Below are 55,547 nucleotides of genomic sequence, written 5' to 3'. Positions count from 1 at the left end.
AGGCCGTCGCTCAGATGGCTGCTCACCGATGCGAGCAACGGGCCGCTCAGTTGGCCGATCGCGAAGCAGGCAGTCAGCACCCCGGTGCTGCGCTGATAGCCGTGCGGCGCCACCTCCCGCAAGCGCGCCATCACCAACTGCATACACGCCAGAAAAGGCCCGCCGCACAGCAACACGCCCAGCGCCAGACCCCAGCCGTTGCCCAGCAAGCAGGCAAACACGCCCGCCGCTTGCAGCCATAGGGTTGTCATCAGCCAGCGACGGGTTGTGTTCGCGGCCTTGCGGCGCAGGCTCGCCACGACCACACCGAGCGCAGCCGCCAGGCCAAAGCATGGCCAGAACAGGTCTGCCTGCCAGGCGCCCTTGAACTGCGCGCTGGCCATCTGTGACAGAAAGGTCGCCGGAATGATGTAGCCAAGGCCGAACAGAAAATAAATCCCGCCCAGGTGCGCGATGCTCGCATTGCTGTCCGCGCCGCTGATGGGCGCGTCAGTGAGGCTCGGTCGAGGCAGGAAAGGCAGGATCGCCAGCAGCATCAGCAGCGCCACCCCGCCGTAGACCAGCCACAGCGTCGCGGAGCTTTGCCCCAGCAGGTTCGAGCCTAGCGCCAGCAGGCCGGTCAATAGAATCCCCAGGCCCGGCCCGGCAAACACCAGGGCGCCCAAGCGTGGCTGCCCTGCGGCAATCGCCAGCGGTTGGCTGAGGCTGGTGATCATCACCAGTGCCCAGGCGCTGGCCACGCCGGTGCCGAAGCGCAACAGCAGGTGCGGCCAGAACCCATGGGCCCAGTACGACGCCAGGGTCAGCAGCACGCACAACCACAACCCGCCGTACAAACGGGCGCGCACATGCTGATGGCTGCGGGCAAAAATCGAATCCACCGCACCGACGAAGTAGCCCAGGTAGTTGGCGGCAGCGATTAGCCCGGCACCTGTCAGATCGATCTGTCCTTCGCTCAGCAAATGCGGCATTTGCGGGGTGAGGGCGAAGCGGCCAATGCCCATGGCCATCATCAAGGCGATAAAGCTGGCGAGGAGGCGAATCAAGGGGGACATGTTCAAGGTTTCCTGCGGGAAAGCGAATGATGTGCAGGCTAAGGTGGATTGATGTTCTGTAAAATTGAATAATAGTGATCAACTTGTTCAGTTTTGGAGAAAGGTATGGAGTTCAGTCAATTGCGCATTTTCCAGGCCGTGGCGGAAGAGGGCTCCATCACCCGCGCTGCCGAGCGCTTGCACCGCGTGCCGTCGAACCTGTCGACCCGGCTCAAGCAGATGGAGGAACAACTGGGCGTCGAGTTATTCGTCCGTGAACGTCAACGCCTGCAGCTTTCCCCAGCGGGCAAAGTGTTGCTGGACTACAGCACCCGTCTGCTGGCGCTGCACGACGAAGCCCACGGTGCCGTGCAAGGCGGGCAACCGGCCGGCGACTTTGTGCTGGGCAGCATGTACAGCACCGCCGCGATTCACTTACCGAAACTGTTGGCGCGCTACCACAAGGCGTATCCGCTGGTGAATTTGCAGGTGCAGTCGGCGCCCAGCGGGGAGCTGCTGGAAGGCTTGATCACCGGGCGTCTTGACGCTGCGCTGGTCGACGGCCCGCTGACCCTCGCGACGCTGGACGGTGTGCCCCTGTGCGACGAAAAGCTGGTGCTGATTTGCGAAGCCGACCACCCACCGGTACACGGTCCCCAGGATGTGGCCGGCCGTGCGGTGTTCACCTTCCGACGCAGTTGTTCCTATCGCAGACGTTTGGAGACGTGGTTTTCCCACGAGCGCGTGGCCATGGGCCGCGCCATTGAGATCGAGTCTTACCAGGGCATGCTCGCCTGTGTGATCGCCGGTTCCGGCGTGGCCCTGATGTCCGAATCCATGCTCGACAGCCTGCCAGGCAAGGACAGCGTGTCCGTTCATCCCCTATCTGGGCCTTTTGCCACTGCGACCACCTGGCTGATGTGGCGAAAGGGTATGCTCGGCGCTAATCTCAACGCATGGATCGAACTGCAGCGCGAAGGCCAGGCAGAGTTGCCGCAAGACGCCCGTGCGATTGCCTGAACGTACCGTCGGCATTTGAATCAATTCAGTAATAGTTCGTTGTGGTTTCGTTGAAGCAATGCGTAGGAGTTAGGGCTACTATCTGTAGGAAGAGGCGAACGAATTCCCGCCGACCCGCACTACCCTCAAAGGGGGCAATCATGAAAGAGAAAATCCAAAACTGGCTCCACGACCTTGGCGTTGCGCTGGGTCTGATCGAGCCCCCGCTGCAGCCGGTGCCCATTCGCACGGATGATGAGCAGCGTCGTCCACGTCGGCGCTAAACCGCAGCCACTGGAATGCCGCAGAATTAATGTAGGTGCGGGCTTGTGTAGGAGCGAGCAAACCCGCCCCCACCCTGTCTTGTACGCCACGCAAAAAAAAACGGGTGCGACATCCGACGTCGCACCCGCTGAAGAAAACGTGATAGGCCAAGTGTTTGTTCAGGCCGCCCGAGCGGGCACCGTTTCAGGCCGGCGCGACAACAGGCTCACCCCGACAAAACTCACCAACGCCACCGCCAGGCTGTAGTAGATCGGCGTGTTCGCGTCCAAGCCATCCTTGAACATGAACACCAGCGCGGTCACAAAGCCCAGGGTCATGGACGTAATCGCCCCTGCGGTCGTCGCGCGCTTCCAGAAAATCGCCCCAATCAGCGGGATCAGCATGCCCCCCACCAACAGGTTGTAAGCCAGGGTCAGTGCGCTGATCACATCGTTCACCACCAGGGCGATGCCCAGTACCGCGATACCGGTCAGCATCGTGAACAGGCGGTTGATGTTCAGGCTCGACTGCTTGCCGCCGCGCAAACGTGGCAGCAGGTCCTCGGTCAATACGGTGGACGCCGCCAGCAAGCCGGCGCTGGCCGTCGACATCATCGCCGCCAACGCCGCCGCAATCACCAATCCACGAATCCCATCGGGCAGCGACATTTTGACGATCGCGGCAAACGCGTTGTTGACGTTATCCAGATCGGGGATCAGCACATGGGCCGCCATGCCGATCAACGCACAGGCCAGGCCGTAGAGAATGCAGTAGAAACCGGCGAAGGTGCCTGCGTACTGGGCGACTTTTTCGTCGCGAGCGGTGAACACCCGTTGCCAGATGTCCTGGCCGATCAGGATGCCGAAAAAGTAGATCATGAAGTAGGTGATGATCGTGTCCCAGCCGATCGCGGTGAAGCTGAAGCTCGACGCCGGCAGCTTGGTCACCAGTTCGTCCCAGCCGCCGACGCGGTACAGGCAGATCGGCAGCAGGATAAACATCAGGCCGACGGTCTTGATCACGAACTGCACGATGTCGGTCAGGGTCAGCGACCACATGCCGCCGATGGTCGAGTACACCACCACCACGCCACCGCCGAGCAGCACCGAAATCCAGAAGGGCAGGCCGAACAGCACCTGCAGCACGGTGCCGATGGCCAGGATCGAGGTCACGCCGATCATCAGCGCGTAGGCCAGCATGATCACCGCACTCGCCTGGCGGGCCATGGGGTTGTAGCGTTTTTCCAGGACCTGGGTGACGGTGAAGATTTTCAGCTTCAGCAGCGGCTTGGCCAGGAACAGGTTCAGCGCAATGATCCCCATGCCCAGCGCGGCGCACAGCCAGAAGCCGGAGATGCCGTGCACATATCCCAGGCGCACGGTGCCGACGGTGGACGCACCGCCCAATACCGTGGCGGCCATGGTGCCCATATACAGCGTCGGGCCGAGATTGCGCCCGGCGACCAGGTAGTCTTCGTGGGTCTTGGCGCGGCGCATGCCGTAATAGCCGAGCACGAGCATGCCGGCGGCGTAGATGAGTACGACGAATAAATCCAAAGCCATGACGGCGAGTCTCCGATTGTCTTTTTTATGGGAATCAGGCGGCCTGTTGCAGCGCCGGTTCAGCGCGCACGTCCGTGCGTTTGCTGCGCGGATCTGTCGGCCCATATACGCAAGCCGGTTCCGGGAACACGCGAAGCAAGGTCAGGTACACCACCGAGGCCAGCCCCAGTGTCACCGGCAGGCTGATATCGATGCCCTGGGCGAGGTTGCCCAGTGGCCCGACAAACTGCCCCGGCAGGTTGACGAAGCACAGCCCCACCAGCGCGCTCGGAATCCAGGCGCCCAGGCCGCGCCAGTTCCAGCCGTGGCTGAACCAGTAGCGCCCGCCGCGTTCGCCGCGGGTAAACACCTGCAGATCGTCCGGGCAGTAGAAGCCGCGGCGCACGATCAGGCCGATGATCATCATCACCATCCATGGGGTGGTGCAGGTGATGATCAGCACCGCGAAGGTCGACACGCTTTGCACCAGGTTGGCGGCGAAACGTCCGATGAAGATGAAGGCAATCGACATCACCCCGATCAGCAACGTGGCCTTGACCCGCGACAGCAGGCGCGGGAACACGCTGGACATGTCCAACCCCGTGCCATACAGCGACGTGGTGCCGGTGGACATGCCGCCGATCACCGCGATCAGGCACACCGGCAGGAAAAACCAGCTCGGCGCCACCGCCAGCAAACCGCCGACGTAGTTGTTGGCCGCGATGTAGTCCGGCGCCCTGACCGCGACGATGGTCGCAGTGGCCAGGCCAAACAAGAACGGGATCAAGGTGGCGATCTGTGCTGCGACCACCGCCAGCATGATGCGCATTTTCGGCGTTTCACGCGGGATGTAGCGCGACCAGTCACCGAGGAACGCGCCGAAGGAGATCGGGTTGCTCATGGCCACCAGCGCCGCGCCGATAAACGCGGCCCAGAAGCCGCTCTGGCCGAGGGCGACGGTGCCGGCGAAGTGGCTGTCGAAGGTCGGCGCGAACGCGAAGATCCCCAGCAGAAACAGCAGGCTCGCCGCCCATACCGCAATACGGTTGACCCACAGCATGAAGCGAAAGCCATAAATGCACACCGTCAGCACCAGAATGGCAAACACGCCGTAGGCCAGGCCCAGGGTCAGGTCGGTTTCCGGCAGGCCGATCAGGCGTTTCGCACCGCCTACCAGCGCATCCCCTGAACTCCACACCGACAGTGAGAAGAAGGCAATCGCCGTCAGCAATGACAGAAACGAGCCGATAATCCGCCCGTGTACACCGAAGTGCGCCCCGGACGACACGGCATTGTTGGTGCCATTGATCGGCCCGAACAGGCCCATGGGCGCCAGAATCAGCGCACCCACCAGCACGCCCAGCACAATCGCCCAGACACCGGCCTGGAACGACAGGCCGAAGAGCACCGGGAAGGCGCCCAGCACAGCCGTGGCAAAGGTGTTGGCACCGCCGAAGATCAGGCGAAACAGATCCTTGGGCCCGGCGGTACGTTCGTGGTCCGGGATCTGTTCGACCCCGTTGGTTTCTATCTTACGAATACTGTTTTCGTTGTTTTTATTATTCATGATCAGCTCCGATCACATTGGCTAAGGGGGCGGCAGCCCTTCCGGCATAGCGGACAATTGTTCGTGACAGGCCAGCCACAGGCCTTGTTTTTGTTGTACGTCTAACCCTAGTCGTGTGAAGACAATGGTCTCGCGTTCCTGGCTATTGAATTGCTCCCCGTTCATGCGCAGCTCGGTGGCCACGTCATGCATAAAAATCGCCACATCACCCTGCAGGCTGACAACGGCGTTGCTCGAGATGCAGGACAGCACCTCGAACCCCTCGTCCCGGCGCCAGCTGTCCCACAACGCCTGGTAGGCATCGCGACTGAGCAGCGGCTGGGGCAGGGTGTAGAACACAAAGCTGGCGTCGGCGGTGAACGCGCCGAAGTAGGCCGCGCGATCATTGCGCGCAAAGGCCGAGACCAAATCGGCGGCGGCCTGCAATACCTCGCGCGCGCTCATCAGCGGTGCACCACGCCGGGCAGTACGCAGAGCATCTCGTACAGTAGGTTGGCGCCCAGCAGCGAGGTGTTGCCGCTGGTGTCGTAAGGCGGCGAAACTTCTACCAGGTCGCAACCAATCAGGTCGAGGCCTTGGCAGCCACGGATGATTTCGATCGCCTGGATGGTGGTCAGGCCGCCGATTTCCGGCGTGCCGGTGCCCGGTGCCCAGGCCGGGTCGATACCGTCGATGTCGAAGCTCAAGTACACCGGGCCGCCGCCGACTTTTTCGCGCACTTCGGCCATCAACGGCGCGAGGGAGTGGTGCCAGCATTCTTCAGCCTGCACCACGCGAAAGCCCTGCTTGCGGCTCCAGTTGAAGTCTTCGGCGGTATAGCCCTGGGCGCGCAGGCCGATCTGCACCACGCGGTCGCAATCGAGCAAGCCTTCTTCCACCGCGCGGCGGAAGGTGGTGCCGTGGGCGATCTTCTCGCCGAACATATGGTCGTTGACGTCGGCATGGGCATCGATGTGTACCAGCCCGACCTTGCCGTGTTTCTTGTGGATCGCCCGCAGGATCGGCAGGGTGATGGTGTGGTCGCCGCCCAGGGTCATGGGGATCACGTTGTGCTCGAGGATCTCGTCGTAGGCTTCTTCAATGATGCGCACGGCGTCGAGCAGGTTGAAGGTGTTGATTGCCACGTCGCCGATGTCGGCCACCGACAGCGAGTCGAACGGTGCGGCACCGGTGGCCATGTTGTACGGGCGGATCATCACCGATTCGGCGCGGATTTCCCGGGGCCCGAAGCGGGTGCCGGCGCGCAGCGAGGTGCCGATGTCCAGTGGCACGCCGATAAAGGCCGCGTCCAGGCCCTTGGCCGATTGCAAATGGGGAAGACGCATCATGGTGGCGATGCCGGCGAAGCGCGGCATTTCGTTGCCGCCCAGTGGTTGGTGGAAAATCTTGTCCACGGGATTGCCTCATCGTTGTTGTGTTTATAAGGGGCCGATTCTGCGAAAAGCCTGGGGCGGGAAGAATCGGCAGGGGTAAATACTTAGTTCAGATTTTTCTAAACTAATGCCGGCAGGTAGACTGCTGCGATCACCTCCCCGGAGCCGACCATGGCCAACGCCTTGCCCGACCTGAAACTCCTGCGCATCTTTGTCAGCATCGTGCGCCACCAGGGGTTCGCCAATGCGCAGCACGAACTCAACCTCTCGACCTCGGCGATCAGCACCTATATGAGCCAGCTCGAATCGGCGTTGGGCCTGGTGCTGTGCCATCGCGGCCGGGGCGGGTTCAGCCTGACCAGCAAGGGCGAGCTGTTCCATCAGGAAACCCTGCGGCTACTGGGCGAGCTCGAAGGCTTCGAGCAATACGCCGCCGCGCTCAAAGGCGAACTGCGTGGCACGCTTAAGCTTGGCGTGCTCGACTCCACCGTCAGCGACAAGGCCCTGCCGTTCGCCGAAGTGATCGGCGCCTACAGCCTGGAACACCCGGCGGTGCATTTGCATTTGTCGGTGATGAGTCCTTACGAACTGCAATTGGGCGTGCAGGACAACCGCTTGGACCTGGCCATCGGCGCGTTTTCCAATCGCATGAGCGGGCTGATCTATATGCCGCTGTACCGCGAGCAGCACTGGTTGTATTGCAGCACCCGGCACCCGCTGTTCAATGAGCGGCGCATCCCTGAACAGGTGATCACCCAACAACGCATGGTCGGGCGCGGCTACTGGAGCCAGGCGGAGCTGGCACGCCATGGCTTCAAGCACAGCGCCGCCACCGTGGAAAGTATGGAGGCGCAACTGATCCTGGTGCTGTCCGGCGCCTACATCGGCTACCTGCCCGAGCACTACGCCCAGGCGTGGGCCGACAAGGGCGACCTGCGGGTGCTGCTGCCGGCGACCTTCGGCTACCAGGCGCCGTTCTCGATGATCATGCGCCGTGGCCGTAGCCGTGAACCGCTGATCCAGACCTTTCGCGACTTGCTCAAAACCCAGCTCAACCAGGCCTGAAAAACCATGTCCAGACCCCACTGCTCCCGTTGCCTGCGGCCTACCAGCCATTGCCTGTGCGCGCTGATCCCCAGCCTCGACAGCCGCACCCGCGTGTTACTGCTGCAGCACCCGAGCGAGGTCAACCATGCGCTCAATACCGCGCGGCTGGCGGCGTTGGGCTTGAAAAATGCGCAGTTGGTGGTGGGCGAGGTATTCGATGATCTGCCGAGTTTGTTGAACCCGCCTGGTTATCAGGCGCGCCTGTTGTTTCCCGCTGACGATGCCCGGCCGCTGCAGGCTTATGGACAGAGTGACGAGCCGTTGTTGCTGGTGGTCCCCGACGGCACATGGCGCAAGGCGCGCAAGTTGTTGCACCTCAACCCGCTGCTGGCGGCGCTGCCCAGGGTGACGCTGGTCGAGGCGGCCGTCTCGCGCTACCGGCTGCGCAAGGCGCCGGGCCCCGGTGCGTTGTCGACGGTAGAGGCGATTGTGCAGGCGTTGCAGGTGTTGGAGGCGCCGACATCGTTTGCCGCGCTGCTCAAGCCGTTTGAGGCGCTGATTGACGGGCAGATCGCGGCGATGGGGGAAGAGGTTTTTCAGAGAAATCATGGCGATGGGTATTTGGGCTAGTCCATTTATCGAGGCGCGTCCATCGGGGGCAAGCCCCCTCCCACAGGGGGTTGTGGGGTACACACTATTTTTGGTGAGCACAGGGCAAATGTGGGAGGGGGCTTGCCCCCGATGGGCGCGCCACTTCACTCGCTTATTCCTATAAGCCATAAGCACCGCACTTTGCGTGATATGGCGCGCCAGGCTTTCCCGGTATGATGTTCGTCCCCGCAGTCTGGATTGCGAATACGCCATGACCTTGCAGTACCCTACAATCGCCGATTGCGTCGGCAACACGCCCCTGGTCCGCTTGCAACGCATGGCGGGTGAAACCAGCAATACCCTGTTGCTCAAGCTCGAAGGGAACAACCCGGCCGGTTCCGTCAAGGACCGTCCGGCGCTGTCGATGATCACGCGCGCCGAGCTGCGCGGGCAGATCAAACCCGGCGACACCCTGATCGAAGCCACCTCCGGTAACACCGGGATCGCCCTGGCCATGGCTGCGGCGATCAAGGGTTACAAGATGGTGCTGATCATGCCCGACAACGGCAGCGCCGAGCGTAAGGCTGCGATGACCGCCTACGGTGCCGAATTGGTCCTGGTCACCCAGGAAGAAGGCATGGAAGGCGCCCGCGACCTCGCCGAGCGCATGGCCGCCGAAGGCCGTGGCCAGGTGCTGGACCAGTTCGCCAACGGCGACAACCCCGAGGCGCACTACACCACCACCGGCCCGGAAATCTGGCGCCAGACCCAGGGCACGATTACCCATTTCGTCAGCTCCATGGGCACCACCGGCACCATCATGGGCAACTCGCGCTACCTGAAAGAGCAGAACCCGGCGATCCAGATCGTCGGCCTGCAACCGATGGAAGGCGCGTCGATCCCCGGCATTCGTCGCTGGCCCGAAGAGTATTTGCCGAAGATCTACAACGCCTCGCGCGTGGATCGCATCATCGACATGGCCCAGCGTGAAGCCGAAGACACCACGCGCCGCCTGGCCCGTGAAGAAGGCATCTTCTGCGGCGTGTCCGCTGGCGGCGCCGTGGCCGGCATGTTGCGATTGTCCAAGGAGGTGGAAAACGCGGTGATCGTCGCGATCATCTGTGACCGTGGCGACCGTTACTTGTCGACCGGCATTTTCGACGAACCCAACTGATGGCCAAGCACGAGAGAGGCCTGCGCTTCCAACCGACGGGCGGCAGCCGTGCCCCACAGATCCCCGTGGGCAAAAAGCAACGCCTGACCATCGAGCGCCTGGCCAATGATGGCCGTGGCATCGTGTTCTTTGAAGGCCGCACGTGGTTCGTCAACGGTGCGCTGGCCGGCGAAGAGGTCGAAGCGCGGGTGTTGGGCGCCCACGGCAAAGTGGTCCAGGCGCGCACCGAGCGGGTGTTCAAGGCCAGCGAGCTGCGCCGCCCGGCACCGTGCGCGCACTTCGGCCGTTGCGGCGGTTGCAGCGTGCAGCACCTGCCCCATGCTGAACAACTTGCCCTGAAACAGCGCATGCTCGCCGAGCAGCTGTCGCGTGTGGCGGGGGTCGAGCCGCAAGAGTGGGCCGCGCCGTTGAGCGGGCCCGAGCTGGGCTATCGGCGTCGCGCCCGTGTGGCCGTGCGCTGGGATGCCAAGGCCAAGAAACTGGAAGTCGGTTTCCGCGCCGTGGCCAGCCAGGACATCGTCGCCATCGACGATTGCCCGGTGCTGGTACAGGCCTTGCAACCGATCATGCAGCGTTTGCCCGGTATGCTGCGCCGCCTAAGCAAACCTCAGGCTTTGGGGCATGTGGAGTTGTTCAGCGGGTCGTCCATCGCCGTATTGTTGCGGCATATGGCGCCGTTGTCGGACGCCGACCTGCTGATCCTCAACGAATTTTGCGCTTTCCATGAGGCCCAGTTGTGGCTGCATGGCGAGGGCCAGCCCGAACCGGTCGAGCCTGACCAGGCCCTTGGCTATCGGTTGGAACAATGGGATCTGGAACTGGCGTATCGACCGGGCGATTTTGTTCAGGTCAACGCCGGGGTCAACGCGGCGATGGTGGCCCAGGCGCTTGAATGGCTGGCGCCGCAAGCCGATGAGCGGGTGCTGGACCTGTTTTGCGGCCTGGGTAACTTCGCGCTGCCACTTGCTCGCCAGGTGCGCGAAGTGGTGGCGGTGGAAGGTGTACAGGCGATGGTCGAGCGCGCGGCGCTCAATGCCATCAGCAATAATTTGCATAATGTGCAGTTTTTTCAGGCCGATTTAACCCAGTCGCTGACTGACGCGGACTGGGCCAAACAGGGCTTTTCTGCGGTACTCTTGGACCCACCCCGCGATGGTGCCCTGGAGGCTGTGCGCAAGCTCGCCACTCTGGGAGCCAAGCGCCTGGTGTACGTGTCCTGCAACCCGGCCACGCTGGCGCGGGACACGGTTGAGCTGGTCAAGCAGGGCTACCGGCTAAAACGTGCCGGGATTCTCGACATGTTTCCGCAAACCGCGCATGTCGAGGCGATGGCGTTATTTGAAGCGGGCTAGGACGCCCGTTTAATCCGACTGGCCTGCATTCTCCTGGGCCGTGATCTGCCTGGGAGTGTGTGAGCTTTAGTGATAAAGCAGGTCAGCGATGATTTTTGGCGCATCAAAGGTGCGTCGTAGGGAAGGTAAGCAAGATGGTACAGGTGAGAGCACACCAGCCGATCAACACCGACGGCAGTATCAATCTCGAGGCATGGCTGGATCATGCCGTCAGTGTCGACCCGGCACTGGACCGTGAAGCCTTGAAAGCAGCCTGCGAGTTCGCTCGTGAGTCTGAACAGCAAGACAATGCGGCCAAGAACCTGTGGGCGGAGGGCACTTCAAGCTTTCGTACCGGGTTGGAAATCGCTGAGATCCTCGCGGATCTCAAGCTGGACCAGGATTCGCTGATCGCCGCCGTGCTCTATCGCGGCGTGCGGGAAGGGCATATTGCCTTGCCGCTGGTCAGCCAGCGTTTTGGCACGCTGGTGGCCAAGTTGATCGACGGCGTGCTGCGCATGGCCGCCATCAGCGCCAGCCTCAGCCCACGCCAGTCCATGGTGCTGGGCACCCAGGGCCAGGTGGAAAACCTGCGCAAGATGCTGGTGGCGATGGTCGACGACGTGCGCGTCGCCTTGATCAAGCTGGCCGAACGCACCTGCGCGATCCGTGCGGTGAAGACCGCCGACGACGAAAAGCGCAACCGCGTCGCCCGCGAGGTCTTCGACATCTACGCGCCCCTGGCGCATCGCCTGGGTATCGGCCATATCAAGTGGGAACTGGAGGACTTGTCCTTCCGCTACCTCGAACCCGACCAATACAAACAGATTGCCACGCTGCTGCATGAGCGCCGGCTCGACCGTGAGCGTTTCATCACCGACGTGATGGGCCAGTTGCGTGCCGAGCTGCAGGCCACCGGCGTCGACGCCGACATCAGCGGCCGCGCCAAGCACATCTATTCGATCTGGCGCAAAATGCAGCGCAAAGGCCTGGAGTTCAGCCAGATCTACGACGTGCGCGCCGTGCGGGTGCTGGTGCCGGAAGTGCGCGACTGCTACACCGCGCTCGGTATCGTTCACACCCTGTGGCGGCACATCCCCAAGGAATTCGACGACTACATCGCCAACCCCAAGGAAAACGGCTATCGCTCGCTGCACACAGCGGTGATCGGCCCCGAGGGCAAGGTGTTGGAAGTGCAGATCCGCACCCACTCCATGCACGAAGAGGCGGAGTTGGGGGTGTGTGCGCACTGGCGCTACAAGGGCACCGACGTCAAGGCCGGGTCCAACCAGTACGAAGAGAAAATCTCCTGGCTGCGCCAAGTGCTGGAATGGCACGAAGAACTCGGCGACATCGGCGGCCTGGCCGAACAACTGCGGGTGGATATCGAACCGGACCGGGTCTACATCTTCACCCCCGACGGCCACGCTATCGACTTGCCCAAGGGCGCCACACCGCTGGACTTTGCCTACCGCGTCCACACCGAAATCGGCCACAACTGCCGGGGCGCCAAGATCAACGGGCGCATCGTGCCGCTCAACTACAGCCTGCAGACCGGTGAACAGGTCGAGATCATCACCAGCAAGCACGGCACGCCGAGCCGCGACTGGCTGAACCCGAACCTGGGCTACATCACCACGTCGCGGGCGCGGGCGAAGATCGTCCACTGGTTCAAGCTGCAGGCGCGCGATCAGAACGTCGCCGCCGGCAAAACCCTGCTCGAACGCGAACTGGCGCGCCTGGGCCTGCCCCAGGTGGATTTCGACAAGCTGGCTGAAAAAGCCAACATGAAGATCGCCGAAGACATGTTTGCCGCTCTCGGTGCCGGCGACCTGCGCCTGGCGCAACTGGTCAACCTGGCCCAGCAACTGGTGGAGCCGGAGCGGGGCAACGAACAGCTGGAACTGATCCCGCGCAAAGCCACCGGCTACAAGCCTGGCAAGCGTGGCGATATCCAGATCCAGGGCGTCGGCAACCTGATGACGCAAATTGCCGGTTGCTGCCAGCCTCTGCCGGGCGACGCCATTGTCGGCTACATCACCCAGGGCCGTGGCGTGAGCATTCACCGCCAGGACTGCGCCTCGGTGCTGCAGTTGGGCGGGCGCGAGCCGGAGCGGATCATCCAGGTCAGTTGGGGGCCGGTGCCGGTGCTCACCTATCCGGTGGACATCATCATCCGTGCCTACGACCGTTCCGGCCTGCTGCGTGACGTGTCGCAAGTGCTGCTCAATGAGCGGATCAACGTGCTGGCCGTCAATACCCGCTCGAACAAGGAGGACAACACCGCTTTGATGTCCCTGACCATCGAGATTCCGGGGCTGGACGCGTTGGGGCGGTTGCTGGGGCGGATTTCCCAGTTGCCGAACATCATCGAAACCCGGCGCAACCGCACCCCATGAGCATCTGGATGAACACAGTCTGAAAGGCGGGAGGGGCTTGTCCCCGAAAGCGGAGTGTCAGGTACCAGATTCTTGGTTGACCCACCGCAATCGGGGGCAAGCCGCCTCCCACATTTGATCGGCTGTGTTCATACCTGATCGGAAATAGAATGATGTATTCACTTGAAGATCTGCTGCACCTGATGAGCCGCCTGCGCGATCCGAAGTACGGGTGCCCGTGGGACATCAAACAAACCTACGCGAGCATCGTCCCGCACACCCTGGAAGAGGCCTACGAAGTCGCCGACGCCATCGAGCGCGGCGACTTCGATCACCTGCAAGGCGAACTGGGCGACCTGCTGTTCCAAGTGGTGTATTACAGCCAACTGGCGCGCGAAGAAGGGCGCTTCGAGTTTACCGGAGTGATCGACAGCATCACCCGCAAGCTGATTCGACGTCATCCCCATGTATTCCCCACCGGCGATCTGTACGCGCCGCTGGATGTCGCGCAACTGAGCGAGGAGCAGGTCAAGGCGCGCTGGGAGCAGATCAAGGCCGAGGAGCGTGCAGAAAAGTCCGACGCTCCTGAGCAACTTTCCCTACTCGACGATGTGCCCACCGCTTTACCGTCCCTGTCCCGTGCCGCCAAATTGCAAAAGCGCGCCAGCCAGGTCGGTTTCGACTGGCCCGCTGCTTTGCCGGTGGTGGATAACGTCCGCGAAGAGCTGGATGAAGTGCTCGAAGCCATGGCCGATAACGATGCAGTGGCCATCGCCGATGAAGTCGGTGACCTGCTGTTTGCCGCGGTCAACTTGGCCCGGCACCTCAAGGTCGACCCGGAAACTGCCTTGCGCGGTGCCAATGCCAAGTTCGAGCGACGTTTCCGATTTATCGAACAGGCATTGCGCGATACGCGCCAATCCATGGAAGATTGCACCCTCGAAGAGTTGGACGCCCTGTGGGGCGAAGCCAAACGCCAGGAAAAGAATGTGTCCAGCTGCGGTTGAGCAGTTGCCTAAGTGAGTAAGCACCATGAGCCTTTCCCTTCGCGACCAGTTGCTCAAAGCAGGTCTGGTCAACCAAAAGCAGGCCAAGCAGGTCGGCAAAGACAAACAGAAACAGCAACGTCTGGTCCACAAGGGCCAGGCTGAGGCCGATGACACCCAGGCACGCCTGGCCCAGGAAGCGATGGCCGAGAAGGTCAAGCGCGACCAGGAGCTGAACCGCCAGCAGCAGGAAAAGGCCGAGGCCAAGGCCCGCACGGCCCAAGTCAAGCAACTGATCGAGACCTCGCGCCTGCCCAAGCTGACCACCGAGGACTACTACAACTTCGTGGATGACAAGAAGGTCAAGCGTCTGTCGGTCAACACGCTGATGCGTAACAAGCTGAGCAACGGCTCCCTGGCGATCGTGCATCACGCTGGCAGTTACGAGGTGATCCCGCGCGAAGCGGCACTGAAGATCCAGGAGCGCGCGCCGGAGCGTATCGTCCAGCTCAATATCCTGACGGAAAGCCAGGTACCGGATGAGGATGATCCATACGCCGCCTACCAGATCCCGGATGATCTGATGTGGTGAGGCTGTAGAGGCAACAAAACCCGCTCAAAGGCGGGTTTTTGTTTTCAGGCAGCCAAGCTGCGTGGGCCTGGCGCCTGTCTTACAAATATTCAGACGCTTTGTGCCTGGCGTTTCATCTCAAGGCTTTCGAGCTCGTTCTTATAATTATGAGCGTCGCTCTCGTTATGAAACATGCCGACCAGCAGGTCTTGTTGGTGTACATCCCAGATGTGAATCCCATGGCCCAATGCTTCGTGGGACATATGTTCGTCGTCGCGTTCAGTTACTTTTACAGTCATCTGCTTGCTCCAATCTCTGGTTGATCTGCGGCAAGTCGTCGCAGGCGTTTGTTATATGTTTTGTTAGCTTGCTACGTAAACTGATTTTTCCTGCAACAGTTCTTTGCAGTAATCGCAACAATCCAGCAGGCCGCGTAAACCGCGACATTGCGCCGCAGGCTGCTGAGTTTTATGACAAAAGTTTCATCTTGGCGTAAGGCTTTAATATTGGATTGGCGTTGTTCGCGATGGCGATAGTGGCCTTGCCTAAAAAATCCCAGGCGAAAAAAAGCCCCGCATTGCGCGAGGCTCTTTTCAACTCATCAGCGCTATCAGCTACCTTTGACAGACTGACCGTCAACCGTACCGTCTAGCAGCATGATGTTGTATTCCTTGCCGTCGGTTTCCACCTGACGCAGAGCAACCAGGATGCCGCCCCAGTCCTTGGCAAACCACATCTGGGTGATACGCTTGCTTTGGGTTGGGTCACGCACGCGCTCGACCTTGATCGCGTCGATGGAGCCGGCTTTGGTCTGGACCTTTTCCGGGCCGATCACGCGGAAGTCGTAGGTGTCGACGTCGGTGCCTTCAACCACGTTGTAGCTCATGCTCTTCTTGCCTGCCGCGACATCGCGCTGCAGCGCCAACTGGTAGGTCGACTTGTCGAGCATGCCGCTTTGCAGGGCGACGTTGACCGGATCTTTGTTTTCAAAGCCGGTGACTTTCTTGGCCGTCTGGTCGAAGTCCAGGTTGATCTTCTTCGCCTTGCCCAGGCCGCCGCGTTCGAAGGTGTAGCTCTTCGGTTGCAGGGCGTCCTTGTCGAAGTGGATCACGCTGGTTTCGGTGAGGCTGGCGATCATCATGGACGCCTTGAAGTTCAAGGTCCAAGTGCCGTCGCCATTGTGGGTCAGGCTGCGTTCGGCCGAGCCGCTCATGGGCAACTGTTTCCAGTCGGCGGTATAGCTGGCGGAGAAAGGATGTAAATCTGCTGCTTGCACCGCAGGCAAGGCGAACAGCGCAAAAGCGAAGAGCAAGGCGCGACGCATAAAATCTCCTAGGTTCGAATCAAGTGGCCGCTGGCCGCGAGTAACTGACCGTCCAATAATGCACCCTGTTCACCAAGAATCAACCGCCCCTCGGCAAACCAGCGAACAGCCAGCGGGTAAATCCTGTGTTCCTGGGTATGAACCCGTTGCGCAAGCGTCTGCGCCGAGTCGTCAGACTCTACCGGAACCACTGCCTGTACGACCAGAGGCCCGCCATCGAGTTCCTCCGTAACAAAATGCACACTGCAGCCATGCTCGCTGTCGCCCGCGTCGAGGGCGCGCTGATGGGTGTGCATGCCTTTGTACTTGGGCAGCAGGGAAGGGTGGATATTCAGCAGCCGTCCTGCGTAGTGCCGCACGAAATCTGCGCTGAGGATGCGCATGAAGCCGGCCAGTACCACGAGTTTGGGGTTAAAGGTGTCGATCAGTTCGATCAAGGCGCTGTCGAAGGCCTCGCGACCTTCGAAAGCCTTGTGATCCAGGGTGCGCGTGGCAATGCCCGCGTCCCTGGCGCGTTGCAGGCCATAGGCGTCGCTGCGGTTGGAGATCACCGCAGCGATGCGCGCCGGGCTGTCGCCGGTGCGCGTGCTGTCGATCAGGGCCTGCAAATTACTGCCGGTGCCGGAGAGCAGCACTACGACATCACAGGTTGCAGGCATCAGTGCGCCTTAAGGTTCTTCAGTTCAACCTGAGCCGCGCCTTCAGCAGCAGCGGCGATCTGGCCGATGACCCAAGGCTGCTCGCCGGCTTCGCGCAGTACGTTCAGCGCGGTTTCCACGTGCTCTTGCGCCACGCAGATCACCATGCCCACGCCGCAGTTCAGTACGCGGTGCATTTCGGTTTCGTTGACGTTGCCTTTCTCTTGCAGCCAATCGAATACCGCAGGACGCTGCCAACTGGCCACGTCGACAATCGCCTGGGCGCCTTTTGGCAGGACGCGCGGGATGTTGTCCAGCAGGCCGCCGCCGGTGATGTGGGCCATGGCTTTGACCGCGCCCGTGTCCTTGATCAGCTTGAGCAGTGGCTTGACGTAGATGCGCGTCGGGGCCATCAGCAGGTCGGTCAGTGGCTTGCCGTCGAGCTGGATGTTTTCGATGTCGGCGCCGGACACTTCGATGATCTTGCGGATCAGCGAGTAACCGTTGGAGTGCGGGCCGGACGATGGCAGGGCAAGCAGGGCGTCGCCGGCAGCGACTTTGGAGCCGTCGATGATCTCGGCTTTTTCTACCACGCCGACGCAGAAACCGGCCAGGTCGTAGTCTTCGCCTTCGTACATGCCCGGCATTTCAGCGGTTTCGCCGCCGACCAGGGAGCAACCCGACAATTCACAGCCGGCGCCGATACCGGTGACCACCTGGGTGGCGGTCTCGACGTTGAGCTTGCCGGTGGCGTAGTAGTCAAGGAAGAACAACGGCTCTGCGCCGCACACCACCAGGTCGTTGACGCACATGGCGACCAGGTCGATGCCGATGCTGTCGTGTTTGTTCAGGTTCAGTGCCAGGCGCAGCTTGGTGCCCACGCCGTCGGTGCCGGAGACCAGCACCGGCTGTTTGTAGCCGGCCGGGATTTCGCAGAGGGCGCCAAAACCGCCCAGGCCGCCCATGACTTCGGGGCGCGCAGTGCGCTTGGCGACGCTCTTGATGCGTTCGACCAATGCTTCACCGGCGTCGATGTCTACACCGGCGTCCTTGTAGCTCAGGGAGGGTTGCTTGCTCATGATCCAGGCCTTTAGGGGGGATTCAGGGGTAACGACCGAGTGGGCAAGGGCTCTTGTGAAAAAGGCCCAGCCGCTGACGGTCTGCGAAGGCGCGCGATTTTATCAGGCTTGAGGGGCAGCGGCCATCCTCGGGCCGACGGGCAGGGCCATATAGGTTAAAAAGCCGGTTAAAAAAATGCTAATCGGCTCTGCTTCGGTGCGTATTAAGGTATAGCCTTGAAGCCGCTATCGTTATGACAGTAGGAAAACTTACCGAGACTCCGTGAATGTTTTGCCGGTCGCTGTGGTCACAGCCTTGGCAAACCGAGATCACGCGGTCTGTTCCAGCCGCTAATTTTGTCGTTCGGGAATCTTCCATGCGTCTGTGTAATGTCTTTTTTGTAGGCTGCTTGTCGTTGGTCAGCCTGGCGAGTCATGCCGAAACCCTCAATGGTCTTTATCAAGTACTCGAACCGGTCAGCAGCCAGTCCCCGCAAGAACGCGACCAGGCGACCCAGCGCGCCGTTCAAACCCTGGTGCTCCGCCTGACTGGCGACGCCAAGGCCGTCGATGGCCCGGGCCTGGCGGCGGTTCGCAAGGACCCGCAACAAATCATCAGCCAATACGGCTACGACGCCGGCCCGCCGGAAAGCCTGCAAGTGGATTTCGATCCGGTCAGCACCGATCGCGCGTTGCGTGGCGCGGGCTTGTCGATCTGGGGCAGCAATCGGCCGTCGATCCTCGGTTGGTGGCTGAACGACTCGACCGACGGCAGCAGCCTGGTGGGTGATGGCCAGGCCATCGCCCAGGCGTTGCGGCGCGCGGCGCAACACCGCGGCTTGCCGCTGCGCCTGCCGTTGGGGGATCTGGATGAGCAGGTGGTTGCCACCGCGCCGAATCTGGAAAGCGCGGACGCCACGCCGTTGCGTGCGGCCTCGGAACGCTACGGCGCCGATGCGATGCTCGCGGTGCATGCGCGCCAGGAAGGCAGCCAATGGCAGGCCAAATGGCGCCTGTGGCTGGGCGACAAGAGCGAGCAGGGCACTGCGCAAGGGGCCGACACCGCCGCCGTGGCCGATGCCGTGATGCTGGCCGTCAGCCAAAAACTGGCGCCGCGCTTTGCTGTCAAGCCGGGTGTGAGCACCGAGCAATTGCTGGAAGTGCAGGGGATGACCCTGGAACGCTACGCCGCGCTGGGCCACTTGCTTGAGCCGTTTGGCGGCCAGCCGCAGCGCGTGGATGGCAATCGTATTGTGTATCGCGTCAATGGCAGCGCCGATCAGTTGCGGACTCAGTTGAGTCTGGCCAGGTTGCAGGAGATTCCCGCAGGTGAGGCGCCGGCTCAGCAACCGCCGGTGGACGCTACACAGCCGGCCGCCGCCCCTGAGCCGCAGGCGCAACTGCGTTTTCGTTGGTGAATGTTCTTCCTTCTCTATATAGAAGGGGAAAGTAAATAAAAGATGGAGTGGTTTATGGCGGATACGCGTCGTTGGGTTTGGCTTGGCGGAATCGCCCTGCTGTGCATTTTTGTGTTGTTGCTGCATTCGATCCTGACGCCGTTCCTGATAGCGCTGTTGCTCGCCTATCTGTTTGATCCCGTGGTGGATCGCCTGGAGAAAGCCGGCCTGTCACGGACCTTGGGCGTGGTCACTGTGTTTGCGCTGTTTACGCTGATCATCACGGCGCTGGTGCTGGTGCTGGTGCCGATGCTGGCCAAGCAATTGTTCCGTCTGTATGAGCTGGCGCCGCAAATGCTCGACTGGCTGCAGCATACGGCGATGCCGTGGACCCAGGCTAAGCTGGGGCTGGCGGATGGCTTCTGGAAGTTCGACAAGGTCAAGGCCGCGATCAGCGATCATATGGGCCAGACCAGCGATATTGTCGGCGTGGTTCTCAGTCAGGCGACGGCATCCAGCCTGGCGCTGATTGGCTGGCTGACTAACCTGGTGTTGATCCCGGTGGTGGCGTTCTACCTGTTGCGGGACTGGGACATCATGATGGCCAAGATTCGTGGCCTGCTGCCGCGCGCCCGCGAGGCGCGCATCGTGTCCCTGGCCGGGGAGTGTCATGAGGTGCTGGGGGCGTTCGTGCGTGGCCAATTACTGGTGATGCTGGCCCTGGGGATTATCTATGCCGCCGGCTTGATGGCGATCGGCCTGGAGCTGGGCCTGTTGATCGGCTTGATTGCCGGCCTGGCCGCTATCGTGCCGTACATGGGCTTTGTGATTGGCATCGGTGCTGCGCTGGTAGCCGGGCTGTTCCAGTTTGGCGGTGACCTGTACCCGATGCTTGGGATTGTCGCGGTGTTCATGGTCGGCCAGGCCCTCGAAGGCATGGTGCTGACCCCGCTGCTGGTGGGCGACCGCATCGGCCTGCACCCGGTCGCGGTGATCTTTGCGATCCTGGCCGGCGGCGAGTTGTTCGGTTTTACCGGCATCCTGCTTGCGCTGCCGGTGGCGGCGGTGATCATGGTGCTGGTGCGGCATGTACACGATCTGTATAAGGATTCGGATGTGTATACGGGCGTCGAGGACCCCGACGTGTAATCGCGGTGTCACAAACCCGGCTCAGGCCGGGTTTGTGGTTTCTGGCACTGTCGCGTCAAACAATTCGCGTAAATCCAGCAAGTTAACGCAAACCTTTGATTTTGCTTGTGGTCTGCTGCATTGTGCGCCCGGCGTCACGGGTATAAACTTTGCAAACTTTTCACAGAGGCCACTAACGGTTCGATCGGAACCGTTCAGTCAGCATGAAACCGATTCAGCTGCCCTTAGGTGTGCGTCTGCGTGACGACGCCACCTTTATCAATTACTACCCAGGCGCCAATGCCGCTGCACTCGGCTATGTCGAGCGGCTCTGCGAAGCCGACGCCGGGTGGACTGAAAGCCTGATCTATCTGTGGGGCAAGCAGGGCGTGGGGCGCACCCACCTGTTGCAGGCCGCGTGCCTGCGCTTCGAGCAAATGGGTGAACCGGCGGTTTACCTGCCTTTGGCCGAGTTGATGGATCGCGGGATCGGGATTTTCGACAACCTCGAACAATACGAACTGGTGTGCCTGGATGATCTGCAGGCCATCGCCGGCAAGGCGGATTGGGAAGAGGCGCTGTTTCATCTGTTCAACCGCCTGCGCGACAGCGGCCGCCGCCTGTTGATCGCGGCCTCGACCTCGCCCCGTGAGTTGCCGGTCAAGCTGGCGGACCTCAAGTCGCGCCTGACCCTGGCGCTGATCTTCCAGATGCGCCCATTGTCCGACGAGGACAAATTGCGTGCCCTGCAATTGCGTGCTTCCCGTCGCGGCCTGCACCTCACCGACGAGGTCGGGCACTTTATCCTCACCCGTGGCACCCGCAGCATGAGCGCGTTGTTCGATTTGCTCGAACAGCTCGATCAGGCCTCTTTGCAGGCCCAGCGCAAGCTGACGATTCCCTTCCTTAAGGAAACCCTCGGCTGGTAGCAAACCCTTGTATTTCGTGGGGTTTAAGCAAATTCCAGGCGCCAGAAAACCTGCGTTTTGGCCGGCTTGGCCACGCAAAACACGTGCATAGGGTATTAAGGGCTTAGATGTCATAGCGCAAACAGTAAGTCACATAGATCACGATTGAATTTGCAAATCGATGTGATAGAAGGCATAGTCTCGGCTTCTTTACACATTTGCCACGGTCGTGCCCATGCTGAATCGCTTCGCACCCCTCGTGCCTCTCGCACTCGTAGCCCTGTTGTTTGGTTGCGCCTCCCACCCTCAACAAGTGGCCGAGCAGCACGATCAACAGTATAAAAATCAGGCAAAATTCGTTGCTGCGCAGTCTTCCACTGTTTATGAGGAAGAGCTGGCAACCGAAAAAGAACTGGCCGCCTTCGCTGGCAACAAGCCTTATCAGCTTCCCGTTCTGGCCGACAGCATTCTCGAACGCGGCATGTCCCTGATCGGTACCCGTTACCGTTTCGGCGGCACTTCCGAAGCCGGTTTCGATTGCAGCGGTTTTATCGGTTACCTGTTTCGTGAAGAAGCTGGCATGAACCTGCCACGCTCCACTCGCGAAATGATCAACGTGAATGCACCGTTGGTCGCGCGTAACAACCTCAAGCCTGGCGATCTGCTTTTCTTCAGCACCAGTGGTCGTGGTCGCGTCAGTCACGCCGGTATCTACTTGGGCGATAACCAGTTTATCCACTCCAGCAGCCGCCGCAGTGGTGGTGTTCGAGTCGACAGCCTGGGCGACAGCTACTGGAGCAAAACCTTCATCGAAGCCAAGCGCGCACTCGCCATGGCCCCGACGACGATTACCGCCAGTAAGTAAAGTTAAAGTGATACTTGAAGTTTGACGTGTAAGCGCTAGAATCCTTGAACATTGTTGTAATCCGTTCGCGCAAGCCTTGCTTGCGCGTTCTGGTTTTCAGCGTTCGGCAGCGAAAGCCGCATCCAGACCAGGATTGTTCTGCACATGTCGACCTCGGCCCGCCTGATTCTTATTGTTTGCGCCGCGCTGCTCAGCGCCTGCGCAAGCCGACCGCAGCCAGCGCCTGTCGCGGCCAAGCCTAAACCGGTATTCAACACCAGCCAGAATTTCTCGCCGGCCGCCGAAGACGTGCTCTTCCGCGCGCTGGGCCTGGTCGGTACGCCTTATCGTTGGGGTGGCAACACGCCAGACTCCGGGTTCGATTGCAGCGGGCTGATCGGGTTTGTCTACCGTGATGCCGCCGGCATCTCCCTGCCGCGCACCACGCGCGAACTGATCGTAATGCGTGGCCAGGACGTCAGCGAGCAGAACCTGCAAACCGGTGACCTGTTGTTCTTCGCCACGGGCGGCGGCTCGCAGGTCAGCCACGCCGGGATCTATGTCGGCGAAGGGCGCTTTGTACATGCGCCGCAGACGGGCGGTACGGTGAAGCTGGATACGCTGTCCAAAGCGTATTGGCAGAATGCCTACCTGAGCGCCAAGCGTGTGTTGCCGGCTGAAAACCTGGCGCGTAACCCTTAGATAAAACCTAGACCCAAATGTGGGAGGGCGCTTGCTCCCGATGAGGGCGTGTCAGTCCCTGCATTTGGTGACTGACCCACCGCTATCGGGAGCAAGCGCCCTCCCACATTTGTTTTGTGGTGGTCTTGGGGGCGGTTACTTAGCCGCAGAAACCCGCCACACCTTATTCCCCACATCATCCGCCACCAGCAAGCCGCCCTGCTTGTCGATGACCACGCCAACCGGTCGGCCCATGGCTTTCTCGTCGCTGTTGAGGAACCCGGTCAGCACGTCCACCGGCGGCCCCTTCGGCTTGCCGCCCTCGAACGGTACGAAGATCACCTTGTAGCCGCTGTGCGGCTTGCGGTTCCACGAACCGTGCTGGCCGATGAACGCGCCGTTGATAAAGGGCGCCGGCAGTTTGCTGCCCTCGGCGAAGGTCAGGCCTAGCGAGGCGGTGTGCGGGCCTACGGCGTAGTCCGGCGCAATGGCTTTGGCCACCATGTCCAGGTTTTGCGGCGTGACGCGTACATCCACGTGCTGCCCGTAGTAGCTGAAGGGCCAGCCATAAAAGGCGCCATCCTGGACCGACGTGATGTAGTCCGGTACCAGGTCGCTACCGATCTCATCGCGCTCGTTCACGGCCGTCCACAGCTTGCCGCTCTGCGGTTCCCAGGCCATGCCGTTAGGGTTGCGCAGGCCGGAGGCGAAGATACGGTGCTGGCCGTTGGCGCGGTCGACTTCCCAGATCGCGGCGCGGCCTTGTTCCGCCTCCAGGCCGTTCTCCGCCACGTTGCTGTTGGAACCCACGCTCACATACAGCTTGCTGCCGTCCTTGCTGGCCACCACGTTTTTCGTCCAGTGGTGGTTGATGCTGCCGCCGGGCAGGTCGATGACCTTGCTGCCGGCGGTCTTGATCGCGGTCTCGCCCGTCTGATAGGGAAAGCGCAGCAGCTTGTCCGAATCGGCCACGTACAGGTCATTGCCGACCAGCGTCATGCCGAAGGGCGAGTTGAGGTTTTCCAGGAATACCGTGCGGGTCTCCGCGACCCCATCATGGTCGGCATCGCGCAGCAGGGTGATGCGGTTCGGGCTCGGTACCCCGGCGCCGGCGCGGCCCATGACTTTCTCCATCACCCAGCCACGAAGGCCTTTGGAATCATCCGGCTTGGGCGGCGCGTTGGTTTCCGCCACCAGCACATCGCCGTTGGGTAATACGTACAGCCAGCGCGGGTGGTCCAGGCCTTCGGCGAAGGCCGCCACCTGGGTGCCGGCGGCGGCCGTGGGCTTGGTGCCCGCTGGCCAGCCAATGGCCGGGGCGATGTTCACAGTGGGGATCAGCGTCTTGTTCGGCTCCGGCAATTGCGGTGAGGGCCCGGTGCCGTCGGATACCTTCAGGGTCGAGCTTTCGCCGCAGGCGGCAAGGCTGCCCGCGAGCATGATCAGTAAGGCGAGTCTTGTTTTATGCATGGTTTTCTCCTGGATGCCTGTAAGGGTAGAGGTGTGTGTTGCGACGATGGTTCAAGTACAAGGCCAGCTTTAATTGACGCTCCACCCCCAACCCACTAACCTTCGCGGCTTGTTCCAGGTGCTCTGTGACCTACGGGTCGACTGAGTGAAACAGGGAAGCCGGTGAGTGAGCGCACTTGTACACAGTGTTGCCGCGATTCCGGCGCTGCCCCCGCAACGGTAAATGAGTCAAAACGGTGCTGTTTGCCACTGTATCGCCCGCGATATGGGAAGGCGCGCCGTCGGCGTGTGCTCTAGCGCGCCACTCATGAGCCCGGAGACCGGCCCGGATCATCCAACAGCATCACGGTGGGCGATGCTTGGCTGTCTGTTTTTGATTTTTCCTGCCCGCCGTTTTTGTCCAGCCCCAACGGAGAGCTGCCATGACCGATTCCCCCGAGCGCGACGAACGCCACCTGGCGCGCATGCTGCGTAAAAAAGCCGTGATCGATGAGCGCATCGCCAATTCTCCGAACGAATGCGGCTTGCTGCTGGTGCTGACCGGCAACGGCAAAGGCAAGAGCAGCTCGGCATTTGGCATGCTGGCCCGCGCCATGGGCCACGGCATGCAGTGCGGTGTGGTGCAGTTCATCAAGGGGCGCAACAGCACCGGCGAAGAGCTGTTCTTCCGCCGCTTCCCCGAGCAAGTGCGTTTTCATGTGATGGGCGAGGGTTTTACCTGGGAAACCCAGGACCGCCAGCGCGACATCGCGGCCGCCGAAGCTGCCTGGGCGGTGTCCCGCCAATTGCTGCAAGACCCGTCCATCCGCCTGGTGGTGCTGGATGAGCTGAACATCGCGCTCAAGCACGGCTATCTCGACCTGGATCAAGTCCTTGGTGACCTGCAGGCCCGCCCGCCGATGCAGCACGTGGTCGTCACCGGCCGTGGCGCCAAGCCCGAGCTGATCGAAATGGGCGACACCGTCACCGAGATGGGCATGCTCAAGCACGCATTCCAAGCCGGTATCAAGGCACAGAAAGGCGTCGAACTTTGAATCAGCCCCGTCATTGCCCGGCCGTCTTGATCGCCGCGCCGGCGTCCGGCCAGGGCAAAACCACGGTCACCGCCGCGCTGGCCCGTTTGCACCGCAACCTGGGTCGCAAGGTGCGCGTGTTCAAATGCGGCCCGGACTTCCTCGACCCGATGATTCACGAGCGCGCCAGCGGTGCGCCGGTGTATCAATTGGATATGTGGATGGTAGGCGAGCAGGAAAGTCGTCGCTTGCTGTGGGAAGCGGCGGGGGAGGCGGACCTGATCCTGATCGAAGGCGTGATGGGCCTGTTCGACGGCACGCCTTCCAGCGCTGACCTGGCGCGACACTTCGGTGTGCCGGTGCTCGGCGTGATCGATGGCACGGCCATGGCACAAACCTTCGGTGCCTTGGCCCTCGGCCTGGCACGCTACCAGCCGGACTTGCCGTTCGCCGGCGTGCTGGCCAACCGCGTCGGCACCCTGCGCCATGCACAACTGCTTGAAGGCAGCCTCACCGAAGGACTGCGCTGGTATGGCGCGCTGTCCCGCGAGACCGCTATAGAATTGCCCAGCCGCCACCTGGGCCTGGTGCAAGCCAGCGAACTGAATGACCTCGACCTGCGCCTGGACGCTGCCGCCCAAGCGTTGGGCAGCAGTTGCGAGGTCGCGTTACCGCCGCCGGTGACCTTTGCCGCACCGCCCGTGACCCGCGCCGAACCGTTGCTGGCCGGCGTGCGTATCGCCATCGCCCGTGACGAAGCCTTCGCCTTCACCTACGGTGCTAGCCTTGATCTGCTGCGGGCGATGGGCGCTGAGTTGAGCTTCTTCTCGCCGATCCATGATCGCCAATTGCCTGAGGCCGACAGCCTCTATCTGCCTGGCGGTTACCCCGAACTGCATCACCAGGCGCTGTCGGAAAACACCGCGATGCTGGGTGCGATCCGTGCCCATCACGCTGCCGGCAAACCGCTGCTCGCCGAGTGTGGCGGGATGCTTTATCTGTTGGACTCGCTCACCGATGTCGACGGCATCCGCGCCGAACTGGTTGGCCTGCTGCAGGGCGCTGCGGTGATGCAAAAGAAGCTCGCGGCCCTGGCCCTGCAAAGCGTCGAATTGCCCGAGGGCGTGTTGCGCGGTCATACCTATCACCACTCGCTGACCAGCACCGAATGGGCGCCCGTTGCCCGTGGCGTGAGCCCCAATGGTGGGCGCGGGGCGGAGGCGGTGTATCGGCAGGGGCGGCTGACCGCTTCCTACGTCCACTTCTATTTCCCTTCCAATCCCCGGGCCATTGCTGCGCTGTTTGCGCCCGGCGAAGGCGAATCGCACTCGGCTAAACACCACGAATCCACTGCGGGAGCGGGCTTGCCCGCGATAGGCTCATGACCGACAACGCCTTCCCCGAAGCCGAGCGCCAGGCCGTCTACCGCGCCATCGCCGAGCGCCGCGACATGCGTCACTTCAGCGGCGGCGATGTGGCTCCCGAACTGCTGCACCGTTTGCTCCAGGCCGCACACCAGGCGCCGAGCGTTGGCTTGATGCAGCCGTGGCGGTTTATCCGCATCAGCGACCGCCAACTGCGTAGCCGGATTCAACAGTTGGTGGAGGAAGAACGCATACGCACCGCCGAAGCGTTGGGCGAGCGTTCCGATACATTTATGAAGCTCAAGGTCGAAGGCATTCACGACTGCGCCGAAGTGCTGGTGGCGGCGCTGATGGATGACCGCGAGCGGCATATCTTCGGCCGGCGCACCTTGCCGGAAATGGACATGGCCTCGCTGTCCTGCGCGATCCAGAATCTGTGGCTGGCGGCGCGGGTCGAAGGCTTGGGCATGGGCTGGGTCTCGCTGTTCGAGCCGCAGGCCCTGGCCGACCTGCTGGGCTTGCCGCCCGGCGCGAAACCCTTGGCGGTGTTGTGCCTGGGGCCGGTCGAGGCGTTCTACCCGGCACCGATGTTGCAGCTCGAAGGCTGGGCCGAACCGCGGCCGCTGAGTGACATGTTGTATGAGAATACCTGGGGAGTGAGTCAATGAGTGTGGCCTTGCTGTGTGTCGCGGCGGTGGCGCTGGATGCGCTGCTGGGCGAGCCCAAGCGCTGGCATCCGCTGGTGGCGTTCGGCAATTTTGCCGCGCGCATTGAGCGGCGTTTCAACAGTGGCGGCCGTGGCTGGCGCAGCCACGGTGTGACCGCGTGGTTTATTGCGGTGGTGCCGCTGACGCTGCTGGCCACCGCGTTGTCGTGGGCGCCCTATATCGGCTGGGTGCTGGAGATCCTCGCGTTGTACTGTGCCCTCGGCATGCGCAGTCTCGGTGAACACGTGATCCCGGTGGCTCAGGCCTTGCGCGGCGATGACCTGGACGAAGCCCGTCGGCGCGTGAGTTACCTGGTGAGTCGCCAGACCAGTGAGCTGGATCGCACTGAAGTGGCCCGCGCCGCCACTGAATCGGTGCTGGAGAACGGCAGTGACGCCGTCTTTGCCGCGCTGTTCTGGTTTGTCGTCGCGGGTGTGCCGGGCGTGGTGCTGTACCGCTTGAGCAACACCCTCGACGCGATGTGGGGCTATCGCAACGCACGCTTTGAGCGCTTCGGTTGGGCGGCGGCCAAGATCGACGACGTACTGAACTATATTCCGGCACGCCTGGTGGCGTTGACCTACGCCGTACTCGGTAAAACCCGGCTGGCGATCAAATGCTGGCGCCGCCAGGGCCCGACCTGGGATAGCCCCAACGCCGGCCCGGTCATGGCGGCGGGGGCGGGTGCCTTGGGCGTCGAGTTGGGCGGTGCCGCGATCTACCACGGTGAACTGCACCAGCGCCCGCCACTGGGCGAAGGCCCGGCGGCGGATGCAGACGCCATCGACCGAGGCTGGCAACTGGTGCAGCGCGGCGTATGGTTGTGGCTGCTGATTCTATGCATCGGGGGGCAATTGTATGCTTGAGCACGGTGGTCGCCTGCGCAAGGCGGCGATTGAATACGGGATTGCCGAAGCCGAATGGCTCGACCTGTCCAGCGGCCTGGCGCCCTGGCCGTGGCCGATCCCCGAGATTCCGTTGCGCGCCTGGGCGCGCCTGCCGGAAACCGACGACGGCCTGGAACAAGCCGCCAGCGAGTATTACGGTACCGCGCATTTATTGCCGGTGCCTGGTTCCCAGGCGGCGATCCAACTGCTGCCGCGCCTGCGCCGGGGTGGCAAGGTCGGTGTGCTGTCACCTTGCTACGCCGAGCACGCCGAGGCCTGGCGCCGCGCGGGCTACGTGGTGCGCGAAGTGCAGGAGCAGGAAGTCGACTTCTTTCTCGACAGCCTGGACGTGCTGGTGGTGGTCAACCCGAATAACCCGACCGGCCTGAGCCTGTCCCCGCAACGTCTGCTCGATTGGCACGCGCGGCTGGCCCAGCGCGGTGGCTGGCTGGTGGTGGACGAAGCGTTCATGGACGTCACGCCGCACCTGAGCCTCGCAGGCCAGGCCCATCAGGTCGGCCTGATCGTGCTGCGCTCGTTCGGCAAGTTCTTCGGCCTGGCCGGTGTGCGCCTGGGGTTTGTGCTGGCGGAGCGCCGGTTGCTCAAGCTGTTGGCCGAACAGGTCGGGCCATGGGCGGTCAGCGGGCCGACGCGGGTGATCGGCCAGGCGTGTCTGCGCGATACCGCTGGGCACACCCGGCAACGTAATCGTTGCCAGGAAGCCGGCCAGCGCTTGTTCGAGTTGCTGGAACGCCAAGGCTTTCAACCCCAGGGCGGCTGCGCCCTGTTCCAATGGCTGATCACACCCCACGCCGAACGCCTGCATGCGTTCATGGCCCAACGCGGCATTCTGCTGCGCCTGTTCGTCCACGACAGCAGCCTGCGTTTCGGCCTGCCCGACACCGATGCCGACTGGCTGCGCCTCGAACAGGCGCTGATCGCCTACAAGGAAGCGCCATGAGTACGCTGATGGTGCAAGGCACGACGTCCGATGCCGGTAAAAGCACCCTGGTCACCGCCCTGTGTCGCTGGCTGGTCCGCCAGGGCGTCGCGGTGGTGCCGTTCAAACCGCAGAACATGGCGCTCAACAGCGCGGTAACGGCCGAAGGCGGCGAAATCGGCCGCGCCCAGGCGGTGCAGGCCCAGGCCGCCAACCTGGCGCCGCACACAGACATGAACCCGGTGCTGCTCAAACCCAACAGCGATACCGGCTCCCAAGTGATCATCCATGGCCGTGCCGTGACCAGCATGAACGCGGTCGCCTATCACGACTACAAAGCCATCGCGATGCGCGCGGTGCTGGCGTCCCACGCGCGCTTGAGCGAGGCCTACCCAGTGGTGATGGTGGAAGGCGCGGGCTCCCCGGCGGAGATCAACCTGCGCGCCAATGACATTGCCAATATGGGCTTCGCCGAAGCTGTGGACTGCCCGGTGCTGCTGATCGCCGACATCAATCGCGGCGGCGTATTTGCTCATCTGGTCGGCACCCTCGAATTGCTTTCGCCGACCGAGCAAGCGCGGGTCAAGGGCTTCATCATCAACCGTTTTCGCGGCGATATCGCTTTGTTGCAGCCGGGGCTGGATTGGCTGGAAGCACGCACTGGCAAGCCGGTGGTTGGCGTATTGCCCTACATAATGGACCTGCATCTGGAAGCCGAAGACGGCATCGACCAGCGCCAGATCGACAAGGCTGCCCAGGTGCTCAAGGTGGTCGTCCCGGTATTGCCGCGCATCAGCAACCACACCGACTTCGACCCGCTGCGCCTGCATCCCCAGGTGGACTTGCAGTTCATCGGCCCGGGCCAGCCGATTCCCGCCGCCGACCTGATTATCTTGCCGGGCTCGAAAAGCGTGCGCAGTGACCTCGCGTACCTGCGTGCCAATGGCTGGGACACGGCGGTGGCGCGGCACTTGCGCTACGGCGGCAAGGTGCTGGGGATTTGCGGCGGCTTGCAGATGCTCGGCGAGCAGGTGCATGACCCGCTCGGGCTCGAGGGGCCGGCCGGGTCGAGTGCAGGTCTGGGCTGGCTGGCGTTCAGTACGACGCTGGAGGAGCACAAGCAATTGCGCAATGTGCGTGGGCGCCTGTTGCTGGAGGACGCGGAGGTCAGTGGTTATGAGATTCACGCGGGGGTGACGTCCGGCGCTGCGTTGTCGAACGCGGCCGTGTTGCTGGACGACGGCCGCAGTGATGGCGCGCAGAGCCCCGACGGGCAGATCTTCGGCACCTACCTGCATGGCTTGTTCGAAACCCCTGCCGCGTGCAGCGCCTTGTTGCGCTGGGCCGGTTTGCAGGCGGTACAGGCGGTGGATTACCACGCCCTGCGTGAGCGCGATATCGAGCGCTTGGCCGACCTGGTGGACAACCATCTGGATACCGCGCTGTTGCGCACGTTGTGTGGGGTTTGACGGTGTACATGCGCTCGAAGTGTGGGCGCTGGCTTGCCCGCGATGGCATCAACCGCGTTTCCCAGAGGCAGCGAGATGCCTGCATCGCTGGCAATCCAGCGCCCACCGTTGACCGAGTCCGGCTCGAATACCGAGGTGCCCTCCCATGCTCCAACTGATCCTCGGCGGCGCCCGTTCCGGCAAAAGCCGCCTCGCCGAAAAACTTGCCGGCGACAGCGCGTTGCCCGTCATTTATATCGCCACCAGTCAACCGCTGGACGGCGAGATGAACCAGCGCGTCGCCCTGCATCGTCAGCGTCGCCCGGATGCCTGGGGTCTGATCGAAGAACCGATCGAACTGGCACGGGTGCTGCGTGAAAACGCCGCGCCCGAGCGCTGCCTGCTGGTGGATTGCCTCACGCTCTGGCTGACCAATCTGCTGCTGCTCGATAACCCCGAGCGCCTGGCTTTTGAGCGTGACCAATTGCTGGAAGGCCTGGCCTCATTGCCAGGTGAAATCCTGTTTGTCAGCAACGAGACCGGTTTGGGTGTCGTGCCGCTGGGCGAATTGACTCGCCGCTATGTGGATGAAGCCGGTTGGCTGCATCAAGCCTTGGCCGAGCGGTGTCAGCGCGTTGTCCTGACCGTTGCCGGCCTGCCCCTGACTTTGAAAGGTACTGCGTTATGACGGAAACCTGGTGGCTCAACCCGTGCAAGGCCAGCGATGCCTTGGCGTATCAACAGGCCTTGGCGCGCCAACAGCAATTGACCAAGCCGGCCGGCTCCCTCGGCCAATTGGAAGCGTTGGCGGTGCAGTTGGCCGGCTTGCAAGGCCGGGTCAAACCTACGCTGGAGCAGGTGTGGATCGCCATCTTTGCCGGCGACCACGGCGTGGTCGCCGAAGGCGTGTCGGCGTATCCCCAGGAAGTCACCGGGCAGATGCTGCATAACTTTGTCTCCGGCGGTGCGGCCATCAGCGTATTGGCGCAGCAACTGACGGCGCAGTTGGAAGTGATCGACCTCGGCACAGTGACGCCGTCGCTGAACCTGCCCCGGGTGCGTCACCTGAATATCGCAGCGGGCACCGCCAACTTCGTCAACGGCCCGGCCATGACCGAGGCACAAGGGCGGCTGGCGCTGCAGGCCGGTCGCGACAGCGCACGCCGTGCGTTGACGAGCGGCGCGCAGTTGTTTATCGGCGGCGAGATGGGCATCGGCAACACCACCGCCGCCAGTGCGTTGGCGTGTGCCTTGCTCGATTGCCCGGTCAGTGATTTGACCGGGCCGGGCACCGGCCTGGATGCCCAGGGCGTCAGCCACAAAGTCGCGGTCATCGAACGCGCGCTGGCCGTGCACGCCGCGCAACGCGGTGACGCGCTGCAAACCCTGTTCAACCTGGGCGGGTTGGAGATTGCAGCGTTGGTCGGTGCCTATCTGGCCTGCGCCCAGGATGGCATTGTGGTGCTGGTGGACGGCTTTATCTGCAGCGTCGCGGCGTTGGTCGCCACGCGGCTGAACCCGGCATGCCGTGAGTGGCTGGTGTTCGGCCATCGCGGCGCCGAGCCGGGCCATCGCCACGTACTGCACAGCCTCGACGCACAACCGTTGCTCGAACTCGGCCTGCGGCTCGGCGAAGGCAGCGGCGCGGCCCTGGCGGTGCCGCTGCTGCGCCTGGCCTGCGCGCTGCACGGGCAGATGGCCACATTTGCTGAAGCCGCTGTGGCGGACCGCCCGGCATGACCTTGTACCTGGACCTGCTGCGCCACGGCGAAACCGAATTGGGTGGTGGCCTGCGCGGCAGCCTCGACGATGCGCTCACCGAAAACGGCTGGGCGCAAATGCGTGCTGCCGTGGCCGAGCAGGGCCCGTGGGATCGCCTGATCAGTTCGCCGCTGCAACGGTGTGCGCGGTTTGCACAAGAGCTCGGCGCAACACTCAACGTGCCAGTGAGCCTGGAAAAGGCTCTGCAGGAATTGCACTTCGGCGCCTGGGAAGGGCAGAGCGCAGCGGCGTTGATGGAGACCGATGCCGAAGGGCTGGGCGCGTTCTGGGCTGATCCCTATAGCTTCACACCACCAGAGGGCGAACGTGTCAGCGACTTTTCCGAACGGGTCCTCGGCGCGGTCTCACGCTTGCATCAGGCTTATGCTGGCCAGCGTGTGCTGTTGATCAGTCACGGTGGGGTGATGCGTCTGCTGCTGGCCCAGGCGCGCGGTTTGCCCCGAGCGCAATTGCTGAATGTCGAAGTCGGCCATGGCGCGCTGTTCAGCCTGCAGGTCGCGGCCGACGGCGTGCTGAAGGAAGGGCGCTGAACATGCTGCCGTTCTGGATCGCTCTGCAGTTCCTGAGCAGCCTGCCAATTCGTCTGCCGGGCATGCCGCAACCGCAGGAACTGGGGCGCTCACTGCTGTTTTACCCATTGGTGGGCTTGCTGTTCGGCCTGCTGTTGTGGGGACTGAATCTCGCGTTGACGGGCGCGCCGTTGTTGCTGCACGCAGCGCTGTTGCTGACGGCCTGGGTGTTGCTCAGTGGCGGTTTGCACCTGGACGGGCTGGCAGACAGCGCGGACGCCTGGCTCGGTGGTTTTGGCGATCGTGAGCGCACCCTGAGCATCATGAAAGACCCACGCAGCGGGCCGATCGCCGTGGTCACCCTCGGCCTGGTGTTGTTGCTCAAGTTCACCGCGCTGGTAGCGCTGATCGAACAGCACAATGGCGCAGCGCTGATCCTCGCGCCGCTGATCGGGCGTGCTTCGATGCTCGCGCTGTTTCTCACCACGCGCTATGTGCGTGCAGGAGGACTGGGCCAGGCATTGTCGGATCACTTACCGAGGATTGTCGGCCAGCAGGTGCTGATCCTCAGCGGCCTGGCCTGCCTCCTGATCGCTGGTTTCAGCGGCGGGATTGCGGTCCTGCTCGCGGCGCTGTGCTTTATCGGCCTGCGCCACCTGATGGTCAAGCGCCTCGGCGGCACCACGGGCGACACCGCCGGCGCGCTGCTGGAGTTGCTGGAAGTGGCGGTTCTGGTCGGTCTGGCGCTGTAACACTTGCTTGCATTTGCTGAATCGCGGGTATATACACGTTCCATGCTTGCCTCCCAATGTTTATGCACCAACCTGCGACGCGCCGCCCGTGGCGTCAGCAGGCATTACGACGGCGCTCTCGACGGCTTCGGGATCAACGTCGCCCAATATTCTTTGCTGTGCAATCTGCAGCGTCTCGATCAGCCGAGTATTTCCAACCTGGCCGACGCCATGGGGCTGGATCGCAGTACGTTGGGGCGCAACCTGCGCGTACTGGAAGGCGAAGGCCTGGTGCGGTTGGTCGAGGGCGATGACCTGCGCAACCGCCTGGTGCTGTTGACCGAGGCCGGCGCGGCGCGACTGGCCGCAGCTTTGCCGGCCTGGGAGGCGGCGCAGCAGAAATTGATTGATCGGTTGGGCGCGGAAAAACGCGAAACCCTGTTGGCCTTGCTGGATGAACTCGCCTGAACGCGGGTTTGCTCGACTAAAAGCGGGTATATACCCGCAAATGGAGAATAAGAAATGACCTCGATGTGGCGCACCGGTGGCTGGATTCTTGTGGGGAGTGCGCTGATCCTGGCGTTGTCCCTGGGTGTACGGCATGGCTTCGGGCTGTTCCTGGCGCCGATGAGCGCCGAATTCGGCTGGGGGCGTGAGACGTTTGCCTTTGCCATTGCCCTGCAGAACCTGATCTGGGGCCTGGCGCAGCCTTTCACCGGCGCCCTGGCCGACCGCTTTGGGGCGAGCAAGGCCGTGTTGGTTGGCGGGGTGTTGTACGCCGTCGGCCTGGTATTGATGGGTATGTCCGACTCGGCATGGTCGCTGTCGTTGAGCGCCGGTTTGTTGATTGGTATTGGCCTGTCGGGCACCTCGTTCTCGGTGATTCTGGGCGTGGTCGGCCGTGCCGTGCCGCCGGAAAAACGCAGCATGGCCATGGGCATTGCCAGTGCCGCCGGTTCTTTCGGCCAGTTCGCCATGGTGCCGGGCACCCTGGGCTTGATCAGTTGGTTGGGTTGGTCGGCGGCGCTGCTGGTGCTGGGCTTGATGGTGGCGCTGATTCTGCCGCTGGTGAGCATGCTCAAGGATCGGCCGCTGCCTGTCATGGCCGGCCAGCAAACCTTGCGCGAAGCACTGAAGGAAGCCTGCTCTCACTCTGGGTTCTGGTTGCTGGCGTTCGGTTTTTTCGTCTGCGGTTTCCAAGTGGTGTTTATCGGCGTGCATCTACCCGCCTATCTGGTCGATCAGCATTTGCCGGCGACTACCGGCACCACCGTCTTGGCCTTGATCGGCCTGTTTAATATCGCCGGCACCTACACCGCCGGCTGGCTCGGCGGGCGCATGTCCAAGCCGCGCCTGCTGACTGGCCTGTACCTGTTGCGGGCGTTGGTGATCGGGCTGTTCCTGTGGGCGCCGGTGACTGAAATCTCGGCCTACCTGTTCGGTATGGCGATGGGCTTTTTGTGGTTGTCCACGGTGCCGCTGACCAATGGTACGGTCGCGACGTTGTTTGGTGTGCGAAACCTCTCGATGCTCGGTGGGATCGTGTTTCTGTTCCACCAGCTCGGTTCGTTCCTCGGTGGCTGGTTGGGTGGAGTGGTCTATGATCGAACCGGCAACTACGATTTGATCTGGCAAGTGGCGATTCTTTTGAGCCTGCTCGCCGCCGCACTCAACTGGCCGGTGCGTGAGCGGCCGGTGGCGCGGTTGCAGACGCAGATGGAGGTAGCATGAGTTCCAATGGCTATTGGCTGGTTGGGGCAGGGGCGGCAACGCTTCTGCTGCTTCTGGCGTGGTGGGGCTGGCAGCACGGCGGGCTGGCGTTGATGCAACTGGGTATGTCGATCTGTTAAGTTCATGGTCTGACTCCTTTGAAGGACACACGATATGCAGATGCGCTGGCTCGCAGTACCCGTCCTGATGGCTGCTTTTGGCGGTGCGGCCATGGCTGCCAGTTGCCCGCCGTTGCTGGAGGGGCAGTTGCCCAAGTTGCGCGCCAAGGAATCCATCGACCTGTGCCAGCGCTTTGCCGGTAAGCCTCTGGTGATCGTCAATACCGCCAGCTTCTGCGGGTTTGCGCCGCAATTCAAAGGCCTTGAGGCGTTATACCAGCGCTACAAGGGCCAGGGCCTGGAAGTGATTGGCGTGCCTTCCGATGACTTCAAGCAGGAAGCCAAGACCGGAGAGGAAACCGCCAAGGTTTGCTACGTGAATTATGGCGTCACCTTCACCATGACCGAGCCGCAGACGGTCAAGGGGCCGGATGCCGTGCATCTGTTCAAGATACTGGCGCAGCAGAGCAGCGCGCCGAAGTGGAATTTCTACAAGTACGTGGTGGATCGTCAGGGCAGGGTGATCGCCAATTTCTCCAGCCTGACCAAACCTGACAGCCCGGACTTGCTCAAGGCGGTGGAAGAGGCGCTAGCTTCGAAACCCTGATCGTTGCCCATTGAAAAGCCCCGCCTCCTTTGCAGGAGAGCGGGGCTTTCTTATGCGCGAGCAGGTCAGAACTTGTACGTCACACCCAGGCCGAAACCGTTGGCGCTGTTTTCGTATTTGGAGCTGTAGGAACCCAGTGCGTTGGATTTGTTGACTTTGACCGACTCTTCCTTGAGGTAGGAGTAAGCCACGTCAACGGTCATGTTATCCATCACTGCGTAACCCATACCAACACTGAAGATGGTCCGGTCGCCGGTAGGGATGCGTGGTGAACGATCGGTGTTGTTGGTTGGCGACTGGTCGAAGCTCAGACCGGTACGCAGTACCACCTGCTTGGTGAGCTGATACGAGGTACCCAGGGCGTAAGCCCAGGTGTCGTGCCAGTTCTGCGGCTCAGTGATGGTTCCGACAAGCGCAGGTGCCAGTGCGCCTCCGCTAGCCGCTGTCACACCTTCGTTTTTGATGGTGATGTCTTTCAAACGGCTCCAACGAGTCCAGGTCGCACCCGCATACAGTTTCCAGGCGTCGCTGAGGTCTTGAGTCATCGACAGGTCCCAGGATTCAGGTGTGTCGACGTTCAGTGACGCATCGTAGCGGTTGTTGGCCAGCACCTGCGATGGAACCGTGGCGGCTTTGGTGACGTCGGTGTGGCCTTCGAGTTTGTACTTCACTTGCGAGTGGTAGGTCAGGCCAACGCGAGTGGTATCGGTGGCTTGAACCAGAATACCGGCGTTAAAGCCCAGGGCTGTATCATCGCCTTTGACTTTGACCTTGTTGTCGCCTGGGATCCCTAGGCCAGCCAGGCTTGGCTGCGATTCCAGGGTGCCGTCGATACGGTTGATGGTCGGACCAAAGCCGATGGATACGCGATCATTGAACTTGTAGCTGACAGTCGGTTGGAAAGTGATGACCGAGACTTCGCTCTTGCTGCCAAACCCGCGCCCCTGGAAGCCACTTTCGTAGTCGGTTTTCAGGCCGAACGGCGCATAAACACCGAAGCCGATAGCCCACTGATCGTTAAGTTTGTTGGTGTAGAAACCGAAAGGTACGCCAGTGAAAGGCACCATGTCGCCTTTGTTGGTGCCGCTGGAACGGCCGCCGGCATCTTTGATATTGGTCGAGGCATCAATCACCGCGAAACCACCGGTAATTTGCTGGCCTTCCAGGCGAGCCATACCGGCAGGGTTACCATAGACGGTGCTTGCGTTTTCGGCAGCGGAAGAGCGTCCTGCGAAGCCCGTACCCATCCCGGCGACGTCTTGTTCGTTAAGGGCAAAGCCACTTGCGAAGACGTGGGATGAGGCCATGGCAACGGCGAGGCTAAGTGTGGTCTTGAGCATTACTTTTTTCATTATTAGAACTCCGTGTGATCACCGAAGCGGAAAGTATCAATAAATTACACATCACGCTATAGGCTGTAACATAGGAGATAGAGCGGTTTTGTAGGACAATCCTACTAAAATCGCGGTTTTTTAGCGAATATTGTAAGTTTACCTATCAGCAAACCACCTGATTCATGGATGAAACACAGGATTTCCAGGTTTGGGTGAAGTCGCGAAGACGGCCTTGAGGGTGAAATATTTCTTTCCAGATACGCGCCATGGCCAATACATCACCCGGTGCGGGCAACGCGGGGCGCCGTTGTTCCACCAGCAGCCAGGCGATGGCTGTGGCGTAACGCAGGTTAACGGTCAGCTCAAGCTGGGGCGCGCTGAGGAAAGCATGCTGGCTGGCCAGGCCGCGCACCAGGCTTGCGCGTTCCGGGTCCAGCGCCAGGTAGGTGTCCCATAGGGCGCGGTGACGTGGTTCGGTGATGCTATACAGGCCGTGGCCGCGACGGTCGTGCAATGCGGAGCCGAGTTCCGACTGGCTGGCGGCAATGCCCAGCAACAGAGATTCAGCCGTCTGGTCGTGGCACCCGAGGTAAATAAGCGTCGGCTTGATTACATAACGACACAATTCGCTGGCAGCGATACCCATACTCGCCTCAATCCGTGAAAGTGGTCGACGAAGCCTGAGCGGGTGGGGGCTTGGCAGCGGTGGATCGGATCTCAGGCCCGTCGTAAGCGGATCATGCCGCTTGAGTTGAAGTGTAGTGTCATATTCGTGGTGTAAAGGACTGTTTTTAAAACATCTTCTTTAACCAGTTATAACGGTTATATCTATTCGTGCTGAGTGCAAACATTCAGATCCTGAATATCAGGCAATAAAAAACCCTGCGTCTTAAACAGGGTTTTTGTGTTTCAGCAGCTCGGGTCGATCAGGCAACCAGTGCCTGACGGGTACGCTCGATCACGGCCTGCAGCGGCTCTGCGCTGGAGTATTGATCGGGGTACAGGCGTTCGCTGTGACGAGCGATACCGTGTTCGTTGACCAGGGTGAAGCTGAAGCAGCCTTTGCGAGCGGCCATGATCAGACAGTTCATTGGTGCAAAAGCGTTGGTGAGGGTGCGAATGGCATCCTGAGTATGGATTTGAGTGGACATATTATTGGTGTTCCTACAAATAACACGGTTAAGAACCGCGCAACGTTAAAACGTTCCAGTGACGTCGATCACCATTGATCGAACGAAGAACCCGACTGGAACAAAGCAGCCAGTTTGAAGCGCTAATAGTTTAGGCGCGCTTGGGCTGGCAGGTAGGTACTTAGGAGGGCAGGCAACACAACAGGGGCAAAGGTTCTGGGCCCAGGGTGAAGATCCTGATCAATTGGCAGGTTGGTTCGGTCAGAGTATTGATACTTCGCGACACCCTTTGCTTGTTCAAAGGCAGTGTCGTCGCAAGTGACACCTGGAAACCATCAAGGTGGCCGATCCCGTGTTGTTCAGGGGAGTTGTTCGACCAGAATTGACTTTCAGCTTGGTACTAACGCTGCGGATAGTAACGGATCGAAGCGGGGAATGGAAGCGTGCAGGCAAAAAAACTTCAGTCAGCCCTCCAGCAACCCGTGATACACCAGCACCGTGACGGCTGCCGCCAGCGAGGAGCCCAGCGCATACGCGGCCAGGGTCAGGCGCAGGGACTGGCCGGTTTCGATCATTTTCATGACATCGCCCATGTCATTGATCCGGCCCTCGCCCAACTCGATACACAGGCTGATGGCGGTGAACGCCGCGGAGAGCAGGATCGCGATGGCGAACAATGCGCCGTCGGGTGAGGGTAGTGCGGCATTGATTCCCAGGGAGGTCGCGCAGATAGCCAGCAACAACACTGTGAATAACAGAATTCCTTTCATCGACCCGCACATGGTTGCGTTGTAGGTGGGGCAGTGTGGCGACCTGTACTGAATTTGAAAAGTCCCTGCCTGGCCGTGCCGGTAACATATTCAAGCAGTATCGGATCAAAAAATACCGGCGATATAACCAGGGAAGAGGGGGTTGTACACATTGTTCACAGTAGGTGTCACCGGCCTGTCAAGTGTTTCGAACCGGCTCCGTCAGCCTGCAATGAAAATTTAAGTCAATGAAAAATATCGCTTTTTTTTATTGGTGAAAAAATCGTCAGTTTGACTGCGGCCCCCATTCCATGGGGCTTTGCGCGAGTTAAAGGAGGGTTGTCCACTGAGTTATCCACAGCTTCTGTGGATTGTCCCAAGCGCTTGCTCTAGCACGGGCGTGCAGGTTTTTTTCGGCTTTACCTGTACGAAAAAAAGAGTAGAGTGGCGCGCCTTCCGTTCTGTCCCACAGTGCTTTATGAAGTTTCGCTCAGTGTCACTTTCTGCTACCGACACCCCTCCGGCTGTTACCCCACCCAAGCGTTTCTCCTTGAAAGTTGCATTGTGGTTGCTCGACAGCCCGCTGCTAGGCCACAGCGCCAACGTCAAACATTTTGCCGGGCGCTTGCTCAAACAGCCGGCGCGTGATGGCGTAGTCGCCGCGCAAAGCCGACTTGGCCAATTGATGTGCCGCGAATGTGGTAATGCCCGCGACCGCCGCATCGGCCACGACCTCCTGCGCCTGGCTGCTCGCGCTGGCGACCGCCGCGCCCAGCGTGAATTGGGACAGGTCGAAGACTGAGCTGTCCTCAACTCCCTTGCTTGGTTAACCTTGCTCTTTTTCGGTGATGGCAGACATGGCTATGGCTTTTGACTGGACCAGTATTGCCCTGGGACTTGCTGGCGCGGCAGTGCCGTTATTGGCCGTATGCTGGCAGCTTCAGCGGCGCTTGGCCGCGCGCATGGCCGGCTGGGAATTGCTTGAAGAGCGCCTGGCCACTGCGCAACTTGCCCAGGAAGGCTTGGCTGCTCAACTGGATGCCAGTCGTGACGAGATCAGCGACCTCAGCCAGGCCAATGCCGCCAAGCAGGCTGACTTGGCCGCCGTGCGCCGCGAAGTCGAATTGCTGCAGATCGATCGCGACAACGCCCGCGACGCGGCCCACGCCTGGAACCTCGACCGCAGCGCCAAGGAAGCCGAACTGCGCCGCCTTGACGCGTTGTCGGCGGCCTTGCGTGCGGAGCTGCGTGAGCAACAGGAAAGCCATCAACAACGCCTCGCTGACCTACAGGGCGCGCGGGACGAGCTGCGGGCGCAGTTCGCCGAACTGGCCGGGAAAATTTTCGACGAGCGTGAACAGCGCTTTGCCGAAACCAGCCAGGAGCGCCTCGGGCAGTTGCTTGATCCCTTGAAAGAACGCATCCAGTCTTTCGAAAAGCGTGTCGAAGAAAGCTATCAGAACGAAGCCCGCGAACGCTTTTCCCTGGGCAAGGAGCTTGAACGCCTGCAGCAACTGAACCTGCGTCTGTCGGACGAAGCCACGAACTTGACCCGCGCGCTCAAGGGCCAGAAGACCCAGGGCAACTGGGGCGAGCTGATCCTTGAACGTGTGCTGGAACACGCCGGCCTGGAGAAGGGCCGCGAGTACCAAACCCAGGTCAGCCTGAAAGGCCCGGACGGTGAGCGCTTCCAGCCGGATGTGCTGATTATGCTGCCCGATGACAAACAGGTGGTGGTGGACTCCAAGGTCAGCCTGACGGCCTATCAACAGTATGTGGCGGCGGACGATGATGTGATCGGCCAGGCGGCGCTCAAACAGCACGTGCTGTCCCTGCGCAATCACGTCAAAGGCCTGGCCGGTAAGGACTACAAGCGCCTGGAGGGCTTGCATAGCCTGGATTTCGTGTTGCTGTTCGTGCCGATTGAAGCCGCTTTTTCCGCAGCCTTGCAGGCCGAGCCCAATTTGTTCCAGGAAGCGTTCGACCGCCATATCGTCATTGTCAGCCCCACCACCTTGCTCGCCACCCTGCGGGTTATCGACAGTCTTTGGAAACAGGAGCGTCAGAGCCAAAACGCCCGGGAAATCGCTGAGCGCGCCGGCTGGCTGTACGACAAGTTCGTGCTGTTTATCCAAGATCTGGATGAAGTGGGCAACCGTCTGCAGCAGTTGGATAAGGCTTACAGCGCGGCGCGGAATAAGCTGACAGATGGTCGCGGTAATCTGGTCAGCCGCACCGAACAATTAAGATTGCTCGGCGCCCGCGCCAGCAAGAGCCTGCCCGCCGATCTGCTGGAGCGGGCAATGACCGATGCCGACGGTGTGGCGCACTTACCCGAATAGTGGCGGGTCAATGTCGGAGCTATCGAGCCTCGGCAGTGGATTGAGTTCGGCCTGATTAAAGGGGTAGATGCCGACTTAGCAACGCCCGCAACGCCGCCGGCTTAACCGGCTTGGCCAGATAATCCAGCCCCGCGGCATGCACTTGCGCCACCGTCTCCGGACGACCGTCGGCGCTGATGACCACGCCGGGGATCGGCTCAGCCAATTGCGTGCGCAGCCAAGCCATCAGCTCCGTGCCGGTTTCCCCGTGGTCCAGGTGGTAATCCACCAGCGCCAGTTGTGGGCGCACGCCGTCGGCCAGCAGTGCGGCGCACTGCGCCTGGTCGGTGGCGGTCCATACTTCGCAACCCCAACGCGTCAGCAGGCTGCGCATGCCTATCAGGATGCTTTCTTCGTTATCCACACACAGCACCTGTGCGCCACTCAGGGGCAGGCCGTTTTCCTGCACGGTCTTGATCGGCGGGCTCGTCTGGTTGCGAGCCAGCGGTACGCGCACGCTGAACACGCTGCCCTTGCCCGGCCATGAACGCACGCTTAGGTGGTGGTCCAATACGCTGCACAGGCCATCGGCGATCGCCAGGCCCAGGCCGAGGCCTTTTTCAGCGCGGGTCTGATGGCTGTCCAGGCGCTTGAATTCCTCGAAAATCACCTTCTGTTTATCCTGAGGGATGCCAGGACCGCGGTCCCATACTTCCAGGCTCAACTCGCCCTCGTGTCGGCGCACGCCCAGCAGCACTGGGCCGTCGGCATAGCGGAACGCATTCGTCAGAAAGTTCTGCAAAATGCGTCGAAGCAACTTGATGTCACTGTCGACCCGCAAATGACTGCCGCGCAAGCGGAAGCGCAAGCCTTGTTCCTGGGCCAGTGCCTTGAATTCGGCGCCGAGTGCGTCGAACAGTTCGTTGAGCACGAACGGCTGGCGTTGCGGGTTGATCTTGCCGTTTTCCAGGCGCGAGATGTCCAGCAGGTCGCTGATCAGGTCTTCGGCGGAACGCAGCGAGCTGTCCAGGTGTTGCACCAGTTGCCGGGCTTCGCTCGACAGGCCGTCGTTCTGGTGGGAGAGGGCGGCGGAGAACAGGCGTGCAGCGTTCAGCGGTTGCATCAGGTCATGGCTGACCGCTGCGAGAAAGCGGGTCTTCGATTGGTTCGCGGACTCGGCCACGCCCTTGGCGTCGGTGAGCGCCACGTTGAGTTGCGACAGCTCGTGTGTTCGCTCGGTCACCCGTCGTTCCAAGCCCTCGTTCGCCTCGGTCAGCGCGTGTTCGGCCTCGCGGAACGCGGTGATGTCGGTGAAGCTCATGACAAAACCGCCGCCGGGCATCGGGTTGCCGATCAGTTCGATCACCCGTCCATTTGGGAACAGGCGTTCGGAGGTGTGCGCGCGGCCTTGGCGCATCCAGTGCAGGCGTCGTGCCACATGCACTTCGGCCTCACCCGGTCCGCACAAGCCGCGCTCGGCGTTATAGCGAATGATGTCGGCAATCGGCCGGCCGACGCTGATCAATCCCTCGGGGTAGTTGAACAGCTCCAGGTAACGGCGGTTCCACGCCACTAACTTGAGCGACTGATCCACCACGCTGATGCCCTGGGTGATGTTTTCGATGGCGCCTTGTAGCAGGGCCCGATTGAATTGCAGCACTTCGGAGGCTTCGTCGGCGATTCGTACTACGTCCTCCAGCAGCATGTCCCGACCTTCAATCGCGGCCTTTACGACGGCGCGAGTCGAGGAGGCGCCGAGTACACCCGCCAGCAGGCGTTCGGTATGCGCGATCCAATCGTTATCGGCATTCTGGTTGGGGTTGAAGCCTTTGCCCTGGCGATAGGCGAAGCGGATAAAACTTTGCTGGGCGCGTTCTTCCCCGACAAAGCGCGCGGCCAGGCTCAGCAGGTCGCTGATCTGGACCGACAACATGGAGCGAGTGCTGGCGCGTTGGCTGGTTTCCTGGCCGATGAAGCGCCCGGCCTGCCAGTGCTCGGACACTCGAGTGCGCGAGAGCATCGAAACCCAGACGAACAGCGTGAAGTTGCCCGCCAGGGAGAACACGGTGCCCAGGGTCAGCGAGGTGAGGGGCAAACCGAGCGGTTGGGAATGCAACCAGGTCAGGCCTGGGAAAAGGCTGAGCGACCAGCCCAGGCTTTTCGCGGTAACCGGTAGGACCAAGGTGTAGAACCACAGGAACGTGCCCGCCGCCAAACCGGCAAAGACGCCGCGACGATTCGCCTGTTTCCAATACAGCGCGCCAAGCATGGCGGGTGCCAGTTGGGTCACTGCGGCGAAAGCGATCTGGCCGATCGTCGCGAGGCTCGCAGTGGAGCCCAGCAATCGGTAGCTGACATACGCCAGCAGCAGGATGATCACAATGCTGACGCGGCGTACCGACAGCAACCAGTGGCGGAATACTTCAAACGGCCGTTCCGCGCTGGAGCGGCGCAACAACCAAGGCAGCAGCATGTCGTTGGAAACCATGGTCGACAACGCAATGCTTGCAACAATCACCATGCCGGTGGCGGCCGACGCGCCACCAATGAACGCCAGCAAGGCGAGGACCGGATGGGCCTCGGCCAAGGGCAGGCTGATCACGTAGGAATCGGGTGGCACCGAGCCGGGCAAGAGCATTTTGCCGCCGAGGGCGATCGGCACGACAAACAGCGCTGCGAGAATCAGGTACGCAGGGAAGACCCATTTGGCCAGGCGCAAATCCTGGGGGTCGATGTTTTCCACGACGGTGACGTGAAACTGCCGGGGCAGGCAGATGATTGCCATCATTGCGACGCCGGTCTGTACCACCATCGTTGGCCAGTTGACGGTTTCTTTCCAGTATTCCTCCAGCCGTGGAGCCAGCATCGCCTGGTTGAACAAATCGCCGAAACCGTCGTAGAGGCCGTAGGTCACAAACGCACCGACCGCGAGAAACGCGAACAGTTTGACTATCGATTCAAAGGCAATCGCCAGCACCATGCCACGGTGGTGTTCGGTGGCATCGAGGTTGCGCGTACCGAAGACAATGGTGAACAACGCCAGCACCAGCGACACGATCAACGCCGTGTCCTGGGCCCGGGTGCCGGTAGCATCCGCGCCAGCGCCGATCAGCAGGTTCACCCCGAGTACGATGCCCTTGAGTTGCAGGGCGATGTAAGGCAGCACGCCGACCATGCAGATCAGCGCGACCACCACCGCTAACGATTGGGATTTGCCGTAGCGTGCAGCGATAAAGTCAGCGATAGAGGTGATGTTTTCCTGCTTGCTGATCAGAATCATCTTTTGCAGGACCCAGGGGGCCAATACCAGCAACAGCACCGGTCCCAGGTAGATCGGTATAAACGCCCACAGTTGTTCGGCCGCCTGGCCTACGGCGCCGAAGAAGGTCCAACTGGTGCAATAAACGGCCAGCGACAGGCTGTACACCCAGGCACGCATACGCGGCGGCAGCGGCGCATGGCGACGGTCACCGTAAAAGGCGATGGCAAACATAATGGCCATATAGGCCAAGGCAACGGCGGCGATCAGCCCGCTGGACAGCGTCATGGTAACTCCGGACATAAACACACCCAGGCATTTCGGGCCCGGTCGGACAGTCTCGCATGATGCCTGGGGATTAGTCAGTGTCGACCAAGGTCTCGTGAGCACTAATGTCGCAGGGGCGGGTGTTAAAGAGGCTCAGCGCGGCGGCAGGGTTTTTTGGCGCAGGATGTAGATCGTCACCAGCACGGCACTGGTCAGCATGAAGCCCCGTGCCCAGGGTAGAGGCACCAGGTAGCAGGAAAAACCGATGCTCAGCCACATCAGGCCGATGGCATAGACCTTGCCCTTCAGCGGGATGCCACTGCCGTCCAGGTAGTCACGAATCCATGGGCCCAGGCGCGGGTGTTCCACCAGCCAGTCGTAGAAGCGTGGGGAGCTTCGCGCGAAGCAGGCGGCGGCAAGAAGTAGGAAGGGGGTGGTCGGCAATACCGGCAGGAAAATACCGATTACTCCCAGCGCTACGCTCAGCCAACCGATGGCCAGTAGTGCATAACGCAGGAGCGGCGAGCGCTTGCCCATGGGTATCACGGGCATGCGACTCAGTGGTGACGAGGCTTGAGGAGCGCCGGTTTTTCGTCAGGGGCGTTGCACAGCAGGTACAGGGCGGTCAGGGCTTCCGGGATCTGTACGATCATGTCGTCCATCAGGTTGGCGTCGGAGGCGATGTCGGAGAACTCCGGCTGGTCGTCGAACAGGCCTGAACCGACCATGATTGGCAGCAGCATTTCGCTGACTTCTTCTTCGGCGGTTTCGAACCAGGCGGCTTCGCGCAGGAACACGCCTTCCATGAATCCGATGCACCAGCCGCGCAGGTCGGAGTCGTCCGGATCTTCGCCCAGGTCCAGGTCGCACGGCAGCTCGAATTCCTCATCGGAGGCCAGTTGGCGACCGATGTGGGCCTTGAGAGCGAGCAGGGTGGCTTCGATCTCTTCGCGCTGGGCGGCGTCAGCGTAGTGAGGTTCTTCGGCGAACAAGGCGTCGATCCACTCACGGTCCGGCACGATGTCGGAAGAAATCGACAGGGCGGTCAGGTAGCCGTGGGCGGCCACGTAGTCCAGCGCCTCGTCATGCAGCTCATCGGCGTCGAGGAAGGCTTGCAGGCGGGTTAGTTGCTCAGCGAAGGACATTGAAGGACTACCTTGGGAATAAACGATGCTCAATTCTAGGCTTTCTTGAGCGCCCCGGCCAGCCACACTGCATATTTGGCCGGTTTTCGATAGCGGCCGCTATTCGTCAGCCGCGCCCTTTGCCGGCCGACGCTCGGGTATACTGCCGCGTTTTGTGATGCCCCTGCAGGCCAGTGCCAACCCGAGAAAACTTCGCTTACGGATTATTTTCCGTAGTGCCGCGTTTTTTCGGCCAGCCTGTAGAGAGGGATTTCGGCGATATTTGGAGTTTTACATGCTCGAGCAGGCTCAACGCGTCCTCAAGGACATCTTCGGCTACGACAGTTTTCGTGGCCGCCAGGGTGCGATCATTGAGCGCGTGGCCAATGGCGGTGATGCCCTCGTCCTGATGCCCACCGGTGGTGGCAAGTCGTTGTGTTTCCAGGTGCCGGCGTTGCTGCGTAACGGTCTCGCCGTGGTGGTGTCGCCCTTGATCGCGCTGATGGACGATCAGGTAGCGACCCTCGAAGAACTCGGTGTTGCCGCCGCCGCGTTGAACTCCACGCTCAGCGCCGAACAGCAGCGCGACCTGGCCGCGCGTATCAAGCGCGGTGAAGTGAAAATGCTCTACCTGGCCCCCGAGCGCCTGGTGCAGCCGCGCATGCTGGCCTTCCTGCAGAGCCTGGAAATCGCCCTGTTCGCCATCGATGAAGCTCACTGCGTATCGCAATGGGGTCACGATTTCCGCCGTGAATACCTGCAGTTGGGGCAGTTGGCGGAACTGTTCCCCGACGTTCCGCGTATCGCCCTGACCGCCACCGCCGACAAGCGTACCCGTGAAGAAATCGTCGAGCGCCTGCATTTGCAGAACGCCGAGCGCTTCCTGTCGAGCTTTGACCGGCCGAATATTTTTTACCGCATCGTGCCTAAAGAACAGCCGCGCAAGCAGTTGCTGGCGTTCCTGTCCGAGCGGCGCAGCGATGCAGGCATCGTCTATTGCCTGTCGCGCAAGAAGGTCGACGAAGTGGCCGCCTTCCTGTGCGAGCAGGGTTATCCGGCGTTGCCCTACCACGCGGGCTTGCCCAACGAATTGCGTGCTTATCATCAGAAGCGCTTCCTCAACGAGGAAGGCCTGATCATGGTGGCAACCATCGCGTTCGGCATGGGCATCGACAAGTCCAACGTGCGATTCGTGGCCCATATGGATCTACCCAAGTCCCTCGAGGCTTATTACCAGGAAACCGGGCGTGCCGGCCGTGATGGCCTGCCGGCGGATGCGTGGATGGTCTACGGCCTGCAAGACGTGGTGATGCTCAAGCAAATGCTGCAGAACTCCGAAGGTGACGAGCGCCACAAACGCCTGGAGCAGCACAAGCTCGACGCCATGCTGTCACTCTGCGAAGAGACGCGTTGCCGCCGCCAGACCTTGCTGGCGTATTTCGACGAAGACATGCCCGAACCCTGCGGCCATTGCGACAACTGCGTGGACGGCGTGCAAACCTGGGATGCCACTGAGCCGGCGCGCCAGGGCTTGTCCGCGATCTACCGCACCGGTCAGCGTTATGGCGTCGGCCATCTGGTGGATGTGTTGCTGGGCAAGGACAACGAGAAGGTGCGTAGCTTCGGCCACGAGAAACTCTCGGTCTACGGCGTGGGCAAGGCCCGTGCCGAAGGCGAATGGAGATCGCTGTTCCGCCAGATGGTCGCGCGCGGCTTGGTAGACATCGACATCGAAGGCTACGGCGGCCTGCGCCTGAACGACAGTTGCCGGCCGTTGCTCAAGGGTGAAGTCAGCCTGGAACTGCGCCGCGACCTCAAGCCGCAGACCACCGCCAAGAGCAGTACCAGCCAAGCCAGCCAACTGGTGCGCTTTGAAGAGCGTGAACAGTGGGAAGCCCTGCGTACCCTACGGCGCAAACTGGCGCAGGAACACAGCGTGCCGCCTTACGTTATTTTCCCCGACTCGACCTTGCTGGAGATGTTGCGCGAGCAGCCGACCACCCTGGCCGAAATGGGCCGGGTCAGTGGTGTGGGGGCGCGCAAGCTGGAGCGTTATGGCCAGGCCTTCCTCGAAGTGCTCGGCGGCCAGGCCGAAGCGCCGAAGGAAATCGCCGATATTCGCCACGAATTGATCAGCCTGGCGCGGGCCGGCATGACCCCGATCCAGATCGCCGGCCAGCTGCAATGCTCGGAGAAAAACGTCTATACGCTGTTGGCCGAATCCATCGGTCAGCAACAGTTGTCGTTAGAGCAGGCTCTTGATTTGCCGGAAGATTTACTCAGCGAAATCCAGGATGCCTTCCTAGACGGTGAAGGCGAATTGCCACCAGTTGCTGAGATCGCACCGCTGTTCACCGGGCGGGTTCCCGAGGGGGTTTTGTACTGCGTTCGTGCCGCGTTGCAGTCTGAGTTCGAAATTTAGTGTGCCAATTGCGACAATGTAACGAATCAGTACAGACGAGCGCTTGCCTACTGACATGGCTCATGCTTAGCTGACTAATAATTAGCCATACTTTGTTTTCAGTCTAAACCATGAGTTTTTTATGCCGTTAACCGATCAACACCGTTTTGGCATGCAGTTGGCGCAAATGTCCCGAGGTTGGCGCGCCGAACTGGACCGCCGTTTGGCGGGGCTAGGCTTGTCCCAGGCACGCTGGCTGGTGCTGCTGCACCTGGCTCGTTTCGAAGACGCGCCGACTCAGCGCGAACTGGCACAAAGTGTCGGCGTTGAAGGTCCGACCCTGGCGCGGTTGCTCGACAGCCTGGAAGGCCAAGGACTGGTTCAACGTCAGGCCGTGGTGGAAGATCGCCGCGCCAAGCGCATCCTGCTGTGCGACACCGCCCGACCGTTGATCGAGCAGATTGAAACCATCGCCACTGCGTTGCGCCATGAGTTGTTCGTGGGCGTGAATGAAGAGGACCTGCGGGTGTGCATGCGTGTGCATGGGCACATTCTGGCGAATCTGGAAAAGTCCTGACCTCAAGTACACGGCAGATCAATATGTGGGAGCCGGCTTGCCACTGCAAGCCAGCTCCCACATTGGGTATTACGGTCGGCGTTTTAGAAGGTCTGGCCGAGGTTCAGGTACACCGCTTGCTGATTGTCATCATTGAACCCGTAGCTGAAATTCAGCGGTCCCAACGGTGTGTCAAACCCCAGGAAAATACTCGCGGCGTTGATATAGCCGCTGTCGAATTCATTGTCGTTGTTCCACGCCCGTCCGCGTTCCAATGACGCGCCCAGGTACAGCGGGAAATCCAATGGCAGGTACGAGCGTGGCGTCAGGCGGCGGTAGTACACGGCGCGCATCAAGCTGACGTTCTGCCCCGAGATCGCATCCTGGCGAAAGCCCGACAGCTGCCGTGCGCCGCCCAGCAGGAAGCTGGATATCACCACGTCCGAATTATCCATGGTGCGCCCGTAACGGCCGCCCAGTACGAGCGTGTCCGGACCGTGGCTCATGGCCTTGTCCAGCTTGAACTCCCATTGTCGGTAGCGTTGATCCGAACCCAACCCTGGTTCGAACTCGCGAAAAGCCAGGCCGATGTCTTCGCCTGTGTGGGGGAAGTACACGTTGTCCAGGGAGTCGAAGGAGTACTTCAACTCGTAGAAGCCTTCGCTGAAGCTCACGCTTGGCAGGTCGCGGTCGCCGATGCGCACATCGGCCTTGCCCCAGGCCTCGCCGACGCCGAAGCGGATCTCGCCGCTGGTGCCGATCTGGCGCCCCACGTTCAGGCCGAAACCGTAGCGTTCCAGGCGGTATTCGGAGATGGGATCGTTGTCCAGAATCAGTTCCACATTCTGCGCCTGGGCCTTGAGGTAAGGTGCGACGAAGTAGCGCGAGCCGGTGTCCATCGGTTGGTAGAACTCGCTGTACAGCTCCTGCCGATCGCCGATCTGCACCCGCGTCAGCCATTCCGCGCCGAGGCGGTTGATGCCATTAATGCGGTAGCTCGCGCCGAGGTTGAAGGCGCTGTCGCCACGCATATCGTCGGACAAGTTCAGGCCCAGGCGCAGGTAGTCGGTGCCGCTGCGTTTGCCGCGTGCGCTGATCACCAGGGTGTTGTCGTGGCCTTTTTTCACCACGCGGTATTGCACCTGTTCGAAGTAATCCAGGCCATACAAGGTGCCCATGTCCACTTGCAGGCGACCCAGGTTCAGCGGCTCGCCCAGGGTTTGGCGGATGTAGTAGCGGATCACGTCGTCGCTGACTTTCGAGTCGTTCTCCACGCTGATCGCGGTGATGATCGGGGTCCGTTCGCCCGGGGTGCGCGCGGCCACCAGTTCCGGGTCGATCGGTTCGGCGGGGCGCAAGTGGGCCAGGCGCACATCGAGGGCGCGGGTGGCGCGGTAGCCGGCGTCGATTATGTCCTTGGCGCGGCCGAAGTCCGTGACGCCATAGGCGGCCAGCGGCGGCTGGATCAGCACATCTTTAGGGTTCAGGGCCCTAAGTTGTTCTTCGGAATTGCGCCGGGTCATCAGGGTGATGGACTGGTTGAGCACGTCCACCACCGTGGCCAGTTGCTTGCGTGAGCGCAGCGGCGTGCCGATGTCCACCACGATGGCGATGTCGACACCCATCTCTCGCGCCACGTCCAGCGGGATGTTATCGGTCATCCCGCCGTCCACCAGCAGCCGGCCATCGAGTTCCACAGGCGCGAATACGGCAGGGATCGACATGCTCGCGCGGATTACCTGGGGCAGGTGGCCTTTGCTGAAGACTACTTTTTCGCCGGTGGTGATATCGGTTGCTACGGCGCGAAAGGGGATCGGCAGCTTGTCGAAATTTCGCGTGTTGCTGCTGTGGGCGAACATGCTTTCCAGCAGCAGCGCCAGGTTCTGGCCCTGGATGACGCCCAGCGGCAGGCCGAGGCTGCCATCGTCGCGGATACTGAGTTTCTGCTTGACCAGGAAATCACGGTCATCCTGCTTGCGTCGAAACGGCACATCTTCCCGAGGAGGCGCATCGGAGAGCGCCTGCTGCCAATCGATACCCAGCGCGAGCTTTTCCAGCTCATCGATCTTGTAGCCCGACGCGTATAACCCGCCGATCACCGCACCCATGCTGGTGCCGGCAATCGCATCGATATGAATCCCCTGTTCCTCCAGGGCCTTGAGCACGCCGATATGGGCGAGCCCGCGCGCGGCACCGCCGGACAGCACCAGGCCGATTTTCGGGCGTGGCGTTTCAACCGCATCGACAAGGAGGGGTAGCAGGCAGAGCAACAGGCAGGACAGCAGGCGGTGCATCATGAATCTCGGGGCTGGACGATAAGGGCCGGTATTATAGCCACCCGACCCTCCAAGCCCGTTACGCCAGGAACCTGTCAAATTATGTCGCTGAGCAAACCCGAGATCGTCATCACCTATTGCACGCAGTGCCAGTGGTTGCTGCGCGCCGCGTGGCTGGCCCAGGAACTGTTGAGTACCTTCGCTGAAGACCTAGGCAAAGTGGCGCTGGAGCCGGCGACCGGCGGCGCGTTTCGCATTACCTGCGACGGTGTGCAGATCTGGGAGCGCAAGGCTGATGGCGGCTTCCCGGAGGCCAAAGTGCTCAAGCAACGTGTGCGCGACCAGATCGACCCGCAGCGCGACCTGGGGCACAACGATCATAAGTAATGAAGGCCACCGCCGCATAAGGGCGGTGACCGGTTGGTGCGTGCTTACTTGGCGGCCATCTTGCTCTTGATGAAGCCGATGACCCACGTCAGCACCAGGCCGCCGACGCCACCGCCGACAATATTGCTGCCGACCGCCGCGACATCCAGCGTTTCGCCACCGGGCGTGCCCGTCAGCGCCGAGACGATCTGGCCCAGCACCAGGCCACCGACACCACCGAGGAGGGTATTGAGCCCGGTGCCCAGGCTCTGTTTGGTCATCCCCGCCAAATTACCGCCGACGGCACCGCTGATGATCTGAACGAGCAAGCTGATAAACATTTCCATGATGCAACTCCTGCATAGCGTTAATGGAGTGACCACTCGCTTGCAGCAACTTCATACGTCCTGGCTGTCGTCGAGGAGTCTTTATCCGTAGACGACGACACACTGTTGCGGATGGGCAGAGTATAGATCAGGCCGCTGCAGCCGGCTGTTTGGCCTGGCTGGCGCTGCCCATCAGGCCGGAAAGCACGATGGCGACGATGATCAGCGCGCCGCCCAGCAGCATGCGCAAGGTCGGGGTTTCGGCAAACAACAGCCAGGCGACGCTGATGCCGTAGACCGGTTCCATGGCGAACACCACCGAGGCGGTGCGGGCCTTGATCACCGCGAGGCTGGCGACAAACAGGCTGTGGGCCAGGCCGGTACAGAACACGCCGAGCAGGCCGATCCACAGCCAGTCGATCGCGCGCACATCCGCCAGCCCCGGCGCGGCCACGGGCAACAGGCACAGCGCGACCACCACGTTCTGGCACAACGCCGCCTGCACCGCTGGAATCCGCCCGGAGCTGGCGCGGTTATTCAGTGACAGCAGGGAGAACAGCAACCCCGAGGCGATGCCCCAGAGCAGGCCGCCCGTGGCTTCGCTGGCGAGGTTGAAGTCCGGTGTCACCAGCACCAGGCCCACCGTGACCAGAGCCACCAGCAACACTTCATTGGCGCGAATGCGCTCGCGGAAGATCAAACCTTCGAGGATCACGGTAAACGCCGGGAACGCGGTAAACCCCAGGGTGGCGACGGCCACGCCGGCGACTTTGACCGCAATGAAGAACGTGACCCAATGCGCCGCCAGCAACACACCGCTGATCACCAGCCGACGCCAGTCGCGCATGTGCAGCTGTTTCCAGGGGGCGTTGCTGGCGAAGCGCGCAAAGATCGCCAGGGCAATCACCGCAAACGCGGCGCGGCCGAACACGATGATGGCCGGTGAGGCGGCCGCCAGCTTGCCGAATACGCCGGTGAGGCCAAACATCAATGCGCCGATATGCAGGGCGCCGAGGGCTGAGCGGGGAGTCATTGCGATCCTTGTAGCAACGGGGTGACAGGCTCGCAGTCTAGAGGCTGGGTGCGTGAGTGTCTGTCGCCTGGCTCGCGATTTTTAGCGCAGGACTCGCTATTTTTTCGTGCGCCGCAGGGCGCTCGGCGCGGCGCCGAATTCGCGCAGCATTGCAGCGGCAAACGCACTTTGCGAGGCATAGCCGACGCGCTCGGCAATCTCGCCGATGGGCAGTGGCGTTTCCCGCAACAGGCCCAAGGCTTTATGCAGGCGGCGACTGCGGATGTAGTCCATGGGCGTCTGCCCACACTCGGCAACAAACCGCGCATGCAGGCGTGCGACGGACAAGTCGGCGATGCGTGCCAGGTCGGCGACTTGCAGGGGATGGGCGACATGCTGTTCGATATGCGCATTGAACGCGGTGTAGGGCAGGCGGCGGCCCGGCACGCTGGGGGCCAGCGGATGATTGAGGCTGGCCAGCAGCAGCACCGCCCCTTGCTGGACGATCAGCGGGTCATCCACCGGGCTGTGCGCCAGCCATTGCACCAACTGGCTTTGCCGCGTATCCAGGGTCAGACGCGTCGGTTGGTCGAGCAGGCGGCGGCTGGCATCGGCATGCTCGCCCAACGATTGCAGCACCCAGTGTTCGTTGGGCACATCCAGCACCAGGCATCGGCTGCCGTCGCGACTGCCGCAGGTGTGGTGAGCCGAGAAGGGCAGCACCATCACACTGCTCTCGCGGACCTGGCTGGCGTGTCCATCCACTTCAAGGTCCAGGTGCCCGGACAGGCCAAAGACCAACTGCGCATGGTCATGGCTGTGGGCAATGGGCGCTTCGATGTAATGGCGTAGCGTGAGGGACGCGCTCATTGCGTTCTCCAGGGCAGCAGATCCGCAGTCTACAACGCTTTGCGAGGAGCCTGCGCTGTCATCAGACTGACGCATAGCTGTCATGGGCTATTAATCGCGAGGGCGCAAGCTCGCGAAAACACCGTCGAGGGATGCCCATGACCCGTGCCGAATTCGCCACACCCAGCCGTAAGCAACGGGTTCGTACCCTGTGGATTTCCGATGTGCATTTGGGCACCCGGGATTGCCAGGCCGAACACTTGTCGCAATTCCTCAAGGGCTACCACGCCGACAAGGTGTACCTGGTCGGTGACATCATCGATGGCTGGAAACTGCGCGGCGGCATGTATTGGCCCCAGGCCCACACCAATGTGATCCGCCGCCTGTTGACCATGGCCAAGCGAGGCACGGAGGTGATCTACGTCACCGGCAACCACGACGAATTCCTGCGCCGCTACTCCAAGCTGATCCTGGGCAACATCCAGTTGGTGGACGAAGCCATTCACGTCACCGCCGATGGTCGCCATCTCCTGGTGATCCACGGCGACCAGTTCGATGTGATCACGCGCTATCACCGCTGGTTGGCTTTCCTCGGTGACTCGGCCTACGAGTTCACCCTGACGTTAAACCGTTGGTTGAATCACTGGCGTGCGCGGTATGGCTACGGTTACTGGTCGCTCTCGGCGTATCTGAAGCACAAGGTGAAGACCGCGGTGAGTTTTATCAGCGATTTCGAAGAAGCCATCGCCCACGAAGTGACCCGGCGCGAATTGCATGGGGTGGTGTGCGGGCATATTCACCATGCGGAGATTCGCAAGGTAGGCGAGGTGGACTACCTCAACTGTGGGGATTGGGTGGAGTCGTGCACAGCGTTGATCGAGCACTGGGATGGGAGTATCGAGTTGTATCGGTTGGCGGATGCGCAGGCTAAAGAGGCGCAGCTAAAATCGGAGATGGTCGCGGGCTAAGGCCTTGTTCGGCCCCGAAAGTGGGAGCGGGCTTGCTCGCGATAGCGCAGTGTCGGTCACTGTATTTGGCAACTGATTCACCGCTATCGCGAGCAAGCCCGCTCTCACATGGGGTGCCGGTTTCGTCAGTCAGACGCTGCAGACATCGGCAATCGCTTGCGCCAGCAGGGTCAATCGCCTTGCATCGATCCCCGCCACATTCGCCCGCCCCGAGCTGACCATATACACGCTGTGCTTCGCGCGCAGTTGCTTGACCTGCTCGGCACTCAAGCCGGTATAGGAAAACATCCCACGTTGCGCGCCGATATGCGCAAACCGCTCGGCCAGCCCGTGTGGCGCCAGGGCCTCGACCAGTCCGGAGCGCAACTGCGCAATGCGCGCGCGCATCGCTTCGACTTCGCCGCTCCACTGCGCCTTCAGCTCGGCGTCACCGAGGATCGTCGCGACGACTGCCGCGCCGTGGTCCGGTGGGGTTGACCACAGGTTGC

The 55,547-nt window shown here is 61.6% G+C and carries 56 protein-coding genes and 1 riboswitch (2 of these 57 only partly in view); of the genes, 34 read left to right on the top strand and 22 right to left on the bottom strand.

Annotation, left to right across the window (positions count from 1 at the left end):
* On the bottom strand, positions 1-1,055 hold the 5' portion of the coding sequence (locus tag P3S72_RS22365) for a YbfB/YjiJ family MFS transporter (RefSeq protein ID WP_276194266.1). Its footprint begins 163 nt before the window's first position; the window shows 1,055 of its 1,218 coding nt (coding positions 1-1,055); its start codon is at positions 1,053-1,055; its stop codon lies off the left edge, out of view.
* A 105-nt stretch (positions 1,056-1,160) separates the two neighbouring features.
* On the opposite strand from P3S72_RS22365, the gene P3S72_RS22360 reads away from it, so the two are divergent.
* Positions 1,161-2,054 (top strand): LysR family transcriptional regulator, encoded by an 894-nt coding sequence (locus P3S72_RS22360; RefSeq protein ID WP_276194265.1) that lies wholly within the window; start codon positions 1,161-1,163, stop codon positions 2,052-2,054.
* A gap of 140 nt (positions 2,055-2,194) precedes the next feature.
* The gene (locus P3S72_RS22355; RefSeq protein WP_003193089.1) at positions 2,195-2,317 is read left to right on the top strand and encodes a PA1414 family protein; all 123 of its coding nucleotides are present in this window, start codon (positions 2,195-2,197) and stop codon (positions 2,315-2,317) included.
* A gap of 159 nt (positions 2,318-2,476) precedes the next feature.
* Here the strand turns inward: P3S72_RS22355 and P3S72_RS22350 are convergent, their stop codons facing one another.
* From P3S72_RS22350 to speB, 4 genes are read right to left on the bottom strand one after another with little or no spacing between them, the layout of a single operon-like run.
* Positions 2,477-3,859, bottom strand: coding sequence for a sodium:solute symporter (locus tag P3S72_RS22350; RefSeq protein ID WP_276194264.1), 1,383 nt, complete (start codon positions 3,857-3,859; stop codon positions 2,477-2,479).
* 34 nt (positions 3,860-3,893) lie between these two features.
* Entirely contained in the window at positions 3,894-5,405 is a 1,512-nt protein-coding gene (locus tag P3S72_RS22345) for a cytosine permease (RefSeq protein ID WP_276194263.1), read from the bottom strand.
* A gap of 21 nt (positions 5,406-5,426) precedes the next feature.
* Complete coding sequence (locus P3S72_RS22340; RefSeq protein ID WP_276194262.1) at positions 5,427-5,849, bottom strand: nuclear transport factor 2 family protein; 423 nt, start codon at positions 5,847-5,849, stop codon at positions 5,427-5,429.
* Positions 5,849-6,799 (bottom strand): agmatinase, encoded by a 951-nt coding sequence (gene speB, locus P3S72_RS22335; RefSeq protein WP_247397418.1) that lies wholly within the window; start codon positions 6,797-6,799, stop codon positions 5,849-5,851. Before speB ends, P3S72_RS22340 begins: the two co-directional genes overlap by 1 nt.
* 150 nt (positions 6,800-6,949) lie before the next feature.
* On the opposite strand from speB, the gene P3S72_RS22330 reads away from it, so the two are divergent.
* From P3S72_RS22330 to P3S72_RS22300, 7 genes are all read left to right on the top strand, one after another.
* On the top strand, positions 6,950-7,843 hold the full coding sequence (locus tag P3S72_RS22330; protein ID WP_247397420.1) for a LysR family transcriptional regulator: 894 nt from the start codon (positions 6,950-6,952) through the stop codon (positions 7,841-7,843).
* A gap of 6 nt (positions 7,844-7,849) precedes the next feature.
* Entirely contained in the window at positions 7,850-8,455 is a 606-nt protein-coding gene (locus tag P3S72_RS22325) for a DTW domain-containing protein (RefSeq protein WP_276194261.1), read from the top strand.
* Between the two features lie 232 nt (positions 8,456-8,687).
* Complete coding sequence (cysM, locus tag P3S72_RS22320) at positions 8,688-9,590, top strand: cysteine synthase CysM (RefSeq protein ID WP_276194260.1); 903 nt, start codon at positions 8,688-8,690, stop codon at positions 9,588-9,590.
* Positions 9,590-10,942 carry a 23S rRNA (uracil(1939)-C(5))-methyltransferase RlmD gene (gene rlmD, locus P3S72_RS22315; protein WP_276194259.1) on the top strand — a complete coding sequence of 451 codons (1,353 nt, stop codon included), beginning with the start codon at positions 9,590-9,592 and terminating at the stop codon, positions 10,940-10,942. Before cysM ends, rlmD begins: the two co-directional genes overlap by 1 nt.
* Positions 10,943-11,076: 134 nt before the next feature.
* Positions 11,077-13,320, top strand: a complete 2,244-nt coding sequence (gene relA, locus P3S72_RS22310) for a GTP diphosphokinase (protein WP_247397032.1) — start codon at positions 11,077-11,079, stop codon at positions 13,318-13,320.
* A 152-nt stretch (positions 13,321-13,472) separates the two neighbouring features.
* Positions 13,473-14,306, top strand: coding sequence for a nucleoside triphosphate pyrophosphohydrolase (gene mazG / locus P3S72_RS22305; protein WP_276197978.1), 834 nt, complete (start codon positions 13,473-13,475; stop codon positions 14,304-14,306).
* 25 nt (positions 14,307-14,331) lie between these two features.
* Positions 14,332-14,877 carry a DUF2058 domain-containing protein gene (locus P3S72_RS22300; protein ID WP_247397034.1) on the top strand — a complete coding sequence of 182 codons (546 nt, stop codon included), beginning with the start codon at positions 14,332-14,334 and terminating at the stop codon, positions 14,875-14,877.
* An 89-nt stretch (positions 14,878-14,966) separates the two neighbouring features.
* Here the strand turns inward: P3S72_RS22300 and P3S72_RS22295 are convergent, their stop codons facing one another.
* The 4 genes from P3S72_RS22295 to purM all read right to left on the bottom strand — a co-directional run bounded on the left by P3S72_RS22295 (position 14,967) and on the right by purM (position 17,897).
* A complete protein-coding gene (locus tag P3S72_RS22295) occupies positions 14,967-15,155 on the bottom strand; it encodes a hypothetical protein (protein ID WP_247397035.1) in 189 nt (62 codons plus the stop codon).
* 311 nt (positions 15,156-15,466) lie between these two features.
* The gene (locus P3S72_RS22290; RefSeq protein WP_276194258.1) at positions 15,467-16,180 is read right to left on the bottom strand and encodes a DUF3108 domain-containing protein; all 714 of its coding nucleotides are present in this window, start codon (positions 16,178-16,180) and stop codon (positions 15,467-15,469) included.
* A gap of 8 nt (positions 16,181-16,188) precedes the next feature.
* Positions 16,189-16,839 (bottom strand): phosphoribosylglycinamide formyltransferase, encoded by a 651-nt coding sequence (gene purN / locus P3S72_RS22285; protein ID WP_276194257.1) that lies wholly within the window; start codon positions 16,837-16,839, stop codon positions 16,189-16,191.
* Positions 16,839-17,897, bottom strand: a complete 1,059-nt coding sequence (gene purM, locus P3S72_RS22280; RefSeq protein ID WP_247397040.1) for a phosphoribosylformylglycinamidine cyclo-ligase — start codon at positions 17,895-17,897, stop codon at positions 16,839-16,841. The genes purN and purM overlap by 1 nt, the downstream gene beginning before the upstream one ends.
* A gap of 356 nt (positions 17,898-18,253) precedes the next feature.
* On the opposite strand from purM, the gene P3S72_RS22275 reads away from it, so the two are divergent.
* The 5 genes from P3S72_RS22275 to P3S72_RS22255 all read left to right on the top strand — a co-directional run bounded on the left by P3S72_RS22275 (position 18,254) and on the right by P3S72_RS22255 (position 22,855).
* Entirely contained in the window at positions 18,254-19,294 is a 1,041-nt protein-coding gene (locus tag P3S72_RS22275; RefSeq protein ID WP_276194256.1) for a DUF2066 domain-containing protein, read from the top strand.
* A gap of 54 nt (positions 19,295-19,348) precedes the next feature.
* Complete coding sequence (locus tag P3S72_RS22270) at positions 19,349-20,422, top strand: AI-2E family transporter (protein WP_276194255.1); 1,074 nt, start codon at positions 19,349-19,351, stop codon at positions 20,420-20,422.
* 203 nt (positions 20,423-20,625) lie between these two features.
* Positions 20,626-21,330: a DnaA regulatory inactivator Hda gene (gene hda, locus P3S72_RS22265; protein WP_247406650.1), complete on the top strand. Its 705-nt coding sequence runs from the start codon at positions 20,626-20,628 to the stop codon at positions 21,328-21,330.
* A 214-nt stretch (positions 21,331-21,544) separates the two neighbouring features.
* Positions 21,545-22,174 carry an NlpC/P60 family protein gene (locus P3S72_RS22260; RefSeq protein WP_247406653.1) on the top strand — a complete coding sequence of 210 codons (630 nt, stop codon included), beginning with the start codon at positions 21,545-21,547 and terminating at the stop codon, positions 22,172-22,174.
* A 144-nt stretch (positions 22,175-22,318) separates the two neighbouring features.
* Entirely contained in the window at positions 22,319-22,855 is a 537-nt protein-coding gene (locus P3S72_RS22255; RefSeq protein WP_276194254.1) for a C40 family peptidase, read from the top strand.
* Positions 22,856-22,990: 135 nt separating this feature from the next.
* Here the strand turns inward: P3S72_RS22255 and P3S72_RS22250 are convergent, their stop codons facing one another.
* Positions 22,991-24,304, bottom strand: a complete 1,314-nt coding sequence (locus P3S72_RS22250) for a sorbosone dehydrogenase family protein (RefSeq protein WP_276194253.1) — start codon at positions 24,302-24,304, stop codon at positions 22,991-22,993.
* 99 nt (positions 24,305-24,403) lie between these two features.
* Positions 24,404-24,648: riboswitch (cobalamin riboswitch) on the top strand.
* A 78-nt stretch (positions 24,649-24,726) separates the two neighbouring features.
* Here P3S72_RS22250 and cobO point away from each other — a divergent pair.
* From cobO to P3S72_RS22180, 14 genes are all read left to right on the top strand, one after another.
* On the top strand, positions 24,727-25,338 hold the full coding sequence (gene cobO / locus P3S72_RS22245) for a cob(I)yrinic acid a,c-diamide adenosyltransferase (RefSeq protein WP_276194252.1): 612 nt from the start codon (positions 24,727-24,729) through the stop codon (positions 25,336-25,338).
* The gene (locus P3S72_RS22240) at positions 25,335-26,702 is read left to right on the top strand and encodes a cobyrinate a,c-diamide synthase (RefSeq protein WP_276194251.1); all 1,368 of its coding nucleotides are present in this window, start codon (positions 25,335-25,337) and stop codon (positions 26,700-26,702) included. The genes cobO and P3S72_RS22240 overlap by 4 nt, the downstream gene beginning before the upstream one ends.
* The gene (bluB, locus tag P3S72_RS22235; protein WP_247408302.1) at positions 26,699-27,349 is read left to right on the top strand and encodes a 5,6-dimethylbenzimidazole synthase; all 651 of its coding nucleotides are present in this window, start codon (positions 26,699-26,701) and stop codon (positions 27,347-27,349) included. Before P3S72_RS22240 ends, bluB begins: the two co-directional genes overlap by 4 nt.
* Positions 27,346-28,254, top strand: a complete 909-nt coding sequence (cbiB, locus tag P3S72_RS22230) for an adenosylcobinamide-phosphate synthase CbiB (RefSeq protein ID WP_276194250.1) — start codon at positions 27,346-27,348, stop codon at positions 28,252-28,254. Before bluB ends, cbiB begins: the two co-directional genes overlap by 4 nt.
* Positions 28,247-29,236 carry a threonine-phosphate decarboxylase CobD gene (cobD, locus tag P3S72_RS22225; RefSeq protein ID WP_276194249.1) on the top strand — a complete coding sequence of 330 codons (990 nt, stop codon included), beginning with the start codon at positions 28,247-28,249 and terminating at the stop codon, positions 29,234-29,236. The genes cbiB and cobD overlap by 8 nt, the downstream gene beginning before the upstream one ends.
* A complete protein-coding gene (locus tag P3S72_RS22220) occupies positions 29,233-30,684 on the top strand; it encodes a cobyric acid synthase (RefSeq protein WP_276194248.1) in 1,452 nt (483 codons plus the stop codon). Before cobD ends, P3S72_RS22220 begins: the two co-directional genes overlap by 4 nt.
* 145 nt (positions 30,685-30,829) lie before the next feature.
* The gene (gene cobU / locus P3S72_RS22215; protein WP_276194247.1) at positions 30,830-31,351 is read left to right on the top strand and encodes a bifunctional adenosylcobinamide kinase/adenosylcobinamide-phosphate guanylyltransferase; all 522 of its coding nucleotides are present in this window, start codon (positions 30,830-30,832) and stop codon (positions 31,349-31,351) included.
* Positions 31,348-32,403 (top strand): nicotinate-nucleotide--dimethylbenzimidazole phosphoribosyltransferase, encoded by a 1,056-nt coding sequence (cobT, locus tag P3S72_RS22210; RefSeq protein WP_276194246.1) that lies wholly within the window; start codon positions 31,348-31,350, stop codon positions 32,401-32,403. Before cobU ends, cobT begins: the two co-directional genes overlap by 4 nt.
* Positions 32,400-32,975: an alpha-ribazole phosphatase family protein gene (gene cobC, locus P3S72_RS22205; RefSeq protein WP_247405035.1), complete on the top strand. Its 576-nt coding sequence runs from the start codon at positions 32,400-32,402 to the stop codon at positions 32,973-32,975. The genes cobT and cobC overlap by 4 nt, the downstream gene beginning before the upstream one ends.
* A gap of 2 nt (positions 32,976-32,977) precedes the next feature.
* Positions 32,978-33,706: an adenosylcobinamide-GDP ribazoletransferase gene (locus P3S72_RS22200; protein WP_247405038.1), complete on the top strand. Its 729-nt coding sequence runs from the start codon at positions 32,978-32,980 to the stop codon at positions 33,704-33,706.
* Between the two features lie 42 nt (positions 33,707-33,748).
* Positions 33,749-34,153 carry a MarR family transcriptional regulator gene (locus P3S72_RS22195; protein WP_276194245.1) on the top strand — a complete coding sequence of 135 codons (405 nt, stop codon included), beginning with the start codon at positions 33,749-33,751 and terminating at the stop codon, positions 34,151-34,153.
* Positions 34,154-34,207: 54 nt separating this feature from the next.
* On the top strand, positions 34,208-35,416 hold the full coding sequence (locus P3S72_RS22190; protein ID WP_276194243.1) for an MFS transporter: 1,209 nt from the start codon (positions 34,208-34,210) through the stop codon (positions 35,414-35,416).
* Complete coding sequence (locus P3S72_RS22185) at positions 35,413-35,535, top strand: hypothetical protein (RefSeq protein ID WP_276194242.1); 123 nt, start codon at positions 35,413-35,415, stop codon at positions 35,533-35,535. The genes P3S72_RS22190 and P3S72_RS22185 overlap by 4 nt, the downstream gene beginning before the upstream one ends.
* A gap of 34 nt (positions 35,536-35,569) precedes the next feature.
* Positions 35,570-36,121: a redoxin domain-containing protein gene (locus P3S72_RS22180; RefSeq protein ID WP_276194241.1), complete on the top strand. Its 552-nt coding sequence runs from the start codon at positions 35,570-35,572 to the stop codon at positions 36,119-36,121.
* Between the two features lie 65 nt (positions 36,122-36,186).
* Here the strand turns inward: P3S72_RS22180 and P3S72_RS22175 are convergent, their stop codons facing one another.
* From P3S72_RS22175 to P3S72_RS22160, 4 genes are all read right to left on the bottom strand, one after another.
* Entirely contained in the window at positions 36,187-37,473 is a 1,287-nt protein-coding gene (locus P3S72_RS22175) for an outer membrane protein transport protein (protein WP_276194240.1), read from the bottom strand.
* 145 nt (positions 37,474-37,618) lie between these two features.
* Positions 37,619-38,101 carry a hypothetical protein gene (locus tag P3S72_RS22170; RefSeq protein WP_276194239.1) on the bottom strand — a complete coding sequence of 161 codons (483 nt, stop codon included), beginning with the start codon at positions 38,099-38,101 and terminating at the stop codon, positions 37,619-37,621.
* 280 nt (positions 38,102-38,381) lie between these two features.
* Positions 38,382-38,606: a hypothetical protein gene (locus P3S72_RS22165; protein ID WP_007898912.1), complete on the bottom strand. Its 225-nt coding sequence runs from the start codon at positions 38,604-38,606 to the stop codon at positions 38,382-38,384.
* A 443-nt stretch (positions 38,607-39,049) separates the two neighbouring features.
* Entirely contained in the window at positions 39,050-39,355 is a 306-nt protein-coding gene (locus tag P3S72_RS22160; RefSeq protein WP_247405053.1) for a hypothetical protein, read from the bottom strand.
* Positions 39,356-39,812: 457 nt separating this feature from the next.
* On the opposite strand from P3S72_RS22160, the gene P3S72_RS22155 reads away from it, so the two are divergent.
* Positions 39,813-40,136, top strand: coding sequence for a sel1 repeat family protein (locus tag P3S72_RS22155; protein ID WP_276194237.1), 324 nt, complete (start codon positions 39,813-39,815; stop codon positions 40,134-40,136).
* 175 nt (positions 40,137-40,311) lie between these two features.
* Positions 40,312-41,676, top strand: a complete 1,365-nt coding sequence (rmuC, locus tag P3S72_RS22150) for a DNA recombination protein RmuC (RefSeq protein WP_198718061.1) — start codon at positions 40,312-40,314, stop codon at positions 41,674-41,676.
* Between the two features lie 55 nt (positions 41,677-41,731).
* Here the strand turns inward: rmuC and P3S72_RS22145 are convergent, their stop codons facing one another.
* The 3 genes from P3S72_RS22145 to P3S72_RS22135 form a co-directional block, all read right to left on the bottom strand.
* On the bottom strand, positions 41,732-45,202 hold the full coding sequence (locus tag P3S72_RS22145) for a PAS domain-containing hybrid sensor histidine kinase/response regulator (RefSeq protein WP_276194236.1): 3,471 nt from the start codon (positions 45,200-45,202) through the stop codon (positions 41,732-41,734).
* 132 nt (positions 45,203-45,334) lie between these two features.
* On the bottom strand, positions 45,335-45,733 hold the full coding sequence (locus P3S72_RS22140; RefSeq protein ID WP_276194235.1) for a YbaN family protein: 399 nt from the start codon (positions 45,731-45,733) through the stop codon (positions 45,335-45,337).
* 5 nt (positions 45,734-45,738) lie between these two features.
* Positions 45,739-46,326: a YecA family protein gene (locus P3S72_RS22135; protein ID WP_276194234.1), complete on the bottom strand. Its 588-nt coding sequence runs from the start codon at positions 46,324-46,326 to the stop codon at positions 45,739-45,741.
* A gap of 274 nt (positions 46,327-46,600) precedes the next feature.
* Here P3S72_RS22135 and recQ point away from each other — a divergent pair, with 274 nt between their 5' ends.
* Positions 46,601-48,727, top strand: a complete 2,127-nt coding sequence (gene recQ / locus P3S72_RS22130) for a DNA helicase RecQ (protein ID WP_198718051.1) — start codon at positions 46,601-46,603, stop codon at positions 48,725-48,727.
* 121 nt (positions 48,728-48,848) lie between these two features.
* On the top strand, positions 48,849-49,283 hold the full coding sequence (locus tag P3S72_RS22125; protein WP_276194233.1) for a MarR family transcriptional regulator: 435 nt from the start codon (positions 48,849-48,851) through the stop codon (positions 49,281-49,283).
* Between the two features lie 83 nt (positions 49,284-49,366).
* Here P3S72_RS22125 and P3S72_RS22120 read toward each other — a convergent pair whose 3' ends face one another.
* Positions 49,367-51,556 (bottom strand): patatin-like phospholipase family protein, encoded by a 2,190-nt coding sequence (locus P3S72_RS22120; RefSeq protein WP_276197977.1) that lies wholly within the window; start codon positions 51,554-51,556, stop codon positions 49,367-49,369.
* 84 nt (positions 51,557-51,640) lie between these two features.
* On the opposite strand from P3S72_RS22120, the gene P3S72_RS22115 reads away from it, so the two are divergent.
* Positions 51,641-51,925, top strand: coding sequence for a SelT/SelW/SelH family protein (locus tag P3S72_RS22115; RefSeq protein ID WP_276194232.1), 285 nt, complete (start codon positions 51,641-51,643; stop codon positions 51,923-51,925).
* Between the two features lie 44 nt (positions 51,926-51,969).
* Here P3S72_RS22115 and P3S72_RS22110 read toward each other — a convergent pair whose 3' ends face one another.
* The 3 genes from P3S72_RS22110 to P3S72_RS22100 form a co-directional block, all read right to left on the bottom strand.
* Positions 51,970-52,251, bottom strand: coding sequence for a hypothetical protein (locus P3S72_RS22110; RefSeq protein ID WP_276194231.1), 282 nt, complete (start codon positions 52,249-52,251; stop codon positions 51,970-51,972).
* A 127-nt stretch (positions 52,252-52,378) separates the two neighbouring features.
* Complete coding sequence (locus P3S72_RS22105) at positions 52,379-53,263, bottom strand: DMT family transporter (protein ID WP_276194230.1); 885 nt, start codon at positions 53,261-53,263, stop codon at positions 52,379-52,381.
* Positions 53,264-53,359: 96 nt separating this feature from the next.
* Complete coding sequence (locus tag P3S72_RS22100) at positions 53,360-54,112, bottom strand: AraC family transcriptional regulator (RefSeq protein ID WP_276194228.1); 753 nt, start codon at positions 54,110-54,112, stop codon at positions 53,360-53,362.
* A gap of 137 nt (positions 54,113-54,249) precedes the next feature.
* Between P3S72_RS22100 and P3S72_RS22095 the strand changes: the two genes are divergently transcribed.
* Positions 54,250-55,059, top strand: coding sequence for a UDP-2,3-diacylglucosamine diphosphatase (locus tag P3S72_RS22095; RefSeq protein WP_247401752.1), 810 nt, complete (start codon positions 54,250-54,252; stop codon positions 55,057-55,059).
* A 129-nt stretch (positions 55,060-55,188) separates the two neighbouring features.
* Here P3S72_RS22095 and P3S72_RS22090 read toward each other — a convergent pair whose 3' ends face one another.
* A protein-coding gene (locus tag P3S72_RS22090; RefSeq protein ID WP_276194227.1) for an amino acid aminotransferase crosses the window boundary here: on the bottom strand, positions 55,189-55,547 show its end. 838 nt of this gene lie beyond the right edge of the window; the window shows 359 of its 1,197 coding nt (coding positions 839-1,197); the start codon falls outside the window, past its right edge — the gene reads right to left on this strand; it ends in the stop codon at positions 55,189-55,191.

Source organism: Pseudomonas sp. D3, from assembly GCF_029320995.1.
GTDB lineage: Bacteria > Pseudomonadota > Gammaproteobacteria > Pseudomonadales > Pseudomonadaceae > Aquipseudomonas > Aquipseudomonas paraveronii.
The sequence above is the reverse complement of the archived record's forward strand: the minus strand, read 5'-3'. Positions and strand labels throughout refer to the sequence as shown.

Excerpts from the sequence above, each read along its gene's own strand:
- P3S72_RS22360 (WP_276194265.1), top strand. The coding sequence starts at position 1,161 with ATGGAGTTCAGTCAATTGCGCATTTTCCAGGCCGTGGCGGAAGAGGGC.
- P3S72_RS22355 (WP_003193089.1), top strand. The coding sequence starts at position 2,195 with ATGAAAGAGAAAATCCAAAACTGGCTCCACGACCTTGGCGTTGCGCTG.
- P3S72_RS22350 (WP_276194264.1), bottom strand. The coding sequence starts at position 3,859 with ATGGCTTTGGATTTATTCGTCGTACTCATCTACGCCGCCGGCATGCTC.
- P3S72_RS22345 (WP_276194263.1), bottom strand. The coding sequence starts at position 5,405 with ATGAATAATAAAAACAACGAAAACAGTATTCGTAAGATAGAAACCAAC.
- P3S72_RS22340 (WP_276194262.1), bottom strand. The coding sequence starts at position 5,849 with ATGAGCGCGCGCGAGGTATTGCAGGCCGCCGCCGATTTGGTCTCGGCC.
- P3S72_RS22330 (WP_247397420.1), top strand. The coding sequence starts at position 6,950 with ATGGCCAACGCCTTGCCCGACCTGAAACTCCTGCGCATCTTTGTCAGC.
- P3S72_RS22325 (WP_276194261.1), top strand. The coding sequence starts at position 7,850 with ATGTCCAGACCCCACTGCTCCCGTTGCCTGCGGCCTACCAGCCATTGC.
- cysM (WP_276194260.1), top strand. The coding sequence starts at position 8,688 with ATGACCTTGCAGTACCCTACAATCGCCGATTGCGTCGGCAACACGCCC.
- rlmD (WP_276194259.1), top strand. The coding sequence starts at position 9,590 with ATGGCCAAGCACGAGAGAGGCCTGCGCTTCCAACCGACGGGCGGCAGC.
- relA (WP_247397032.1), top strand. The coding sequence starts at position 11,077 with ATGGTACAGGTGAGAGCACACCAGCCGATCAACACCGACGGCAGTATC.
- mazG (WP_276197978.1), top strand. The coding sequence starts at position 13,473 with ATGTATTCACTTGAAGATCTGCTGCACCTGATGAGCCGCCTGCGCGAT.
- P3S72_RS22300 (WP_247397034.1), top strand. The coding sequence starts at position 14,332 with ATGAGCCTTTCCCTTCGCGACCAGTTGCTCAAAGCAGGTCTGGTCAAC.
- P3S72_RS22295 (WP_247397035.1), bottom strand. The coding sequence starts at position 15,155 with ATGACTGTAAAAGTAACTGAACGCGACGACGAACATATGTCCCACGAA.
- P3S72_RS22290 (WP_276194258.1), bottom strand. The coding sequence starts at position 16,180 with ATGCGTCGCGCCTTGCTCTTCGCTTTTGCGCTGTTCGCCTTGCCTGCG.
- purN (WP_276194257.1), bottom strand. The coding sequence starts at position 16,839 with ATGCCTGCAACCTGTGATGTCGTAGTGCTGCTCTCCGGCACCGGCAGT.
- purM (WP_247397040.1), bottom strand. The coding sequence starts at position 17,897 with ATGAGCAAGCAACCCTCCCTGAGCTACAAGGACGCCGGTGTAGACATC.
- P3S72_RS22275 (WP_276194256.1), top strand. The coding sequence starts at position 18,254 with ATGCGTCTGTGTAATGTCTTTTTTGTAGGCTGCTTGTCGTTGGTCAGC.
- P3S72_RS22270 (WP_276194255.1), top strand. The coding sequence starts at position 19,349 with ATGGCGGATACGCGTCGTTGGGTTTGGCTTGGCGGAATCGCCCTGCTG.
- hda (WP_247406650.1), top strand. The coding sequence starts at position 20,626 with ATGAAACCGATTCAGCTGCCCTTAGGTGTGCGTCTGCGTGACGACGCC.
- P3S72_RS22260 (WP_247406653.1), top strand. The coding sequence starts at position 21,545 with ATGCTGAATCGCTTCGCACCCCTCGTGCCTCTCGCACTCGTAGCCCTG.
- P3S72_RS22255 (WP_276194254.1), top strand. The coding sequence starts at position 22,319 with ATGTCGACCTCGGCCCGCCTGATTCTTATTGTTTGCGCCGCGCTGCTC.
- P3S72_RS22250 (WP_276194253.1), bottom strand. The coding sequence starts at position 24,304 with ATGCATAAAACAAGACTCGCCTTACTGATCATGCTCGCGGGCAGCCTT.
- cobO (WP_276194252.1), top strand. The coding sequence starts at position 24,727 with ATGACCGATTCCCCCGAGCGCGACGAACGCCACCTGGCGCGCATGCTG.
- bluB (WP_247408302.1), top strand. The coding sequence starts at position 26,699 with ATGACCGACAACGCCTTCCCCGAAGCCGAGCGCCAGGCCGTCTACCGC.
- cbiB (WP_276194250.1), top strand. The coding sequence starts at position 27,346 with ATGAGTGTGGCCTTGCTGTGTGTCGCGGCGGTGGCGCTGGATGCGCTG.
- cobD (WP_276194249.1), top strand. The coding sequence starts at position 28,247 with ATGCTTGAGCACGGTGGTCGCCTGCGCAAGGCGGCGATTGAATACGGG.
- P3S72_RS22220 (WP_276194248.1), top strand. The coding sequence starts at position 29,233 with ATGAGTACGCTGATGGTGCAAGGCACGACGTCCGATGCCGGTAAAAGC.
- cobU (WP_276194247.1), top strand. The coding sequence starts at position 30,830 with ATGCTCCAACTGATCCTCGGCGGCGCCCGTTCCGGCAAAAGCCGCCTC.
- cobT (WP_276194246.1), top strand. The coding sequence starts at position 31,348 with ATGACGGAAACCTGGTGGCTCAACCCGTGCAAGGCCAGCGATGCCTTG.
- cobC (WP_247405035.1), top strand. The coding sequence starts at position 32,400 with ATGACCTTGTACCTGGACCTGCTGCGCCACGGCGAAACCGAATTGGGT.
- P3S72_RS22200 (WP_247405038.1), top strand. The coding sequence starts at position 32,978 with ATGCTGCCGTTCTGGATCGCTCTGCAGTTCCTGAGCAGCCTGCCAATT.
- P3S72_RS22195 (WP_276194245.1), top strand. The coding sequence starts at position 33,749 with ATGCTTGCCTCCCAATGTTTATGCACCAACCTGCGACGCGCCGCCCGT.
- P3S72_RS22190 (WP_276194243.1), top strand. The coding sequence starts at position 34,208 with ATGACCTCGATGTGGCGCACCGGTGGCTGGATTCTTGTGGGGAGTGCG.
- P3S72_RS22185 (WP_276194242.1), top strand. The coding sequence starts at position 35,413 with ATGAGTTCCAATGGCTATTGGCTGGTTGGGGCAGGGGCGGCAACGCTT.
- P3S72_RS22180 (WP_276194241.1), top strand. The coding sequence starts at position 35,570 with ATGCAGATGCGCTGGCTCGCAGTACCCGTCCTGATGGCTGCTTTTGGC.
- P3S72_RS22175 (WP_276194240.1), bottom strand. The coding sequence starts at position 37,473 with ATGAAAAAAGTAATGCTCAAGACCACACTTAGCCTCGCCGTTGCCATG.
- P3S72_RS22170 (WP_276194239.1), bottom strand. The coding sequence starts at position 38,101 with ATGGGTATCGCTGCCAGCGAATTGTGTCGTTATGTAATCAAGCCGACG.
- P3S72_RS22165 (WP_007898912.1), bottom strand. The coding sequence starts at position 38,606 with ATGTCCACTCAAATCCATACTCAGGATGCCATTCGCACCCTCACCAAC.
- P3S72_RS22160 (WP_247405053.1), bottom strand. The coding sequence starts at position 39,355 with ATGAAAGGAATTCTGTTATTCACAGTGTTGTTGCTGGCTATCTGCGCG.
- P3S72_RS22155 (WP_276194237.1), top strand. The coding sequence starts at position 39,813 with ATGAAGTTTCGCTCAGTGTCACTTTCTGCTACCGACACCCCTCCGGCT.
- P3S72_RS22145 (WP_276194236.1), bottom strand. The coding sequence starts at position 45,202 with ATGACGCTGTCCAGCGGGCTGATCGCCGCCGTTGCCTTGGCCTATATG.
- P3S72_RS22140 (WP_276194235.1), bottom strand. The coding sequence starts at position 45,733 with ATGCCCGTGATACCCATGGGCAAGCGCTCGCCGCTCCTGCGTTATGCA.
- P3S72_RS22135 (WP_276194234.1), bottom strand. The coding sequence starts at position 46,326 with ATGTCCTTCGCTGAGCAACTAACCCGCCTGCAAGCCTTCCTCGACGCC.
- recQ (WP_198718051.1), top strand. The coding sequence starts at position 46,601 with ATGCTCGAGCAGGCTCAACGCGTCCTCAAGGACATCTTCGGCTACGAC.
- P3S72_RS22125 (WP_276194233.1), top strand. The coding sequence starts at position 48,849 with ATGCCGTTAACCGATCAACACCGTTTTGGCATGCAGTTGGCGCAAATG.
- P3S72_RS22120 (WP_276197977.1), bottom strand. The coding sequence starts at position 51,556 with ATGCACCGCCTGCTGTCCTGCCTGTTGCTCTGCCTGCTACCCCTCCTT.
- P3S72_RS22115 (WP_276194232.1), top strand. The coding sequence starts at position 51,641 with ATGTCGCTGAGCAAACCCGAGATCGTCATCACCTATTGCACGCAGTGC.
- P3S72_RS22110 (WP_276194231.1), bottom strand. The coding sequence starts at position 52,251 with ATGGAAATGTTTATCAGCTTGCTCGTTCAGATCATCAGCGGTGCCGTC.
- P3S72_RS22105 (WP_276194230.1), bottom strand. The coding sequence starts at position 53,263 with ATGACTCCCCGCTCAGCCCTCGGCGCCCTGCATATCGGCGCATTGATG.
- P3S72_RS22100 (WP_276194228.1), bottom strand. The coding sequence starts at position 54,112 with ATGAGCGCGTCCCTCACGCTACGCCATTACATCGAAGCGCCCATTGCC.
- P3S72_RS22095 (WP_247401752.1), top strand. The coding sequence starts at position 54,250 with ATGACCCGTGCCGAATTCGCCACACCCAGCCGTAAGCAACGGGTTCGT.